General features: G+C 67.7%; 51 protein-coding genes and 1 tRNA gene (2 of these 52 running past the window's edge). 36 read left to right on the top strand and 16 right to left on the bottom strand.

Annotated features, from left to right (window positions below; genetic code table 11):
• Together trpC and BLT73_RS05965 are read right to left on the bottom strand one after the other, a co-directional pair.
• Positions 1-748: the 5' portion of an indole-3-glycerol phosphate synthase TrpC gene (gene trpC, locus BLT73_RS05970; protein ID WP_090521726.1), read on the bottom strand. It extends 41 nt beyond the left edge of the window; only the first 748 of its 789 coding nucleotides appear in the window; its start codon is at positions 746-748; its stop codon lies beyond the left edge, outside the window.
• A 54-nt stretch (positions 749-802) separates the two neighbouring features.
• On the bottom strand, positions 803-1,303 hold the full coding sequence (locus tag BLT73_RS05965; RefSeq protein ID WP_090521724.1) for an anthrone oxygenase family protein: 501 nt from the start codon (positions 1,301-1,303) through the stop codon (positions 803-805).
• Positions 1,304-1,392: 89 nt separating this feature from the next.
• On the opposite strand from BLT73_RS05965, the gene BLT73_RS17770 reads away from it, so the two are divergent.
• Complete coding sequence (locus tag BLT73_RS17770; RefSeq protein WP_090521721.1) at positions 1,393-2,007, top strand: TetR/AcrR family transcriptional regulator; 615 nt, start codon at positions 1,393-1,395, stop codon at positions 2,005-2,007.
• A 13-nt stretch (positions 2,008-2,020) separates the two neighbouring features.
• Here the strand turns inward: BLT73_RS17770 and BLT73_RS05955 are convergent, their stop codons facing one another.
• Genes BLT73_RS05955 through BLT73_RS05945 form a run of 3 tightly spaced genes read right to left on the bottom strand, consistent with a single transcriptional unit; the run spans position 2,021 to position 4,259 of the window.
• Positions 2,021-2,662 carry a uracil-DNA glycosylase gene (locus tag BLT73_RS05955; protein ID WP_090521720.1) on the bottom strand — a complete coding sequence of 214 codons (642 nt, stop codon included), beginning with the start codon at positions 2,660-2,662 and terminating at the stop codon, positions 2,021-2,023.
• Positions 2,659-3,672: an anthranilate phosphoribosyltransferase gene (gene trpD, locus BLT73_RS05950; RefSeq protein WP_090521718.1), complete on the bottom strand. Its 1,014-nt coding sequence runs from the start codon at positions 3,670-3,672 to the stop codon at positions 2,659-2,661. The genes BLT73_RS05955 and trpD overlap by 4 nt, the downstream gene beginning before the upstream one ends.
• On the bottom strand, positions 3,669-4,259 hold the full coding sequence (locus BLT73_RS05945; RefSeq protein WP_090521716.1) for an anthranilate synthase component II: 591 nt from the start codon (positions 4,257-4,259) through the stop codon (positions 3,669-3,671). The genes trpD and BLT73_RS05945 overlap by 4 nt, the downstream gene beginning before the upstream one ends.
• A gap of 103 nt (positions 4,260-4,362) precedes the next feature.
• Here BLT73_RS05945 and BLT73_RS05940 point away from each other — a divergent pair, with 103 nt between their 5' ends.
• Genes BLT73_RS05940 through BLT73_RS05920 form a run of 5 tightly spaced genes read left to right on the top strand, consistent with a single transcriptional unit; the run spans position 4,363 to position 11,124 of the window.
• A complete protein-coding gene (locus BLT73_RS05940) occupies positions 4,363-5,727 on the top strand; it encodes a hypothetical protein (protein ID WP_143025633.1) in 1,365 nt (454 codons plus the stop codon).
• The gene (locus BLT73_RS05935; RefSeq protein ID WP_090521711.1) at positions 5,724-6,902 is read left to right on the top strand and encodes an aminotransferase; all 1,179 of its coding nucleotides are present in this window, start codon (positions 5,724-5,726) and stop codon (positions 6,900-6,902) included. The genes BLT73_RS05940 and BLT73_RS05935 overlap by 4 nt, the downstream gene beginning before the upstream one ends.
• 56 nt (positions 6,903-6,958) lie before the next feature.
• Entirely contained in the window at positions 6,959-8,938 is a 1,980-nt protein-coding gene (locus BLT73_RS05930) for a peptidylprolyl isomerase (protein WP_245727104.1), read from the top strand.
• A gap of 2 nt (positions 8,939-8,940) precedes the next feature.
• Entirely contained in the window at positions 8,941-10,455 is a 1,515-nt protein-coding gene (trpE, locus tag BLT73_RS05925) for an anthranilate synthase component I (protein WP_090521937.1), read from the top strand.
• Positions 10,456-10,479: 24 nt separating this feature from the next.
• Positions 10,480-11,124: an SDR family NAD(P)-dependent oxidoreductase gene (locus tag BLT73_RS05920; RefSeq protein WP_090521710.1), complete on the top strand. Its 645-nt coding sequence runs from the start codon at positions 10,480-10,482 to the stop codon at positions 11,122-11,124.
• 73 nt (positions 11,125-11,197) lie between these two features.
• Here the strand turns inward: BLT73_RS05920 and BLT73_RS05915 are convergent, their stop codons facing one another.
• Genes BLT73_RS05915 through fabI form a run of 4 tightly spaced genes read right to left on the bottom strand, consistent with a single transcriptional unit; the run spans position 11,198 to position 14,292 of the window.
• The gene (locus BLT73_RS05915) at positions 11,198-12,391 is read right to left on the bottom strand and encodes a PRC-barrel domain-containing protein (RefSeq protein ID WP_143025632.1); all 1,194 of its coding nucleotides are present in this window, start codon (positions 12,389-12,391) and stop codon (positions 11,198-11,200) included.
• Entirely contained in the window at positions 12,328-12,834 is a 507-nt protein-coding gene (gene gpt, locus BLT73_RS05910) for a xanthine phosphoribosyltransferase (RefSeq protein WP_090521708.1), read from the bottom strand. The genes BLT73_RS05915 and gpt overlap by 64 nt, the downstream gene beginning before the upstream one ends.
• A gap of 8 nt (positions 12,835-12,842) precedes the next feature.
• A complete protein-coding gene (locus tag BLT73_RS05905; protein WP_090521707.1) occupies positions 12,843-13,499 on the bottom strand; it encodes a LysE family translocator in 657 nt (218 codons plus the stop codon).
• Positions 13,456-14,292 carry an enoyl-ACP reductase FabI gene (fabI, locus tag BLT73_RS05900; protein WP_090521705.1) on the bottom strand — a complete coding sequence of 279 codons (837 nt, stop codon included), beginning with the start codon at positions 14,290-14,292 and terminating at the stop codon, positions 13,456-13,458. The genes BLT73_RS05905 and fabI overlap by 44 nt, the downstream gene beginning before the upstream one ends.
• Positions 14,293-14,350: 58 nt before the next feature.
• On the opposite strand from fabI, the gene pdxH reads away from it, so the two are divergent.
• The 5 genes from pdxH to BLT73_RS05875 all read left to right on the top strand — a co-directional run bounded on the left by pdxH (position 14,351) and on the right by BLT73_RS05875 (position 17,477).
• Positions 14,351-14,995 carry a pyridoxamine 5'-phosphate oxidase gene (gene pdxH, locus BLT73_RS05895; protein ID WP_090521704.1) on the top strand — a complete coding sequence of 215 codons (645 nt, stop codon included), beginning with the start codon at positions 14,351-14,353 and terminating at the stop codon, positions 14,993-14,995.
• Between the two features lie 170 nt (positions 14,996-15,165).
• Positions 15,166-15,708 (top strand): cold-shock protein, encoded by a 543-nt coding sequence (locus BLT73_RS05890; RefSeq protein WP_176804944.1) that lies wholly within the window; start codon positions 15,166-15,168, stop codon positions 15,706-15,708.
• Entirely contained in the window at positions 15,708-16,208 is a 501-nt protein-coding gene (locus BLT73_RS05885; protein WP_245727102.1) for a DUF192 domain-containing protein, read from the top strand. The genes BLT73_RS05890 and BLT73_RS05885 overlap by 1 nt, the downstream gene beginning before the upstream one ends.
• Positions 16,209-16,248: 40 nt before the next feature.
• Positions 16,249-16,325, top strand: a tRNA-Pro gene (locus BLT73_RS05880).
• A gap of 132 nt (positions 16,326-16,457) precedes the next feature.
• Positions 16,458-17,477, top strand: a complete 1,020-nt coding sequence (locus tag BLT73_RS05875; protein WP_090521703.1) for an LLM class flavin-dependent oxidoreductase — start codon at positions 16,458-16,460, stop codon at positions 17,475-17,477.
• Positions 17,478-17,531: 54 nt separating this feature from the next.
• Here BLT73_RS05875 and BLT73_RS05870 read toward each other — a convergent pair whose 3' ends face one another.
• Entirely contained in the window at positions 17,532-18,503 is a 972-nt protein-coding gene (locus BLT73_RS05870) for a pirin family protein (protein ID WP_090521701.1), read from the bottom strand.
• 169 nt (positions 18,504-18,672) lie between these two features.
• On the opposite strand from BLT73_RS05870, the gene BLT73_RS05865 reads away from it, so the two are divergent.
• The 10 genes from BLT73_RS05865 (at position 18,673) to selB (ending at position 32,560) form a co-directional block, all read left to right on the top strand.
• The gene (locus BLT73_RS05865) at positions 18,673-20,955 is read left to right on the top strand and encodes an FdhF/YdeP family oxidoreductase (protein WP_090521699.1); all 2,283 of its coding nucleotides are present in this window, start codon (positions 18,673-18,675) and stop codon (positions 20,953-20,955) included.
• Between the two features lie 45 nt (positions 20,956-21,000).
• A complete protein-coding gene (gene ychF / locus BLT73_RS05860; protein ID WP_090521697.1) occupies positions 21,001-22,098 on the top strand; it encodes a redox-regulated ATPase YchF in 1,098 nt (365 codons plus the stop codon).
• Between the two features lie 74 nt (positions 22,099-22,172).
• Positions 22,173-23,330 carry an AGE family epimerase/isomerase gene (locus tag BLT73_RS05855; protein ID WP_090521695.1) on the top strand — a complete coding sequence of 386 codons (1,158 nt, stop codon included), beginning with the start codon at positions 22,173-22,175 and terminating at the stop codon, positions 23,328-23,330.
• Positions 23,331-23,591: 261 nt separating this feature from the next.
• Positions 23,592-24,188, top strand: coding sequence for a molybdopterin-dependent oxidoreductase (locus BLT73_RS17890; protein ID WP_218132507.1), 597 nt, complete (start codon positions 23,592-23,594; stop codon positions 24,186-24,188).
• Positions 24,189-24,200: 12 nt separating this feature from the next.
• Positions 24,201-26,669: a formate dehydrogenase-N subunit alpha gene (gene fdnG / locus BLT73_RS05850; protein WP_218132506.1), complete on the top strand. Its 2,469-nt coding sequence runs from the start codon at positions 24,201-24,203 to the stop codon at positions 26,667-26,669.
• On the top strand, positions 26,666-27,658 hold the full coding sequence (gene fdxH, locus BLT73_RS05845) for a formate dehydrogenase subunit beta (protein ID WP_090521691.1): 993 nt from the start codon (positions 26,666-26,668) through the stop codon (positions 27,656-27,658). Before fdnG ends, fdxH begins: the two co-directional genes overlap by 4 nt.
• Entirely contained in the window at positions 27,658-28,344 is a 687-nt protein-coding gene (locus tag BLT73_RS05840; protein ID WP_090521689.1) for a formate dehydrogenase subunit gamma, read from the top strand. Before fdxH ends, BLT73_RS05840 begins: the two co-directional genes overlap by 1 nt.
• 45 nt (positions 28,345-28,389) lie before the next feature.
• Complete coding sequence (gene fdhE / locus BLT73_RS05835) at positions 28,390-29,301, top strand: formate dehydrogenase accessory protein FdhE (RefSeq protein ID WP_090521687.1); 912 nt, start codon at positions 28,390-28,392, stop codon at positions 29,299-29,301.
• Entirely contained in the window at positions 29,298-30,680 is a 1,383-nt protein-coding gene (selA, locus tag BLT73_RS05830) for an L-seryl-tRNA(Sec) selenium transferase (protein ID WP_245727099.1), read from the top strand. Before fdhE ends, selA begins: the two co-directional genes overlap by 4 nt.
• Positions 30,677-32,560 carry a selenocysteine-specific translation elongation factor gene (gene selB / locus BLT73_RS05825; protein WP_090521684.1) on the top strand — a complete coding sequence of 628 codons (1,884 nt, stop codon included), beginning with the start codon at positions 30,677-30,679 and terminating at the stop codon, positions 32,558-32,560. Before selA ends, selB begins: the two co-directional genes overlap by 4 nt.
• Before the next feature lie 6 nt (positions 32,561-32,566).
• Here selB and BLT73_RS05820 read toward each other — a convergent pair whose 3' ends face one another.
• Entirely contained in the window at positions 32,567-33,448 is an 882-nt protein-coding gene (locus BLT73_RS05820) for a hypothetical protein (protein WP_090521683.1), read from the bottom strand.
• 178 nt (positions 33,449-33,626) lie between these two features.
• Between BLT73_RS05820 and fdhD the strand changes: the two genes are divergently transcribed.
• The gene (gene fdhD / locus BLT73_RS05815) at positions 33,627-34,415 is read left to right on the top strand and encodes a formate dehydrogenase accessory sulfurtransferase FdhD (protein WP_090521682.1); all 789 of its coding nucleotides are present in this window, start codon (positions 33,627-33,629) and stop codon (positions 34,413-34,415) included.
• Positions 34,416-34,419: 4 nt separating this feature from the next.
• Here fdhD and BLT73_RS05810 read toward each other — a convergent pair whose 3' ends face one another.
• Positions 34,420-35,649 (bottom strand): multidrug effflux MFS transporter, encoded by a 1,230-nt coding sequence (locus tag BLT73_RS05810; RefSeq protein ID WP_245727097.1) that lies wholly within the window; start codon positions 35,647-35,649, stop codon positions 34,420-34,422.
• Positions 35,650-35,740: 91 nt separating this feature from the next.
• Here BLT73_RS05810 and BLT73_RS05805 point away from each other — a divergent pair, with 91 nt between their 5' ends.
• The 4 genes from BLT73_RS05805 to BLT73_RS05790 all read left to right on the top strand — a co-directional run bounded on the left by BLT73_RS05805 (position 35,741) and on the right by BLT73_RS05790 (position 40,075).
• On the top strand, positions 35,741-36,760 hold the full coding sequence (locus BLT73_RS05805; protein ID WP_176804942.1) for a glycosyltransferase family 2 protein: 1,020 nt from the start codon (positions 35,741-35,743) through the stop codon (positions 36,758-36,760).
• Positions 36,761-36,855: 95 nt separating this feature from the next.
• A complete protein-coding gene (gene thrS, locus BLT73_RS05800) occupies positions 36,856-38,802 on the top strand; it encodes a threonine--tRNA ligase (RefSeq protein WP_090521679.1) in 1,947 nt (648 codons plus the stop codon).
• 204 nt (positions 38,803-39,006) lie between these two features.
• Positions 39,007-39,213, top strand: coding sequence for a cold-shock protein (locus BLT73_RS05795; RefSeq protein WP_090521677.1), 207 nt, complete (start codon positions 39,007-39,009; stop codon positions 39,211-39,213).
• A gap of 220 nt (positions 39,214-39,433) precedes the next feature.
• On the top strand, positions 39,434-40,075 hold the full coding sequence (locus BLT73_RS05790) for a DsbA family oxidoreductase (RefSeq protein ID WP_090521676.1): 642 nt from the start codon (positions 39,434-39,436) through the stop codon (positions 40,073-40,075).
• A gap of 13 nt (positions 40,076-40,088) precedes the next feature.
• Here the strand turns inward: BLT73_RS05790 and BLT73_RS05785 are convergent, their stop codons facing one another.
• Complete coding sequence (locus tag BLT73_RS05785) at positions 40,089-41,105, bottom strand: YeiH family protein (protein ID WP_090521674.1); 1,017 nt, start codon at positions 41,103-41,105, stop codon at positions 40,089-40,091.
• 413 nt (positions 41,106-41,518) lie between these two features.
• Between BLT73_RS05785 and BLT73_RS05780 the strand changes: the two genes are divergently transcribed.
• Positions 41,519-42,700, top strand: coding sequence for a CaiB/BaiF CoA transferase family protein (locus tag BLT73_RS05780; protein ID WP_090521673.1), 1,182 nt, complete (start codon positions 41,519-41,521; stop codon positions 42,698-42,700).
• Complete coding sequence (locus BLT73_RS05775; RefSeq protein ID WP_090521671.1) at positions 42,697-43,812, top strand: extracellular solute-binding protein; 1,116 nt, start codon at positions 42,697-42,699, stop codon at positions 43,810-43,812. The genes BLT73_RS05780 and BLT73_RS05775 overlap by 4 nt, the downstream gene beginning before the upstream one ends.
• A gap of 328 nt (positions 43,813-44,140) precedes the next feature.
• On the opposite strand, the gene mepK is transcribed toward BLT73_RS05775, so the two are convergent.
• Positions 44,141-44,698, bottom strand: a complete 558-nt coding sequence (gene mepK, locus BLT73_RS05770; RefSeq protein WP_090521669.1) for a peptidoglycan L,D-endopeptidase MepK — start codon at positions 44,696-44,698, stop codon at positions 44,141-44,143.
• A gap of 298 nt (positions 44,699-44,996) precedes the next feature.
• Here mepK and BLT73_RS05765 point away from each other — a divergent pair, with 298 nt between their 5' ends.
• The 4 genes from BLT73_RS05765 to BLT73_RS05750 all read left to right on the top strand — a co-directional run bounded on the left by BLT73_RS05765 (position 44,997) and on the right by BLT73_RS05750 (position 49,405).
• Positions 44,997-46,592 carry a L,D-transpeptidase family protein gene (locus BLT73_RS05765; protein ID WP_245727095.1) on the top strand — a complete coding sequence of 532 codons (1,596 nt, stop codon included), beginning with the start codon at positions 44,997-44,999 and terminating at the stop codon, positions 46,590-46,592.
• A 105-nt stretch (positions 46,593-46,697) separates the two neighbouring features.
• The gene (locus tag BLT73_RS05760; protein WP_090521665.1) at positions 46,698-47,783 is read left to right on the top strand and encodes a UDP-3-O-(3-hydroxymyristoyl)glucosamine N-acyltransferase; all 1,086 of its coding nucleotides are present in this window, start codon (positions 46,698-46,700) and stop codon (positions 47,781-47,783) included.
• A 48-nt stretch (positions 47,784-47,831) separates the two neighbouring features.
• Positions 47,832-48,095, top strand: a complete 264-nt coding sequence (locus BLT73_RS05755) for an acyl carrier protein (RefSeq protein ID WP_090521663.1) — start codon at positions 47,832-47,834, stop codon at positions 48,093-48,095.
• Between the two features lie 80 nt (positions 48,096-48,175).
• The gene (locus BLT73_RS05750) at positions 48,176-49,405 is read left to right on the top strand and encodes a beta-ketoacyl-[acyl-carrier-protein] synthase family protein (protein WP_090521928.1); all 1,230 of its coding nucleotides are present in this window, start codon (positions 48,176-48,178) and stop codon (positions 49,403-49,405) included.
• A gap of 31 nt (positions 49,406-49,436) precedes the next feature.
• On the opposite strand, the gene BLT73_RS05745 is transcribed toward BLT73_RS05750, so the two are convergent.
• The gene (locus BLT73_RS05745; RefSeq protein ID WP_090521660.1) at positions 49,437-50,291 is read right to left on the bottom strand and encodes a hydroxypyruvate isomerase family protein; all 855 of its coding nucleotides are present in this window, start codon (positions 50,289-50,291) and stop codon (positions 49,437-49,439) included.
• Positions 50,291-50,857 carry a DUF1285 domain-containing protein gene (locus tag BLT73_RS05740; protein WP_090521658.1) on the bottom strand — a complete coding sequence of 189 codons (567 nt, stop codon included), beginning with the start codon at positions 50,855-50,857 and terminating at the stop codon, positions 50,291-50,293. Before BLT73_RS05740 ends, BLT73_RS05745 begins: the two co-directional genes overlap by 1 nt.
• Positions 50,858-50,914: 57 nt before the next feature.
• On the opposite strand from BLT73_RS05740, the gene BLT73_RS05735 reads away from it, so the two are divergent.
• The 4 genes in view from BLT73_RS05735 to BLT73_RS05720 are tightly spaced (each overlapping or abutting the next) and all read left to right on the top strand, a layout consistent with a single transcriptional unit that may run on beyond the window.
• Complete coding sequence (locus BLT73_RS05735) at positions 50,915-51,913, top strand: AAA family ATPase (protein ID WP_090521656.1); 999 nt, start codon at positions 50,915-50,917, stop codon at positions 51,911-51,913.
• A complete protein-coding gene (locus tag BLT73_RS05730) occupies positions 51,910-52,794 on the top strand; it encodes a DUF58 domain-containing protein (RefSeq protein WP_090521655.1) in 885 nt (294 codons plus the stop codon). The genes BLT73_RS05735 and BLT73_RS05730 overlap by 4 nt, the downstream gene beginning before the upstream one ends.
• Complete coding sequence (locus BLT73_RS05725; RefSeq protein ID WP_176804939.1) at positions 52,791-55,511, top strand: DUF4159 domain-containing protein; 2,721 nt, start codon at positions 52,791-52,793, stop codon at positions 55,509-55,511. Before BLT73_RS05730 ends, BLT73_RS05725 begins: the two co-directional genes overlap by 4 nt.
• Positions 55,508-57,517, top strand: the 5' portion of a protein-coding gene (locus BLT73_RS05720; RefSeq protein WP_090521651.1) for a hypothetical protein. Its footprint extends 117 nt past the window's final position; only the first 2,010 of its 2,127 coding nucleotides appear in the window; its start codon is at positions 55,508-55,510; its stop codon lies off the right edge, out of view. Before BLT73_RS05725 ends, BLT73_RS05720 begins: the two co-directional genes overlap by 4 nt.

The following is a 57,517-nucleotide window of genomic DNA, read 5'->3' as shown; positions in this document are numbered from 1 at the left end:
CGGGCTGACGCATCAGGCTCTCCCCGATCAGGAAGCGCCGCGCACCCGCCTGCGCCATCCGGTCCAGATCGGCGCGGCGGAACAGCCCGCTTTCGCAGACCAGTTCGCGGTCCGGCGGCAGCGCCGGGGCGAGCGCCTCGGTTGTGGCAAGATCCAGCTCGAAACTCTTGAGATTGCGGTTGTTTACGCCGATCAGGGGCGAGCTCAGCCGCAACGCCCGGTCGAGTTCGGCGCGATCATGCACCTCGATCAGCGCGTCCATGCCCCAGTGATGCGTCGCGTCTTCCAGCTCGGCGGCAAGCGCGTCATCGACCGAGGCCATGATGATCAGGATGCAGTCGGCGCCCCAACTGCGCGCCTCGGCCACCTGATAGGGATCATAGAGAAAATCCTTGCGCAGCACCGGCAGATCGCAGGCGGCGCGGGCGGCACGCAGATAATCGGGCGCGCCCTGAAAGGAAGGCGCATCGGTCAGCACCGACAGGCAGGCGGCACCGCCCGCCGCATAGGCGCGGGCGAGGGCGGGCGGGTCGAAATCGGCGCGGATCAGCCCCTTGGACGGGCTCGCCTTCTTGATTTCGGCGATCAGCGCATAGCCGTCCTGCGCCCTGTCGCGCAGCGCCTGCGAAAAGCCGCGCGGCGGGTCCGCGGCCCGCGCCTCGGCCTCGATCGCGGCTTGCGGGCGCGCGGCCTTGGCGGCGGCGATTTCGTCGAGCTTGTAGCTCTTGATCTTGTCGAGAATATCCATGCCGCGGAGAGTAATCCGCCGCGTGCCCCGAGGAAAGCCCCGCCGCGCGCCGCGTCAGATCGCGTGACGGTCGAGCAGATAGGTGCCGTAAGCCGCCAGCAGGACCGCGATGCCGGATGCGGCCGTGCGGATCTGGTTCCAGATTTGCCAGGGTCGCGAATAATCCTGCCAGATCCGCGCCGCCGCCGCGGGCTCCTCGGGGATGGCGACGCTGGCCAATGCCTCGTTCATCGGGACATTCACCGCCATGGTCAGGATCAGCCCGCCCAGCAGATAGACCACCGCCGCCGCCGCGAAACACTGCCCTGGGCCGCGCTGTGTGCCCCATAGCAGAAGCGCCACCGCGCCGAGCGCCAGAGGGGTCAGGAAGAACGCCGGAAAGAAGACGGCATTGCGGACCGACGCATTCATCGCCTGCATCGCCGCGATGGCCGTGCGCGGATCGGCCCGGTCGAGGCCCCACATGGTGGAGCAGATCCAGGCGTAGAAAAACCCGAATATCGCCGCGCTCAGCAGCAGCGAAAGAAAGATCAGCGGGATGGTGAGGCTGCGCATGAGGACACTCCGTTACTGTATTGATGTGTACGTCTTGAGTTTGGCGTATTTATGTGTACGCTTTGTGTCAAGATGGGGCTGGAGCAGCGATGCGGGACGAGAACCGGAAGAAGCGCCACGAAACTATTGCGGCTGCGGCATATGCGCTGCTGGCGGAACATGGCTATGGCGGCACGTCCATGCTGCGCGTGGCGAAGACCGCGAGCGCGTCGAACGAGACGCTGTATCGCTGGTATGGCGACAAGGACGGGCTGTTCGCGCAGATGATCGAGGATAATGCGGCCGAGATCCGCGACATGCTTACGGCGGCGCTGAGCGGGTCGGACGCGCCCGAGGCCACGCTGCGCGCCGCCGCGCCGGTGCTGTTGCGGATGCTGGTCGGGGATCGCGCCGTGCTGCTGAACCGGGCCGCGGCGGCGGATGCCACGGGACGGCTCGGGGCCGCCATCTCGGCGGGTGGGCGGGGTCAGGTGATGCCGCTGCTGGATCGGGTGATGGCGCGGCTCTGCGCCGATGCGCCGGGCGAGGCCGAGCGGATGACCGGCTGGTTGCTGGCGCTGCTGATCGGGGATTGGCAGATTCGCCGCGTCATTGGCGAGATGGCCCGCCCCGGCGAGGCCGAGATCGCGGCGCGCAGTGCCGCCGCTGTGGATGGCGTTCTGCGTCTCATCGGGGATCTGCCAGGGGGCAAGGCGCCCGGCTGAGCGTGAAGTTGCGCTAGCGCGGGCCGATCCAGTCGATCTCGGCCTCGCCGCGCGCGCGCAGCCAGTCATTCACGCGTGAAAACGGTTGCGAGCCGAAAAACCCGCGCCGCGCCGAGAGCGGCGAGGGATGGGCGCTGGCGATCAGCAGATCGTCGTCGCGGGGCAGGCCGGCCAGGGCCTTCTGCGCGTGATTGCCCCAGAGGATGAAGGCCAGCCTGCCGTGGCGTTGGGCCTCGGCCACCGCCTCGCGCGCCAGCCGGTCCCAGCCCCATCCCGCATGGCTGCCCGCCTGACCCGGCAGGACAGAGAGAGAGCTGTTCAGGAGAAGCACCCCCTGCCGCGCCCAATGGCTCAGATCGCCGCAGCCGGGCGTTGCGTGAAGGTCGTCCTCCATCTCCTTGAAGATATTTCTCAAGGATCGCGGCAGCGCGGTGTCCGGTGTGACCGAAAAAGCCAGCCCGTCCGCGTGGCCCGGCATCGGATAGGGGTCCTGGCCCAGGATCACCACGCGCACGGCGTCCGGCGGGGTCATGGCGAGCGCGCGAAAGATCGCCTTCGGACCGGGCAGGAAATCGCTGCCATGCAGCCGCGCGCGCAAGCCGGGCCAATGGGCGGAGAAGAACGGCAGATGCGACCAGGCCTCGGGCGGTGTCACAGCGGCACGTCCCGTGCCAGCGCGGCAAGGCGCGCCGCCGCCGCGCCGGAATCGATGCTCTCCGCCGCCATCTCGGCACCGCTGCGCAGATCGCTTGCCTTCCCGGCCACCAGGAGTGCTGCGCCCGCGTTCAGCAGAACCGCATCGCGATAGGCGTTTTTCTCGCCCGCCAGAAGCGCCCGCAGCGCCGCCGCGTTATGCGCGGCATCCCCGCCGACGATCCCGGAGAAATCATGCCGCGGCAGACCGGCATCCTCGGGGGTGACGGTGAATTCGCGGATCTCGCCGTCTTTCAACTCGACCACGAAACTGTCGCCGGAAATCGCCAGCTCGTCGGTGCCGTCCGATCCGTGCAGCAGCCAGGCGTGGACCGATCCCATCTCGCGCAGCGTGGCGGCCATGGGGCGGCACCATTTGGCGTCGAATGTGCCGGTGAGCTGCCGCGTGACCCCGGCCGGGTTGGTCATCGGCCCCAGCAGGTTGAAGATCGTCCGCGTCCCCAGCTCGGCCCGCGACGCCCCGACATGGCGCATGGCGGGGTGGTGGACCGGGGCCATCATGAAGCACATCCCGCTCCGCTCCAGGGCGCGCTGCGACTGCGCCGGCGTGGCCGCGATGTTGATGCCAAGCTCGGTCAGCGCGTCGGCGGAGCCGGACTTCGAGGACAGCGCCTTGTTGCCGTGCTTGGCAACCGGAACGCCCGCGCCCGCCACCACGATCGCCGCGGCGGTCGAGATGTTCAGCGTCTTGCGCCCGTCCCCGCCTGTGCCGACAATGTCCATCGCGCCCTCGGGCGCGGTGATGCGGTGCATCCGGGCCCGCATCGCGCCGGTCGCCGCCGCCATTTCATCCACCGTCTCGCCGCGCACCCGCATCGCCATGAGCAGCCCGCCGATCTGCGCGGGGGTGGCCGCCCCCTCGAACAGGGCGGCGAAGGCGGCGTCGGCCTCGCCCTGGGTCAGCGGGCGTTCGGCGGCAAGCCCGATCAGCGGGCGGATATCGGTCGTCATGCGGTTTCCGGGGATGTGCAGCGGCTCAGGAAGTTGCGGATCATGGCGTGGCCATGCTCCGAGGCGATGGATTCGGGGTGGAACTGCACCCCTTCGATGGGCAGGTCGCGATGGATCATGCCCATGATCGTGCCGTCGACTGCCGTCGCCGTCACCCGAAGCGCGGCGGGCAGGCTGTCGGGTTCGACGGTCAGCGAATGATAGCGCGTCGCATTCAGCGGCGAGGGCAAGCCTGCGAACACGCCGCTTTCGTCATGGTGGACCGCGTCGATCTTGCCATGCATGATCCGGCCCGCCCGCACGATCCGGCCGCCGAACGCCGCTCCGATCGCCTGGTGGCCCAGGCAGACCCCGAAGAGCGGCAGATCGCCGCGGTCGGCCACGGCGCGGATCAGATCGACGCAGATCCCGGCCTGGGCGGGATCGCAGGGTCCGGGAGAGATCACGATGCCGTCAGCGCCCGCCGACAATGCCTCCGCCACGGTCAGCTTGTCGTTGCGCCGGACCTCGACCCGCGCCCCCTCCTCGCCGAGATAATGGACGAGGTTCCAGGTGAAGCTGTCGTAATTGTCGATGAGCAGGATCATGTCAGTCCGTGGCGATTAGGGGTGAACCCGGCGGGATCAGGTCTTATAGATGTGCGAAATGGCCGCGCGGGGCAAGCCGGGCGGCGGCAGAAATGGGGCAGGGATGGAGAGATCGGACGGATTCGGGCGTGGCGCGTGGCATGGCGCGCTGATCGGCGTGGCGGCGATGGCTGCGCTCGCACTGTCCGTGCCGCCGTCCGCGCCGGTGGATCCGGCGTCCTCCGGGGCTGCGTCCGAGGGCGGGTCTGCGCCGCAGCAGGCTGCTGAGGGCGAGGTGAATGACGCGGCGGGGGGTGCCAGCGACCCGGCGCCGTCCGCCCCGGCCGTGACCGTCGCCGGGGATGCGTCGGACGGCGCGGGGACTGCGCCTGCGGCGGAGGCAGAGGCGGAGGCAGAGGCAGAGGCGGAGGCAGGGGAGACACTGCCGCAGCCGGTCTCGACAGAACCGCCCGCCATCGCTGTCACGGAAGACGCGGACGGACCGGAGGCGGTTCAGCCGCTATCCGCCGTGCCATCCGACCCGGCCACCGCCGCGGCCACGACCGAGATGCGCCCGCCCGCGGGCTCGGAATTTGCCCGTGCGGAGGATCTGCCGCCCGCCCTGCCATCGGCAAGCCAGGCGCCGGCCGCATCGCTCAGCACCGCGCCGGTCGTCGCCGTGCCGAATGCCGAAGACGCTCCCGTGCCCGCGACGGGACCGGCAAACCGCCCCGAACCCCAGGCAGAAACCGGAACGCCGGTCTCGGCCGCCGAGGCACAGACCGCCCCCGATGCGCCCGGCCGCGACATCGACCCGCCACGCCCGGCCCCCGTCCCCGACCGCGTGATTCCGCCGGGGCAGGATGCGGAACCCGCCATCGCCTCGCGCAGCGCGCCGGTCGCGCCTGAAGAGCAGGATGCGCTCTCCCTTCCTGCCGAGGACACGGCCCCGCAGACCGCCGCATCCTCGCGGCCCGACGCGCCTGCCGGGCCCGAGGCCGAATCGCGGCCATCCGGGGACCCGACGGATACTCCTCAGGCCCAGACCAGCACCGCCACCGCCGAGGCCCCGCCCCGTGAACCGGAGATCGTGCCGCAATCCGGCGGGGCCGGGCAGGGCACCCGCCGGGCAGCGGTTCCGGCGCTGCAAGCGCCCGATCCGCGCCGCGAAACCGTGCCCCCGCCGCCGCCACCCGCCGAAGAGGCGGATGATGGTGAGCCGTCCGTTGAAGAAGCGGCGGTGAGCGTCGTGGCGGGATCTCCCGGCACGCAAGACGGCAATGACACCATGCCGGACGGGCGCGCGCCGGATGCGGGCTCCGCGTCGGATGCCAGTGGCCCGTCGGACGGGACGGAGGCAACCGATCCGCCTGCAACGGCCGCCCCCATCCCTGCACCCGCCCCGGCCGATCCGCCCGCACCGGCCACCGGCCGAAACCGCGCGCCGGATCTGTCGGTGCCCAGCCTGCCGCTTTCGGGGGCGCCATGACGCCGCTGAACCCAGCCCTGGCCGCGACCTTCCCGCCGCCCGTGATGGAGGCGCGGCGCTGGCTCGAGGGGATCAGCTTTCCGCCCGCGCGTCCGCTCATAAATGTCAGCCAGGCCGCGCCGGTCGATCCGCCGCCCCGCGCCTTGCGCGAGGTGCTGGCCGATGCGGCGCTGAACCGGCCGGAGGCGCATCTCTACGGCCCGGTGCTGGGCAATGCCGATCTGCGCCGCGCCCTGGCCGAAAGCTGGCAGCGATTCTACGACGCAGAGGTTGACGCCACCGGTGTGGCGATCACCCAGGGCTGCAACCAGGCCTTCTGCGCGGCCATTGCGACGCTGGCCGGGGCGGGGGACGAAGTCATCATTCCGGTGCCGTGGTATTTCAACCACAAGATGTGGCTGGACATGCAGGGCATCACCGCCGTGCCGCTGCCATGTGGCGCGGATATGGTCCCCCGCGCGGCGGATGCCGCGGCGCGGATCACCAGCCGCAGCCGCGCCATCGTGCTGGTCAGCCCCAACAATCCGACCGGCGCGGAATATCCCGCGGCCACGCTGGCCGAATTCCATGATCTCGCGCGGCAGCACGGGCTGGCGCTGATTCTGGACGAGACCTATCGCGACTTCGACAGCCGCAGCGGGCCGCCGCACCGGCTGCTGGCAGGCGGTGTGGATGACACGCTGATCCAGCTTTACAGCTTCTCCAAGGCGTTTCGCCTGACCGGCCACCGGGTTGGCGCGGTCATCGCCAGCCCCGCGCGGCTGGCGGAGATGGAGAAGTTTCTCGACACCGTCGCCATCTCGACCGGGCAGATCGGCCAGATCGGCGCGGAATGGGGCCTGCGGAACCTGGGGGGCTGGCTGGCCGATGAGCGGCGCGCGATCCTGGACCGCCGGGCCGGGATGCTGCGCGCCGCGGCGCAGATGCCGGGCTGGCGGGTGGTCTCCTCGGGGGCCTATTTCGCCTGGCTGGAACATCCATTCGAGATGCCATCCGACGACCTGGCGCGTGAATTGGTGCGCCAGGCCGCCGTGCTGATGCTGCCAGGGACGATGTTCATGCCTCAGGGGCAGGGCCAGCGTCACCTGCGGGTGGCCTTTGCCAATGTCGATGGGCCGGCGCTTATGCGGATGGCCGAGCGGATCGCTGATTTTTCGGGGCAGAGCCTCCCTTGAAGCAGGCCGGGTCGCAGCCTAAAACCGCAGCCAGACGCTGAGAAGGAAGATCACGCATGAGCAGCCTGCGCACCAAGGGCAAATCCACAATCGTCTGGATCCTGATGGGGATGCTGCTGCTGGGGCTGGGCGGGTTCGGCGTCACCAGCTTCTCCGGCGGCTCGACCGAGATCGGCAGCGTCGGCGAGACCGAGATCGACGCGCAGAGCTATGCCCGCGTGCTAAACAACCAGATCGACGCCATCGCGCGGCAGACCGGCCAGCGGATGAGCATCGAGGATGCGCGCAGCATGGGGCTGACCCAGGCGGTGCAGGCGCAGCTTCTGAACTCGGCCGCATTGGCCGAGGAGGCGCGGAAATCCGGCGTCTCGGTCGGGGATCGTGTGGTGGCGGAGGCGATCACCGCCGCCCCCGCCTTCCAAGGTCCGGGCGGGTTCGACCGGGCGGCCTATGGCGAGTTGCTGCGGCGGCAGGGCCTGAACGAGGAGGAGTTCGAATCCGACATGCGCCGCGACATGGCCAGCCAGATCCTGGAACAGGCGGTGGTGGCCGGGGTGACGCCGCCGCCCGCCCAGGTCGCGCAGACCGCCCGGTGGATGCTGGAACGCCGCGATATTTCCTGGACCGAGCTGACCGCCGAAGATCTGCCCGCCCCGGTCAGCCCGGCTGACGAAGAGACGCTGAAGGCGTGGCATCAGGCCAATGCCGACAGCTTCACCGCGCCCGAGATCCGGCGGATCACCTATGCCTGGCTCACGCCCGAGATGCTGGCCGAGACGGTGGAGCTGGACGAAACGGCGCTGCGTGAGGTCTACGATTCGCGCGATGCGGATTATAACCAGCCCGCGCGTCGGCTGGTCGGACGGCTGGTCTTTGAAAGCATGGAGGCCGCCGAGGCCGCCAAGGCACGCATCGACGCGGGCGAGGCCGATTTCGAGCAGGTCGCCGGCGAGCGGGGGCTGAGCCTTGCCGACACCGAACTGGGCGAGCTGACCGAATCGGAGCTTGGGGCGGGCGGCGAGCTGGTGTTCGCCGCCGAGGATAACGGCGTCGTCGGCCCGGTCGAGACCGATCTCGGCCCGGCGCTGTTCGCGGTGAATGCCATTCTCGATCCGGTCAATATCAGCTTCGAGGAGGCGCTGCCCGACCTGCGCGCGGAAGCCGCCGCGGACCGGGCGCGTCGCCTGATCGCGGACCAGTCGGCAGGGATCGAGGATCTGCTCGCCGGCGGGGCCACGCTGGAGGATGTCACGGCCGAGACCGACATGCAGATCGGTGAGCTGGACTGGACGGCACAGAACGAGCCGGTGCCGGGCGAGATCGGAGGCTATACCGCCTTCCGGCAACGCGCCGCCGCCGTCACCGCCGAGGATTACCCGGAACTGTTCGAGCTGGATGATGGCGGCGTGTTCGCGCTGCGGCTTGACGAGGTGGTCCCGCCCACGCTGATCCCCTTCGAGGAGGTGCGCGACCGGGTGGCCGAGGATTGGGCGCAGGCAGAGGCGCGGCGTCAGCTTCTGGCCATCGCCGAGGAGATGAAGCTGCGCGCCGTCTCGGAAACCATGCCCGCGCCGCGCAGCCTGGCCGATGCGGTTCCGGCCGACCAGCAACCCGACGACATCGCCCCGCAGGCGGGCGGAACGGCGGCTGCACCGGGCGAGACCTCTGCCACCTCGCGCCGCGCGGCGGCCAGTGACGCGCTGCCCGCGCCGGAATGGACCAGCGAGACCGGGCTCTTGCGCGACGGCTATCTGGAGACGGCGCCCGAGAACCTCGTGGCCGAGGCGTTCAAGCTGGAAGAGGGCGAGACCGAAGTGCTTGAAGCCGGGGACCGCGTGGCGCTGATCCGCGTCGATCGGGTGGCGCCGGCCGATCTGGAGGGGGAACTGGCCCAGGACGTGTCGGACAGCGTGACCGGGCGGATCGGGGCCTCGCTGCAGAACGATCTGTTCGATTATTTTGCCCGCGCGGTCCTGTCTGCGAATGGGCTGTCGCTGGATCAGTCTGCCATCGCAGCGGTCGAATCGCAGCTATGACGATGCAGATCGCCCCGGATTTCGCCGGGTTCCGCCCCGGCTGGGAGGCCGGGCAGAACCAGTTGCTGACCCTGCGGCTGGCGGCGGATCTGGACACGCCGGTCAGCCTGATGCTGAAGCTGGCCGAAGCCGCGCCGAACAGCTTCGTGCTGGAAAGCGTCACCGGCGGCGAGTTGCGCGGCCGCTATTCCATGATCGGCATGAAGCCGGATCTGATCTGGGAATGCCGCGCGGGCCGGGCGCGGATCAACCGCGAGGCGCGCTATTCCGATGCATTCTCCGATGACGCGCGCCCGGCGCTCGACAGTCTGCGGGCGCTGATCGCGGAGAGCCGCATCGACATGCCCGGCGGTGTGCCGGCGGCGGCGGCGGGGCTGTTCGGCTATCTGGGCTACGACATGATCCGGCTGGTGGAGGATCTGCCCAACGTCAATCCCGACCCGCTGAACCTGCCCGACGCGATCCTGACCCGGCCTTCGGTCGTGGCGGTTCTGGACGGGGTGAAGGGCGAGGTCACGCTCTGCGCGCCGGTCTGGCATGTTGACGGCGTTCCGGCGCGCGCCGCCTATGCGCAGGCCGCCGAACGGCTGACCGAGGCGCTGCGCAGCCTCGACCGGCTGCCGCATGAGCCGCGCGAGATGGGCCACAGCCACGAGATCGGCGCCCCGCGCTCGAACTTCACCCATGCGGGCTATCTGGCGGCGGTCGAGCGCGCGCGGGACTATATCCGCGCGGGCGACATTTTCCAGGTGGTTCCGGCGCAGCGATGGGCGCTCGATTTCCCGCTGCCGCCGTTTTCGCTCTATCGCAGCCTGCGGCGCACCAACCCGTCGCCCTTCATGTTCTACCTGAACCTCGCCCCGGAGGAGGGCGGGTTTCAGATTGTCGGTGCGAGCCCCGAGATCCTCGTCCGTCTGCGCGACGGCGAGGTCACCATCCGCCCCATCGCCGGCACCCGCCCGCGTGGCGCGAACGAGGCCGAGGACCGGGCGCTCGAGGCTGATCTTCTGGCCGATCAGAAGGAGCTGGCCGAGCATCTGATGCTGCTCGATCTGGGCCGCAACGATGTGGGGCGGGTGGCCAGGACCGGCACGGTGCGCCCGACCGAGAAATTCGTGATCGAGCGCTACAGCCATGTTATGCATATCGTCTCCAACGTGGTCGGAGAGCTGCGCGAGGGCGAGGATGCGCTGTCGGCCCTGCTGGCCGGTCTGCCCGCAGGGACCGTGTCGGGGGCGCCCAAGGTCCGCGCGATGGAGATAATCGACGAGTTGGAGCCCGAAAAGCGTGGCGTCTATGGCGGCGCTGTCGGCTATTTCTCGGCCAATGGCGAGATGGATATGTGCATCGCGCTGCGCACCGGGGTCATCAAGGACCGCCAGCTCTATATCCAGTCGGGCGGCGGCGTGGTCTTCGACAGCGACCCGGAGGCCGAGTTCCAGGAAACCGTGAACAAGGCCCGCGCCCTTCAGCGCGCGGCAGAAGAGGCCGCGCGATTCGTGCGGGGCAATGGTTAATCAGTCACATCCGGGAGGTATCGCATGCGGATCGTCATCACGGGGGCAAATCGGGGCATCGGCGCAGGCCTGAAATCCGCATATACGATGCGCGGCGAGGAGGTGCTGGGCACGAGCCGGGAGCCGTCGGGCGATCTGATCGGCTGCGATGTCACCGATCCGGCATCGGTCGCTTCGATGGCCGAGGCGGTCGGGGACGGCCCGGTCGATCTGCTGATCTGCAATGCCGGGGTCTATCTGGACAAGGGCGCGCCGCTCGATGGCGGTTATGACGCCCGGCTGTTTCAGGACAGTTTCGCGGTGAATGCCACCGGGGTGTTCCTTACCATCGAGGCGCTGCTGCCGGCCATCAGGCAGTCGCGCGGACGCATCGCCATCATCTCCTCGGCCATGGGGTCGGACTGGCGCGCGCCGGGCGGCAGCCTGGCCTATCGCGCCTCGAAGGCGGCGGCGCTGAATATTGACCGCAATCTCGCAACGGATCTGCGCCCGGAGGGCGTGGCGGTCGGGATCTATCATCCCGGCTGGGTGCGCACGCGCATGGGCAGCGAGGCGGCGGATATTTCGGTCGATGAGGCGGTGTCGGGGCTGGTCGAGCGCTTCTCTGCGCTGAGCATGGAGACGACCGGGGTGTTCGAATCCTATGACGGGCAGACGCTGAAATTCTGACGCCAGGACAGGCACCGGCATGGAAAAAGGGCGGCCTCGCGGCCGCCCTTCATCGCTTCGGCAATCGACCGGGTCAGTTGGCCGGAGCCGCCGGTTCCGCAGCCGGGTCTGCCGCAGCCGGATCGGCCGGAGCCGCAGCCGGGTCGGCCGGGGCCATCGCCGGATCGGCCGCGGGATCGGTCGCCATGCCGTCCGTCGCGCCAGCCGGGGCCGGGGCGCTCTCACGCTCGCGGAACACGTATTCCGGTGCCGCGTCGGCTTCTTCCTGAGTCAGCTCCGAGGTGATTTCCTCGGCGTCGTAATTGATGGTGAGCTGGTCCCAAGGCAGGGCGATCTGCTTTTCACCAATGCCCAGGAAACCACCCACACCGACGATCGCGGCGATCATGCTGCCGCTTTCGCTGTCCACGATGATGTCGTTGACGTCACCGATGCTGTCGCCGTCGGGCGAGGTGACCGAGGCGCCGGTGATCCAGTCAACGCGCAGCTCGTTGCCGGACTGCTCGCGGGCGATCTTGTCGCTGTTGGCCATCTCGGCTTCCATCGCAGCGGCTTCCGCGTCTTCAGCCGCGGCTTCGGCGTCCATCGATTCGGCACTGGCGCCCGGATCTGCAGCCGCGTCGCCTTCCATGGCGGGATCAGCCTCCATGGCAGCGTCGCCTTCCATCTCGGTTTCGGCCGCCATATCGGAGTCGGCCTCCATCGTCGCATCCGCGTCCATGGTCTCGGTCTCGGCGTCGGCTGCGTCGGCCGCGGCGTCGCCAGCGTCTTCCGCCGCATCGCCAGCATCCGCCGCGGCGTCACCGGCGGCATCCGCCGCATCGCCGGCTGCATCGGTGGTCGCGTCGGCCGCGTCCGAAGCCGCGTCACCCGCGGCATCCGCCGCGTCGCCAGCCGCATCCGCCGCCGATTCGGCCGCGTTTTCAGTCGCCTGGGCGGCATCTTCCATGGTGTCTTCGGCGGCTGTGTCCGCGTCCTGCGCGAAGGCCATGCCCGAAAGCGGGAGCACAAGGGCGGTGGTCAGAAGAAACTTACGCATCTGATATCTCCTCAGCGTTTCACGAATGCCGACGGGCATCCGCATCACGCAACCAATCCGCACCAAGCAGTTTCGGTTCCCATTCTTAACTTTTGTTTGTTGGTGCTGAATTGGCAGGTTCGGGCAGGCAATTCTGAGCCGCGCGATCTGCCCGCCCGCGCCTCTCAGTCGTCGCCGCGATAGGGCCGCACATATTGCAGCGCCATGTCCCAGGGGAAGAATATCCACGTGTCCTGGCTGACCTCGGTCACATAGCTCTGAACGATCGGCTTGCCCTTGGGCTTGGCATAGACGGTCGCGAAATGCGCCTTCGGATACATGGCGCGGATCAGTTCCAGCGTGCGACCGGAATCGACCAGGTCGTCCACGACCAGGATCCCCTCGCCGTCGCCCATCAGCGCCGCATCGGGCTCTTTCAGCACCTCCAGGTCGCCCTGTCCGGCCGTCGTGGCGACGCCGCGATAGGACCGGACCGAGATCGTGTCGATGGTGCGGATGTCCAGCTCGCGCGCGACGATCATCGCGGGCACCATGCCGCCACGCGTCACCGCCACCACGGCGCGCCATTCGGTCCCGTCGAGCCGCCAAGCCAGGGCGCGCGCATCCCGGTGCAACTGGTCCCAGCTTACATGGAAGCCCTTTTCATGCGGGAGGCGGTCGGAATCGGTCATGGTCTCTCTCAGCTCTTGAAGATCAGCAGGATGCCCAGCAGGAATAGCGCAAGCGCGGCGGCCCGGTCGATCCAGAACTTCGCCCCGAAATAGCGCCGCCGCATCATCGCGGTCGACATGGCAAGCGTTACGACCACATACCAGAACAGCTCGGTCGCCACCGCGGTCGCGTAGATCGAGCCGCTGCGGGTCAGGGTGAGCTGGCCCGGAAACAGCCGCAGGATCAGCGCCGCATAGAACAGCGCCGGCTTGGGATTGGACAGGTTCAGCAGCACACCGCCGAAGAAGCCGCGACCGAATTTCTTCTCCGCCGCCTCGGGCAGCGGATCCGATGCGCTGCGCCACAGACCCCAGGCGAACCAGACGATATAGAGCCCGCCCAGGATCTTCACCGCGTGATAGAGCGGCGGAAAACTCTCGAACAGCAGCGACAGCCCGCCAAGCGCGAAGACGCACCACAAAGACGCGCCGATGGCCAGCCCGATCCCGAAAGGCAGCGCGACATCGCGGCCGCGGGAGAAGGACGTCTGGATCGCCGCCACGATCGCCGGACCGGGCGAGAGCAGCGCGACCGAGATCAGCCCGATCAGGGCCAGATAGGGCTCGATCCCGTCCAGAAGCTCAGCCCTCCTTGCGGCCCGACACCACGTCGATATCGGGCGCATCCACCGCCTTCATGCCGACGAGGTGATAGCCGGCATCGACGTGATGGGTCTCGCCCGTGACGCCGCTGCCCAGATCCGACAGCAGGTAGAGCGCGGAATTGCCGACCTCGTCCTGCGTGACGTTGCGGCGCAGCGGCGAATTCAGCTCGTTCCATTTCAGGATATAGCGGAAATCCCCGATGCCGGAGGCCGCCAGCGTCTTGATCGGCCCGGCGCTGATCGCGTTGACGCGGATGCCGTCCTTGCCGAAATCCTCGGCCAGGTACCGCACCGATGCCTCGAGCGCGGCCTTGGCGACGCCCATGACATTATAATGGGGCATCACCCGCTCGGCGCCGTAATAGGTCAGCGTCACCATGCTGCCGCCCGCGCCCATCATCGCGCCGGCATGACGCGCGACCATGGTGAAGGAGTAAACCGACACGTCCATCGTCTTGAGGAAATTGTCGCGGGTGGTTTCCGCGTAGCGGCCGCGCAGCTGGCTCTTGTCCGAATAGCCGATGGCGTGGACCAGGAAATCCAGTTGCCCCCAGCTTTCGCCGAGTGCCGCGAACATCTGCGCCACGGAGCCCTCGTCGGTCACGTCGCAATCGAACAGAAGCGTCGAGCCCAGCTCGGCCGCGAGCGGTTCGGCGCGCTTCTTCATCGCCTCGCCCTGATAGGACAGCGCGATCTCCGCGCCCTGATCGGACAGCGCCTTGGCGATCCCCCAGGCGATGGATTTGTCGTTGGCCAGCCCCATGATGAGGCCCCGCCGCCCTGCCATGAGCCCCTGGCGTTCGCTGCTTGACATGCCCCTCTCCATTCTACCTTTTGGGCAGGATTAGGCGAAACCCCGGGAGGCATCAAGCATGAGCGCACGCGATGGTATATTCGCCGGCGACGATCCGTTCGCGATTGCACGGGCCTGGCTGGCCGAGGCGCAGGAGGCCGAACCCAACGATCCGAGCGCGATGGCGCTTGCCACGGTGGACGCCGACGGGATGCCGGATGTGCGCATGGTGCTGCTCAAGGACATCGACTCCGACGGGCAGGGCGGCGGGTCGTTCGTGTTCTACACCAATTACGAGAGTGCCAAGGGCCAGCAGATCGAGGCGGCGGGCAAGGCCGCCTTCGTGATGCACTGGAAATCCCTGCGCCGGCAGATCCGGGTGCGCGGCAGCGTCACCCGCGAGGAGGGGGCGGCGGCGGATGCATATTACAACAGCCGCGCCTTGCAGAGCCGGATCGGGGCCTGGGCGTCGCAGCAGAGCCGGCCGCTCTCCTCGCGCAAAGCGCTGATGCTGGAGGTGGCGCGCCAGGGTGCGCTGCACGGCACCGCGCCGGCGCGGCCGAAACACTGGGGCGGTTACCGGATTGCACCGACCCAGATCGAGTTCTGGGCTGACGGCGCGTTTCGCTTGCATGACCGTTTCAGGTGGGTACAAGTCGGGGGAAAACAGGACACCGAATCTGACCTTTCCGCCCGCTGGGAAGTAAATAGATTGTTTCCTTAGTGCTGCATCTTCCCTATATGATTGAAATGTATGGGGTTGTAATAGCCTTACGTTACGTCAATTAATGCGTTTTATAGAGGACGGGATGGCCAAGTTGTGTGAGTATCGCTGGGTAAACGTAACAATCGTACACGGCCCAGAATGGGCTGAGGTCAACGTAAAGCCGTAGTATGACAATAGCTGACGACAGTTTGGTTACCGAGGTCAGTGGGTCGATAAAATGGTTCGATCCCACGCGGGGTTTTGGATTCATCATCAGTGACGATGCGGGTCCGGATATTCTCCTCCACACGAATGTTCTGCGCAATTTCGGGCAGGGCTCCGTGGCCGATCGCGCGCGGGTGAAGGTGCTGGTGCAGCACACCTCGCGCGGATTGCAGGCCGTGCGGATCCTGTCCATCGAACCGCCGGAAAGCGACGGCGCGCCGCCGATCAGCGATCTGGCGGACACCTCGCCCGAGATGCTGGAGACATTGCCGTTCCTGCCGGCGCGGGTGAAATGGTTCGACAAGGGCAAGGGCTTCGGATTTGCCAATTTGTTCGGCCAGCCCGGCGACGTGTTTCTGCATTGCGAGGTGCTGCGCCATTCCGGCCTGTCCGATCTGGGCGTGGGCGAGGCGGTGGCGCTGCGCGTCGTCGATGGGCGCCGCGGCCTGATGGCGGCGCAGATTGCGCCCTGGGAAAAAGGCAGCCGGGATCACGGGGACGCGTGATGCGCATGCCGCGCGGCTTCTCGATGATGGCGACCACGCTGGCGCTGCTTTTGCCGGCGGTCTCTGCACGTGCCGATACGATGTGCAGCGCCGACATTGCGCGGTTTCCGGCGATCGACCTCTCCGTGCAGGTCGAGATCGCCGATGATCCGGCGGAACGGGCGCAGGGGCTGATGAACCGGGACTCCCTCGATGAGAAGTCGGGGATGCTGTTCATCTTCGAGGCCCCGCGCGAAGCGTCCTTCTGGATGAAGAACACGCTGATCCCGCTCGACCTGATCTTCCTCGACCGGACCGGCACGATCCGGCATATCCACCCCAATGCCATCCCGCTGGACCTGACGCCGATCCCCGGTGCAACGGCGGATGATCCCAACCCCGAACGGCTGATGGTGCTTGAAATCGCCGGCGGCGAGGCGGCGCGGCTTGGCCTCGAACCCGGCATGGCGATGGCCCATCCCGCGCTTGATCCGCAGCAGGCCGCAGCACCGTGTCAATAGGGGTTTCTTCCCGGCGAAACAGCCGCTAGAAGCAGCCCGTCGGGGCGTGGCGCAGCCTGGTAGCGCGACGGTTTTGGGTACCGTAGGTCGTAGGTTCGAATCCTATCGCCCCGACCATGTCTCCTCGGAACGCACGCTCTCTGCGACCGGCGCAGCCCGGCCATGCACGGCTTGAAGCCGCGCGGGTCGCGTGACTACATCGGCCTCGACACAGCCGGGCTTGTCCGGCGAGATATGCGGAGTGTGACGATGAAGAAAATCGGTTTCCTGTCCTTTGGCCACTGGTCGCCCGAGCGCGGATCGCAGGTCAAGACCGCCGCCGATGTGCTGACCCAGTCGATCGAACTGGCGGTGGAGGCGGAGAAGATCGGCGTGGATGGCGCCTATTTCCGCGTCCACCATTTCGCCCGCCAGCTTGCCTCGCCCTTTCCGCTTCTGGCGGCGGCAGGGGCGCGGACCTCGACCATCGAGCTGGGGACGGGCGTGATCGACATGCGCTATGAAAACCCGCTCTACATGGTCGAGGATGCGGGGGCGGCCGATCTGATCTCGGGCGGGCGTCTGCAACTGGGGATCAGCCGCGGCTCGCCCGAGCAGGTGGTCGATGGCTGGCGCTATTTCGGCTATCAGCCCGGCGAGGGCGAGGATCATGCCGCCATGGCGCGCCGCCATGCCGAGGTCTTCCTGCAACAGCTCGACGGCGAGGGCTTCGCGCAGCCCAACCCGCAGCCGATGTTCCCCAACCCGCCGGGGCTTCTGCGCCTGGAGCCGCATTCCGAGGGGTTGCGCGACCGGATCTGGTGGGGGGCGGCCTCGGACGCCACGGCGCGGTGGGCAGCCGAGATGGGGATGAACCTTCAAAGCTCGACCCTGAAGACCGACGAGACGGGCGAACCTTTCCACATCCAGCAGGCCAAACAGATCCGCGCCTATCGCGAGGCGTGGAAAGCGGCCGGTCACGAACGCGAACCGCGCGTCTCGGTCAGCCGCTCGATCTTCGCGCTGATGACGCCGGAGGACCGGATGTATTTCGGCCGCGGCGGCAAGGAAAGCGATCAGGTTGGCATCATCGATCAGACCCGTTCCGTCTTCGGGCGCGGCTATGCCGATGAGCCGGACCGGCTGATCGAACAGCTTCGCGAGGATGAGGGCATTGCCGAGGCCGATACGCTGCTGTTGACCGTGCCGAACATGCTCGGCGTAGAGTACAATGTCCACGTGCTCGACAGCATCCTGCGCCATGTCGCGCCGGGGCTTGGCTGGCGCTGAGCCTTCGCGCGCGCAGGCGCGGGCCGGGCCGGTTCACCCCTGCGCGGCCCGCCGCTATTCGCCCTTGCGCGGCACCGCCTGGCCCCGGATCGGCTCGGGTGCGGGGACATATTCCTCCTTGTCATCGACCGGCAGGTCGAACTGGCCCTGACCCCAATCCGCCGCGCGCCATTCCTCGCGCGCGTGGCGGATCTTGTCGCGGCTGGAGGCCACGAAATTCCACCAGATATAGCGTGGCCCGTTCATCGTCGCCCCGCCAAGCGCCATCAGCCGCGCACCCCGTGGCCCGGCCGCCACGGTGATCCGGTCGCCGGGGCGGAAGATCATCATTCGCCCGGCCTCGAACTCGTCGCCCGCGATGCTGACCGAGCCTTCGGTGACATAGAGGCCGCGATCCTCGTGATCGTCGGGCAGGGGGAAGCGCGCCCCCGCCGCCAGTGTCACGTCGAGATAGAAGGTCTCGGAATACAGCGTCGCCGGGGCCTTCTGGCCGTAGGCGCTGCCGAGGATCAGCTTTGCATTGACGCCTTCGGCCTCGATTTCGGGCAGATCGGACTTGCCGTGATGCTCGAAAATCGGGTCCATCTCCTCACGATCCTCGGGCAGGGCGATCCAGGTCTGGATGCCGAACAGGCTGTGCGGCCCGCGCCGTGCCTGGGCTGATGTGCGCTCGGAATGGGTGACCCCCTTGCCCGCCACCATCCAGTTCACTGCGCCGGGCAGGATCACCTGATCGGTGCCGATACTGTCGCGGTGGTGGAAATCGCCCTGATAGAGATATGTCACCGTCCCCAGCCCGATATGGGGATGCGGGCGGACATCAATCCCGTCGCCGGTCAGGAACTCCGCCGGGCCGGCCTGGTCGAAGAAGATGAACGGGCCGACCATCTGGCGTTCGGGGGCGGGCAGGGCGCGCCGGACCTCGAAGCTGCCAATGTCGCGGGCGCGCGGCACGATCACCGTCTCGATGCTGTCCAGCCCGATCTCGTCGGGGTTTCCGGGCGTCAGGGTGGGGTTCCAGCTCATCGCTCAGGTGCTCCGTCCAACTCATGCGGCGACAGTCTCGGCTCGGAAGGCAACGCGCGCCAGCCTGTGCCGGTTCGACAGTAGGGCCGGGCTTGTCCGTCGCACCGGCATTTCTGGCAATCGCCCCGCCGCTGTGGTTCTGTGGTCGGATCAGCGAGCGGAGGCCGGCATGAGCGACAGGAAACCCAGCCAGCAAGGTGACGGAAAAGCCGCAGGCGGCTGGGGGGCTGCCGCCGCGACCGCGCGGGTGCTGATCGAACAAAGCGTGGTCGGCAAGGGCTCGCGTGCGCTGCTGGAGATGAACCAGCCGGGCGGCTTCAAATGCCCAAGCTGCGCCTTCCCCGATTCGGCCCGGAAGAAAAAGCTGGATTTCTGCGAGAACGGCGTGAAGGCGCTTGCCCATGAGGCGACGAAGCACCGGGTGGACCGCGATTTCTTCGCCCGGCACAGCGTCGCGGAACTGGCCGGGCAGAGCGATTACTGGCTGGAGATGCAGGGCCGGCTGACCGAGCCGATGCGTTATGACGCCGAAACCGATCATTACGTGCCGGTCGCGTGGGAGGACGCCTATGCCCTGATCGGGCGCCATTTGCAGGCGCTCGATCATCCCGATCAGGCGGAGTTCTATACCTCGGGCCGGACGCCGAACGAGGCGGCGTTCCTGTTTTCGATCTTCGGGCGCGAATTCGGCACGAACAACTTCCCCGACTGCGCCAATATGTGCCACGAACCGACCAGCCGGGGCCTGCCGCCGTCCATCGGCATCGGCAAGGGCACGGTGGTGATGGAAGATTTCGAGCACACGGAAGCGATCTTCATCTTCGGACAGAACACCGGCACCAACTCGCCCCGGATGATGGGCAATCTGGTCGAGGCGCGCAAGCGCGGCGTGCCGGTGGTGGCGGTCAACCCGATGCCGGAGCGCGCGCTGATGCGCTTCACCGATCCGCAGGATCCGCGCCAGATGGCGACCTTCCGCGCCACCGACATCGCCAGCGAATTCGTGCATGTGAAGATCGGCGGTGATCTGGCCCTGCTGAAAGGGATGATGCGCGCCTTGTTCGAGGCTGACGACAAGGGGCGTGCGGTGCTCGACCGGGACTTCATCGCCGCGCATTGCGCCGGTTTCGGGGCGCTGCGCGACGAGATCATGTCGCTTGACTGGGCGGAGATCGCAGACGCATCCGGCATCGCTGAGGACCAGATCCGCCGCTGCGCCGAGATCTACGCCGGATCCGGTGCGACGATGATCTGCTACGGCATGGGGCTGACCCAGCATCAGAACAGCGCCGAATTGTTGCAGCAGGTGGCGAATCTGCTGCTGCTGCGGGGGAATTTCGGCAAGCCGGGCGCGGGCATCGTGCCGATCCGGGGCCATTCCAACGTGCAGGGCGACCGTACGGTCGGGATCGACGAAAAGCCGACCGACGCCTATCTCGACCGGGTCGAGCAGGTGTTCGGCTTTGTCCCGCCCCGCGATCACGGTCATCACGTGCTGGACGCGCTTTACGCGATGGAGGCCGGGCAGGCGCGTGTCTTCATCGGCATGGGCGGCAATTTCATCCGTGCCGTGCCGGATCGCGACCGGGCCGAGGCGGCGATGCGGCGGCTGGATCTGACGGTGGGCATCGCCACCAAGCTCAATCGCGGGCATCTTGTGCATGGGCGGGATGCGCTGATCCTGCCGGTGATCGCGCGCTCGGAGATCATCCGCACGGCGCAGGGTGTGCAATTCGTGACCATTGAGGATGCGATGGCCAATGTCACCGCCTCGCACGGGGTGCTGGAACCGGCGACAGGCTCGCTTCGCAGCGAGGTGGAGATCGTCTGCCGCATGGCGGCGGCGGCGCTGCCCGGCAGCACGGTGCCCTGGCTGGACTTCATCGGGGATTACGACCTGATCCGCGACCGGATCGCCGCGACCTACCCGGATCTCTTCACGGATTTCAACGCGAAGATCCGGCAGGAGGGCGGGTTTCACCTGGATGTGCCGCCCCGGCGGCGGGTCTGGAAGACGCCCAATGGCAAGGCGAATTTCCTGGTCATGCCGGGTCTGGACATGGACGATCCCGTCGATGCGCCCGACATGCTGCGCCTCGCCACGATCCGCTCGCATGACCAGTTCAACACCACGATCTACAGCTGCAACGACCGCTATCGCGGCATTCGCGGCGACCGGGAGGTGCTGTTCATGAATGCCGGTGACATGGCGGCGCGGGGGATCGAGACCGGAAGCGCGGTCGAGGTGACGACGATCAGCGACGACACCCGCCTGCGCCGGGTGACCGGGCTGCGGGCGCAGGAATATCCGCTGCCGCGCGGTTCGGCGGCGGGGTATTTCCCGGAGCTGAACCCGCTTTTGCCCTTCGATCACCACGACCGCATGACCGGCACACCGGCGGCCAAGTCGATCCCGGTGCGCGTGGTCGCGGCTGGACCTCGGCCCGCGTGACGCGTAAGACCCGGCGAAACCGCACTGACTGCACGGGATTTCGAGATGGGCTTTCGCATGGGGATCGTCGGGCTGCCGAATGTCGGCAAGTCCACCCTGTTCAACGCGCTGACGCGCACCGCCGCCGCGCAGGCGGCGAATTTTCCGTTCTGCACGATCGAGCCGAATGTGGGCGAGGTGGCGGTGCCGGATCAGCGGCTCTACACGCTGGCGGGGATCGCTGGCTCGAAGCAGATCATCCCGACCCGGATTACCTTTGTCGATATCGCGGGCCTCGTGAAAGGGGCCAGCAAGGGCGAAGGTCTGGGCAATCAGTTCCTCGCCAATATCCGGGAGGTGGATGCGATTGCCCATGTGCTGCGCTGCTTCGAAGATGGCGATGTGACCCATGTCGAGGGGCGTGTGGATCCGCTGGCCGATGCCGACACGATCGAGACAGAGCTGATGATCGCCGATCTGGAAAGCGTGGAAAAACGGCTGGCCAATCTGTCGCGCAAGATCAATGCCGGTGACAAGCAGGCCAAGGAAGATGCCCGCCTGATGACCGCCGCGAAAGAGGCGCTCGAGGCAGGCCGCCCGGCCCGCACGGTCGATGTCGCGGATGACGACCGCAAGGCATGGAACATGCTGCAGTTGCTGACGGCGAAACCGGTGCTGTATGTCTGCAACGTGGCCGAGGACGAGGCCGCGACCGGCAATGACTATTCCGCGCAGGTCGCGAAGATGGCCGAGGAACAGGGCGCGGGCCATGTGGTGATTTCCGCGAAGATCGAGGAAGAGATCAGCCAGCTTGACGCCGGGGAAGCCGAGATGTTCCTGTCCGAGATGGGGCTGGAGGAGGCCGGGCTCGACCGGCTGATCCGGGCCGGGTATGACCTGCTGGGGCTTCAGACCTATTTCACCGTCGGCCCGAAGGAAGCCCGTGCCTGGACCATCCGCCAGGGCACGCTGGCCCCGGCGGCGGCAGGCGTCATTCACGGCGATTTCGAGCGTGGTTTCATCCGCGCCGAAACCGTGGCCTATGACGACTATGTCGCCGGGAACGGCGAGGCGGGGGCGCGCGAGGCGGGCAAGCTGCGCGTCGAAGGCAAGAGCTATGAGGTGAAGGACGGCGACGTCCTGCACTTCCTGTTCAACGCCTGATCTGGCAGTGCGCTGACGGCCCGGCCGGGTGGGCCTGGCCCGCATCAGATCACGGGGCGACTGGGGGGTTTCAAATGACCGAATACGGGGCCGGCTGGTGCCGCGCCGAAGCGACGCGACTGCTGGATTTTCACGCCGCCTCGGTGAATCCCGACGGCGGGTTCTACAAGCTGGCGGCGGATGGCACCCCTCTGCCGGACCCGACGCGGGAGCTGCACGAGACCACGCGGATGGTCCACGCCTATGCGCAGGGCCACCGGCTGCGGCATCCGGCCGCCGCCGCCATCGTCGATCACGGCGTTCGGTTCCTGCTCGACGGCCATTACGATCCGGTGCATGGCGGCTTCTGGTGGAGCGTGGGTGATGACGGCCCCTCCGACCGGCGCAAGCAGGCTTACGGGCATGCTTTCGTTCTGCTGGCCGCCGCCTCGGCCCATGCGGCGGGTCACCCGGAGGCGGACCGGCTGCGTGGTCTCGCAATGGATGCGATCCGCACGCATTTCTGGGAGGGCGATCCCGGTGCGGTATCGGACACGTTCGACGAGGACTGGACCAACCCGCCCGCCTATCGCGGCGGCAATGCCAATATGCATCTGACCGAGGCGCTTCTGGCCGCCCATGCAAGCTGGCGGGATGCGGAGGATCTGGACATGGCCCGCAGAATCGCGGGGTTCATGATCGACTGTCATGCCCGCGCCGAGGGCTGGGTGGTGCCGGAGCATTTCACCCCGGACTGGCAAATCGACCGCGATTTTGCCGGTGACCCGATGTTCCGCCCGCCGGGCACCACGCCCGGCCATGCCATCGAATGGGCGCGTCTCGTGTTGGAACTGCGCCGGGAAGGCGGCGAGGCGGCGCGCGACGCATGGACGCTCGACGCGGCCCGGGCGCTTCATCAGCGGGCCCTTTCAGATGCCTGGCTGCCGGAGGGCGGGCTGGCCTATACGATGGGCTGGGACGGGCGGATCGACAACCGCCGCCGTCTGTGGTGGCCGTTGGCCGAGGCGATCGCCACGGCCCATGAGTTGACAGAGGCCACCGGAGACGAGCAGTGGCTTGCGGATGTTGACAAATTTTGGCGGCATCTCGACCGCCATCACATCGACCATGTGCATGGCGGCTGGTTCGCCGAGATCGGACAAGGCGGCGAGACCGTCGAAACCCTCTTCCCCGGCAAACCTGATATTTATCATGCGATGACGGCCTGCATGGCGGGCACCGAAATCGGTTAACCGACTGTCTCATATAGATAAATAACCGTATTACCCGGCGCGAGCCGCGATCGCACGGGTGAGGCGGGCCGGTGGCCGGGATCCGCGTGCCTGCGAAATTCTGCAATCTTCCCCGGTGCTTGTTGTCATGTCTGAATCGCGGGTCGGGCCATGTGGCCGGCCGGACTGCTCTGCCCTGATCTGTGAACAGGATTGACTTTTCCCCGCGCCCGCCGGAACCTGAACGGACCAAACTTCGGGTAGGCAAAATTGGAGGGGAAGATGAATATTGACCTCTCGCGGCGCAGTTTCATCAAGCTGGCGGGCGCGGGCGTCGTGGCAAGCTCACTGGGGTCGCTCGGCTTCGGTGAGGCAGAGGCGCAGGAGCTGGCGCATATCAAGCCGTTCCGCCTGACCACGCTGACCGAGACCCGCAACACCTGTCCCTATTGCTCGGTCGCCTGCGGCATCATCATGTATTCCGAGGGCGATGCGCGCAACGGCCAGGCCGAGTTGATCCATATCGAGGGCGATGTGGACCATCCGACCAATCGCGGCACGCTCTGCCCGAAAGGCGCGGCGCTCAAGGATTTCGTGCGCTCCGAAAGCCGGCTGACCGAACCGAAGATCCGCCGCCCCGGCAGCGACGCCTTCGAGCCGATCAGTTGGGACGAGGCGCTCGACCGGATCGCCCGCGCGCTCAAGGACGATCGTGACGAGAACCTGGTGCAGTTCAACGAGGACGGGGTGCCGGTCAACCGGCTGACCACGACCGGGGTTTTGGCTGCATCCGCCACAACGAACGAGACCGCCTGGGCGACCTTCAAGGTCATCAAGGCGATGGGGATTGCAGGTTTCGACAACCAGGCACGCGTCTGACACGGACCGACGGTGGCCAGTTTGGCCCCAAGCTTCGGTCGCGGTGCGATGACCAACTCCTGGACCGACATCAAGAACACCGACCTGGTGATCGTGATGGGCGGGAATGCCGCAGAAGCCCACCCCTGCGGTTTCAAATGGGTCACGGAAGCCAAGGCGCATCGCGCCGCCAAGCTGATCGTGGTCGATCCCCGCTTCACCCGCACGGCGGCGGTCAGCGATTACTATGCGCCGATCCGTCCCGGCACCGATATTGCCTGGCTGATGGGCATGATCCGGTGGATGATCGAGAACGACAAGGTCCACTGGGAATATGTCCGCAACTTCACCAACGCGGCCTTCATCGTGAAGGACGAGTTCGGCTGGCAGGACGGGCTGTTCACCGGGTACGATCCGGCGACGCGCGATTATGACCGGTCGAGCTGGGATTACGTGATCGGCGAGGACGGCTTTGCCGAGACCGATCCGACGCTGGAAAACCCGCGCTGCGTCTGGCAGTTGCTCAAGGCGCATGTCGATGTCTACACGCCCGAGATGGTGGAGCGCATCACCGGCACGCCGGCCGACCAGTTCCTGCATATCGCGGAGATGATCGGCGAGACCTCGGCGCCCGACAAGACCATGACCTCGATGTATGCGCTCGGCTGGACCCAGCACACCAAGGGCAGCCAGAACATCCGCGGCATGGCGATGCTGCAGCTCATCCTCGGCAATATCGGGGTGATGGGCGGCGGCATGAACGCGCTGCGCGGGCATTCCAACATCCAGGGCCTGACCGATATGGGCCTGATGTCGAATCTGCTGACCGGCTATCTGTCGATGCCCACCGAGGCGGAGACGGATTACGCCACCTATATGTCGACGCGGGAGTTCAAGCCGCTGCGGCCCAACCAGACCAGCTACTGGCAGAATTACTCCAAGTTCATGGTCTCGTTCATGAAGGCGATGTGGGGCGATGCCGCGCAGGCCGAGAATGACTGGGCCTATCACTACCTGCCGAAGCTCGACGTGCCGAATTACGACGTGCTGCGCATGTTCGAGCTGATGAATCAAGGCCAGGTGAACCTGTATTTCTGCCAGGGCTTCAACCCGCTGATGGCCTTCCCGAACCGGGCCAAGCTAACCTCGGCGCTGTCGAAGCTGAAACTGCTGGTCACCATCGACCCGCTGGAGACGGAAACCGCGCGGTTCTGGGAAAATCACGGCGAATACAACGACGTGGACCCGGCCTCGATCCAGACCGAGGTGCTCCAGCTTCCCTCGACCTGTTTTGCCGAGGACGAGGGCTCGCTGACCAATTCCGGGCGCTGGCTGCAATGGCACTGGCCGGGCGTCAGCCCGCCGGGTGACGCCAAGCTGGACACCTGGATCATGTCGCAGATCTTCCTGCGGGTGCGCGAGCTTTACCGCCAGGAAGGGGGCAGCTTCCCCGATCCGATCCTGAACCTGAGCTGGGAATACGAGGATGAAAACGATCCCACCCCGCAGGAACTGGCGATGGAGATCAATGGCCGGGCGCTGAGCGCGGTCAGCGATCCGAACAATCCCGGCGCGACCTTGCTGGAAGCCGGCCAGCAGGTGAAGAACTTCACCGAGCTGAAGGATGACGGCTCGACCATGTGCGGCTGCTGGATCTATTCCGGCTGCTGGAACGTGGACGGCAACAACATGGCGCGGCGGGACAATTCCGATCCGTCGGGGCTGGGCGTCTATCAGAACTGGACCTGGTCCTGGCCGGTCAATCGCCGGATCCTCTATAACCGCGCTTCCTGCGATCTGGAGGGCCGGCCCTATGATGCGGACCGGATGCTGATCGAATGGGACGGGGAACGCTGGGTCGGCAATGACGTGCCCGATATCGGCGTCACCTCGCGCCCCGAGGAGGTCGGACCGTTCATCATGAACCCGGAAGGCACCTCGCGGTTGTTCGCGCGCGGCATGATGCGCGACGGGCCGTTCCCGACCCATATGGAGCCGTTCGAGAGCCCGATGGCCAATGTGTTCAACGCCGAGATGCGCGGGAACCCGGTGGCGCGGGTGTTCGAATCCGACGTGGCCGATCTGGGCACTTCGGAGGAGTTCCCCTATGTCGGCACCTCCTACCGGCTGACCGAGCATTTCCACTTCTGGACCAAGCACAACAAGGTGAATGCGGCGCTGCAACCGCAATTCTTCGTAGAGATCTCGGAAGAGCTCGCGGCGGAGAAGGGCATCACCAAGGGCGGCTGGGTCCGGGTCTGGAACAAGCGTGCCTCGATCCGGGCGGTGGCGGTCGTCACCAAGCGCATCAAGCCGCTGATCTGTGACGGCAAGCCCGTCCATGTCGTCGGCGTGCCGCTGCATTGGGGCTTCACCGGCGTCGCCAAGAAAGGCTACGGACCCAATTCGCTGACCGTGTTCATCGGGGATGCGAATATCGAGACGCCGGAATCGAAGGCCTTCCTTGTCAATATCGAGCCAGCAGAGGAGCCCGTGGCATGAGCACACCCGCACCGGCCCCGACCACGGCCGTCTCAAACCCCTCGGTCGATCCGCTGACGCCGAACCTCTCGGACGCGGCGATCATGCGGGCATCGGCCACGCCGAACCTGCCCGAGCCGACCCAGCAGATGGAGAAAGTCGCCAAGCTGATCGACATCTCCAAATGCATCGGCTGCAAGGCCTGCCAGTCGGCCTGCGCCGAGTGGAACGAAACCAGCCCCGAGATCGGGATCTGCGACGGCACCTATACCAACCCGCCCGATCTGAGTTCGGAAATGTATACGCTGATGAAGTTCAGCGAATGGGAGAACCCCGACAGCGGCAATCTGGAATGGCTGATCCGAAAGGATGGCTGCATGCATTGCGAGGATCCGGGCTGCCTGAAGGCGTGCCCGGCGCCCGGCGCCATCGTGCAGTATACAAACGGCATCGTCGATTTCGTCTCCGACAAATGCATCGGCTGCGGCTACTGCATCTCGGGCTGTCCGTTCGACATTCCGCGCATGTCGCCGACGCGGAACGTGGTGTCGAAATGCACGCTCTGTTCGGACCGCGTCGCGGTCGGGCAGGGGCCGGCCTGCGCCAAGGCCTGCCCGACTCAGGCCATTGTCTTTGGCACCAAGGACGACATGATGGCCCATGCCGAAACCCGGGTCGATGACCTGAAATCGCGCGGCTATGACCGGGCCGGGATCTATGATCCGCAAGGCGTCGGCGGCACGCATGTGTTCTATGTGCTGCAACATGCCGACAAGCCGGAGCTGTACAGCGATCTGCCCGCCGATCCGAAGATCTCGGAAGTGGTCGAGGGCTGGAAGGGACCGGCCAAGGCGGTCGGTCTGGCCGCGATCGGGCTGGCGGCGGTGGGCACCGTGCTGCACTCGATCTTCGGCAAGCCCAACACGGTCAGCGCCGAGGATCAGAGTGAGGCCGAGGAATTGGTGGATGCCGAGCTTGGCGCCGAGGGACAGCAGCGGGAGGAGGTCTGATGGCGGAGAGGGAATATTCGGAATCGACCGACCGGATCGTTGCGACCGAGCCGGTGGAAATCCGCCGCTATGCCACCCATACGCGGATCAATCACTGGTTCACCGCGATCCTGATCGTGCTGCTGATCCTGTCGGGTTTCGCGCTGTTTCACCCCTCGCTCTTCTTCCTGACCGCGCTGTTCGGCGGCGGGCAGGCGGCGCGCTTCATCCACCCGATCTTCGGCGTCGTCGCTTGCATCAGCTTCCTGCTGCTGTTCCTGCAATTGTGGAAGCTGAACCTGATGCGGCGCGAGGACATCACCTGGGCGCGCAACATCAACGAGATGCTGGCCGGGAACGAGGAAAAGCTGCCGGAACTCGGCAAGTATAATTTCGGGCAGAAGGTCGTGTTCTGGGGCATGTTCTGGCTGCTCCTGGCGATGGTCGTCTCGGGCGTGATGATCTGGCAGCAATTCTTCCCCAGCCTTGTCTCCATCGAGGTGCGGCGTTGGGCGGTGGCGATCCACGCGCTGTCGGCGGTGCTGTCGGTGCTCATCATCATCGTGCATGTCTATGCCTCGCTGTGGACCCGCGGCACGCTGCGCGCGATGGTAGGCGGCCGGGTCAGCGGCGGATGGGCCTGGAAACATCACCGCAAATGGCTGCGCGAAGTCGCTAGACGTCAGGATACGCCTCCGGCAGAATGAGCCGGAGGCGCGCCCGGCGCGCGGAAGTCATCCAGCAGCGAGTTCATGAGTCCCAAACCCGATCCCTCCGTCATCAGCAACATCGCGACGCCGGATTTCGCCCGGCTGCCCGATCCCGCGCGCCTGTTTGCCCGCCGCGCCGCGCGGCTGCGGGCGCTGTCATCCGATGCGCGGCTGGGGCCCTATCTGCGATTCCTGGCCGATCTGTCCGAGATGCTGGCCGGGCTGGCGGCGGAGCTGGCGCCGCCCGCGGGTGTCGATGCCGCCACTATCGCGCGCAATCGCAGCGTGCGGATGCCGCCCATCGACCGCGCGGCACTGATCCGCTCGGACGACATGGCGGCGATCTGGACGGCGGTGCTGGACCGCGCCGGGGGGCTGGCCATGCCCGACCCCGCTCGCGCCGCACTTGAGGCGCTGCGCAGTGCACCGGAGGCGGATCGCCAGGCGCTCCTGGCGGAACTTGCCGCGGACCGGGTGCCGGAGGGATTTGCCGCACCCGCGGCCTTCGCGGCGGCGGCGCTGCAACTGGCCGCGTCACGCCTGGCCGCGACGCTGGACCCCGCGCAGCTTGTCCCGATCCGCACCGGGATCTGCCCGTCCTGCGGCGGGCTGCCCCAGGCCTCAATCGTCACCGCCACGATCCAGCTTGACGGCGCGCGCTATGCCGCCTGCGCCTGTTGCAGCACGCAGTGGAACGAGGTGCGGGTGAAATGCCTGTGCTGCGGCTCGACCAAGGGCATCGGCTATCGCGCCATCGAGGGCGCGGCGGAGGAGGCCGCGATCCGGGCCGAGATCTGCAATGAATGCGACAGTTGGGTCAAGATCCTCTACCAGAACCGCGATGCGCGGCTGGAACCGTTTGCCGATGACATTGCCAGCCTCGGGCTTGATGCGCTGATGCGGGACACGGAATGGAGGCGGGGCGGGTTCAACCCGTTCCTCGTCGGGTATTGAGCGCGGCCCTGCGGCACCTGCCGTCGGTGGATCGCCTGCTCGGCGCGACTGGCGGTGCGGCGTTGATCGCGGCGCATGGGCGGATGCCGGCGACCGAGGCGCTGCGCCGGGCGCTCGGGGCGCTGCGGGATGATGTGCTGGCGGGTGCGGCGATGCCGCCGGACCCGGCTCAGGCGGTGCTTAACGCCGCTGCGGCCGAACTGGACCGGCCCGACGCGCTGCGCCCCTGCTTGAACCTGACCGGAACGGTGCTGCACACCAATCTCGGCCGGGCGCTGCTGCCGGAGGAGGCGATCCGGGCGGCGACCGAGGCCATGCGCCACCCGCTCGCGCTGGAATTCGATCTGGAAAGCGGCGGGCGCGGCGAGCGGGACGACCATCTGCGTGGCCTGCTGCGCGAGTTGACCGGGGCCGAGGATGCCACGGTGGTCAACAACAATGCCGCAGCCGTGCTGCTGGCGCTGAACACGCTGGCCGGCGGGCGCGAGGCGGTGGTGTCGCGCGGCGAGCTGATCGAGATCGGCGGGGCGTTCCGCATCCCCGACATCATGGCACGCGCCGGGGTGAGGCTGGTGGAGGTGGGCACCACCAACCGCACCCATGAAAAGGATTACACCGCCGGGATCGGCCCGGACACGGGCATGCTGCTGAAAGTGCATTGCTCTAATTACCGCATCGAGGGCTTCACCAAGGAGGTCGAGGCGCAGGAACTCGCGCGGATCGCCGGGGATGCGGGGCTGCCGCTGATGAACGATCTGGGTTCCGGCTCGCTTCTGGATCTGTCGCGCTTCGGGCTGCGCCGCGAACCGACCGTGGCCGAGGCGGTGGCGGCGGGGGCCGATCTGGTCAGCTTCTCGGGCGACAAGCTGTTGGGCGGGCCGCAGGCGGGCTTTATCGTCGGGCGCAAGGATCTGATCGCGCGGCTGAACCGCAACCCGATGAAACGCGCCATGCGGCTCGACAAGATCCGCATCGCGGCGCTCGCAGCGGTGCTGAAGCTCTATCTCAACCCGGACCGGCTGATCGCGCGGCTGCCGACGCTGCGCCTGCTGGCGCGGGACCGGGCCGAGATCCGCGCCCAGGCCGAGCGGCTGCGCGGCGCGGTGGCCGAGGCGGTGGCGGGTTTCGACCATGACGTGGAGTTGTGCGACTGCGAGAGCCAGGTCGGATCCGGCGCGCTGCCGACCGATACGCTCCCAAGCGCGGGTCTGGCGCTGCGCGGCCCCGGCGGGCGCGCGCCCGAGGAGATGGCGGCGCGGCTGCGCAGGCTGCCCTTGCCGGTGATCGGACGCATTGCGGAGGGCGCGCTGATCCTCGATCTGCGCACGCTTGACAGGGATGAGGATCTGCTGACGGCAATGCAGCGGTTGGCGCCGTGATCATCGGCACGGCGGGCCATATTGATCATGGCAAGACGGCACTGGTTCACGCCCTGACCGGCGTCGATGCCGACCGGCTGGCGGAAGAAAAGCGGCGCGGGATCACCATTGATCTGGGCTTCGCCTATCAGGATCTGGGCGACGGGCAGGTGACCGGCTTCGTGGACATGCCCGGCCATGAGCGGCTGATCCATAACATGATCGCGGGGGCGGGCGGCATCGACGCCGCGCTGATCGTGATCGCGGCGGATGACGGGATCATGCCGCAGACGCGCGAGCATCTGGAGATCCTGACGCTGCTGGATCTGCGCCACGCGGTCGTCGCCATCTCCAAGGCCGATCTGGCGGATGACGCCCGCATTGAGTCGCTGCGGGCGGAGATCGGCGCGGTGCTGGCGCCGACTCCGATGCGGGACGCAGAGGTGATCCCCGTCTCGGCCCGAACCGGGCATGGCGTCGAGTCGCTGCGCGCGGCGCTGCGCGAGCTGTCGGCCGGGCTGGCCCCCCGCAAGCGGACGGGCCGCCCGCGGCTGATCGTGGACCGGGCCTTTACGCTGGACGGGGCCGGGACCGTGGTGACGGGGATGATGCTGTCGGGCACGCTGTCGGTGGGTGACGAGGTGGCGCTGTCGCCTTCGGGGCTGCGGGCGCGGGTGCGGGGAATCCGCGCGCAGAACCGCAAGGCGGAGCAGGCCGCCGCCGGGACGCGCGTGGCGCTGAACCTCTCCGGGATCGGCCGGGACGAGATCGGGCGCGGCGATGTGGTGGTCGCGCCGGACGCCGATGCGCCGACCGACCGCGTGGACGCCGCGCTGCGTTGGGTGGGGGCGAAACCCTTCAACAGCGGGTCGCGCGGACATCTGCATACGGGCGCGGCCTCGGCCGAGGCGCGGATCGTGTCGCTGGGGGGCGAGTTGGACGGGGCGCATCTGGTGCAGATCGTGTTGGACCGGCCGCTGGCGCTAGGCTGGGGGGATCGTTTCATCCTGCGCGATGCCTCTGCCCGAACAACGTTGGGCGGGGGGCGGTTTCTGGATCTGCGCCCGCCGGCGCGGCGGCGGGCGACGCCAGAGCGTAGGGCGGCGCTACGGGCGGCGGCGCAGAGTGATCCTGTCCGCGCCCTCAATGGGCTTCTGGCCGCGCCGCCGCATATTGTCGATCTGGACGCGTTTCTGCGCGACCGGGCGCTCGCGCCGCAGGATCTGGATCTGGCGCAATGGGTGGTGCTGGGTCAGGCGCCTCGCCTGCTGATGACGCCCGCGCGCCGTGCCGATCTGCTGCGTCAGGCGGGGGAGGTGCTGACGGCGTTCCACGCCGAGAATCCCGATCTTCAGGGCATGTCGCGCGAGGCGCTGCGGCTGTCGCTGACGCCGCGCCTGCCGAAGCCGGGCTTTGCCGCATTGCTGCGCGAGGCCGCGGATCAGAGGTTGGTCGCGCTCGCGGGCGGCTTCGTGCGCCATGAGGATCATGCGCCGCGCATGGCCGCGGCGGATGAGGAGATCTTTGCGAGCCTTGCGCCCATGCTGGCGGGGGATGTCCGGTTCCGCCCGCCGCGCGTGCGCGATCTGGCGGCAGAACTGGGGGAGGAGGCGGCCGAGATCCGGCGGGTGCTGAAGCTGGCGGCACGGCTCGGCCGGGTGGATCAGCTCGCGCATGACCATTTCTTCCTGCGCGGCACCACCGCCGAGATGGCCGCGATGCTGCGCGATCTGTCGGCGGCGGCGCCGGATGGCTGGTTCACCGCCGCGCAGTTCCGCGACCTGACCCAGAACGGGCGCAAGGTCGCGATCCAGATCCTCGATTTCTTCGACCGCGTGGGGCTGACGCTCAGGCGCGGCGATCTGCGGCGGATCAACCCGCACCGCGCCGAGCTTTACTAGCCCGGCTTAACCATTCGAGCCGCCTTGCAGATCGATGCCGGTGGCAACAGGCGGCTGCCAGGTTTTCGATTCCGGCGTGGCGCCGGAGGGGGTGGTGCCAAGCTGCGCACCGCCCGTGCCGCCGGTCCAGCCGGTGTTCCCGGCATTTTCCGGCGCGGTCGAATCCTCTCCGGGGGCAGGTTCGGTCTCGGGCTCGGCGACGGACCCGGTGCTGCCCACCTCGTCCTGCGTGCCCTCCATGTCATCGCTGCCGTCGAGATCGGTGCCTTGCGCGGGATCGGGTTCGGACTCTTCATTTGCAGCATCCGCCGGCGCGGCGGCCTCATCTTCCGGCGGGGCGGTTGCATCTTCCGTCGGGGCGGCTTCGGCCTCCCCTTCCGGGGCGGGTTGCGCTTCGCCGCTATCCTCGGGCTGATCGGCACCCTCGGCCGCTGCGGGCTGCGCGGCATCGGTCTTCGACCCGGTTGCGTCCGCGCTGTCTGGCTGCGCCGGTTCCATCTGCGACCCGCTCTGCCCGTCGCGCTCCGATTGCGCGGCGCCGCCGTCAACCTGAGCGGACGCGCCCGACTGCTGCTGCGCGGCCGGCGCTTCGCTCTCCGCGACAGGCGCGACCGTGTCCATCAACTCGCTATCAGCCGAGCCCGCATCGGTCGCCGCCCCCGTCTCCGTGGCCGGGTCGTCGGAACTCTGCCCGGCGGGGTCACCCTCCGCCGCGGGTTCCTGCACGATGACGACGGCCGGCGGTGCCTCCGCCTCCGCGCCATCGCTGGCACCGTTGTCAAGTTGGGCGACGCGCTGCGGCGGGTCGTCGAACGGGGTGACGGGCACATCTGCCCAGGCGGGCAGCGAGAGCGTGGCGGCGATAATCGAGAGATGAGAGAAACGCATGCGCATCCTTTCCGTGATCCCGCCGATTGCGGCTTGACGGTGAAACGCGGCGCGGCGGTTGCCGGTTCCGATCCCGGGCAGTATTGGCCGGATTGCCGCCCCGCTCAACCCGCCGCGCACCCCATTGACGCAGGCGGCGCGGATTGGTTCAGTCTTCCCGGCAGGAACGGAGCATCATGTGAGCGTCATCACCGCGCAGGCGCGCAAATTCGGCTCGACACAGACGCAGGATCTGCCGCTGGCCGAGGAATGCGCGGTCGCGATGAGCTATGACGGCACCACCCAGGCGGTGCTGATGGCGAGCCCTGCGGATCTGGAGGATTTCGGCTACGGCTTCTCGCTGACCGAAGGGATCGCCGCGCCAGGCGAGATTGCGGAGATCGCGGCAGAGCGCGTGGCCGACGGGATCGATCTGCGGATCTGGCTCCATGCCGATGCGGGGCAGCGTTTCCTCCATCGCCGCAGGACCATGGTGGGGCCGGTCGGGTGCGGCTTGTGTGGTGTGGACACGCTGGCCGAGGCGATGCGGGATCTGCCGGTGGCCACGGGGGAGTGTGTGATCTCGGCGTCGGAGCTGGATGCGGCCGTGGCGGGTATGGATGCGGGGCAGGCGCTGCGCGATGCCACGGGGGCCACCCATGCCGCCGGGTTCTTCGTGCCGGGAAGGGGTCTGATCGCGCTGCGCGAGGATGTCGGCCGCCACAACGCGCTCGACAAGCTGGCCGGTGCGCTGATCCGCCAGCACCCGGCCGGGCTGGCCGGGCAGGGCGCTGTCGTCATCACCAGCCGGGTCTCGGTCGATCTGGTCCAGAAAACCGCGATGCTCGGCGCGCCGGTGCTGATCGCGCTTGCGGCCCCCAGCTCGGCCGCGGTGGCGGCGGCGCGGGCGGCGGGGATCGGGCTGGCGGCGCGCGCCCGCAGTGCGGCGCGGGCCGAGATCTACGCCGCGCCGGATCGCTTCCGCTAGCGCCTCACTCGCGCAGCCAGCGCATCAGCACCCAGGCCGTGCCCGAACAGATCAGCGCCGCCAGCATCACGGGGACCGGCGTGCCGCGATAGGCGAGCCCCACCGGCGTCGCGATCAGCACCGCGCCGAGCGAGGACAGCGCCGCCACCATGCTGGCGGTCATCCCGGCCAGATGCGGCATGCGCTGCAATGCCAGCGCGTTGAGATTGCCGAAGGTGACCCCGGCCATGAAGAACAGGCTGACCGCCCAGGCAAAAAAGCCGTAGAAGGCCGCGTCACCGCTCAGCGCGCCGGTGCCCACCAGCAGCAGCGCCAGCGACGCCGTCACGACCTGCATCGCGTAGGCCGCCCGCGCGATGCGGCGCATCCCGAAGCGCATGACGTAGCGGGCATTGGCGATGGTGCCGATCCCGGACAGAAGCGCCATGACCGCGAACCAGCGGGTGAAGCTGTCGGCCCGCCCATAGGTCTGGCCGAAAAGCTGCTCGGAACTGGCCAGCAGCGAAAACATCTGCCCGAAGCCGAAGGTCAGGATCAGCGTGCACAGCATGACCTGCCGGTTGCCCAGCACCTCGCGCGCCGAGGCGAGCAGGCGCGGCCCGCTCAGCGGCACGCGGCGCTCGGGGGGCAGGGTTTCTGGCTGGCGCAGCCCGACCCAGCTCACCCCGATCAGGCCGAAGACGATGAAGGCGGCGAAGACGCCGCGCCAGCTTCCGGTAAGCCCGATGATGAGCTCTCCGAGCGCGGGGGCAAGCGCCGGGATCATGATGAAGATCATCATCACGAAGCTGGTGATCCGCGCCATCTCGCGGCCGGAATAGAGATCGCGGATCAGCGCCGTGCCGGCAATGCGTGGCCCCGATGCGCCGAATCCCTGCACGAAGCGCAGCACCAGGAGCAGCGTCAGGTTGTCCGCGAAGATCGCGCCCGCCGATGAGACGACATAGATCGAGGATCCCAGCATGATCGTGCGCCGCCGCCCGATCGCGTCGGAGACCGGGCCCGCACAGGCCGTGCCGGTTCCCATCCCGGCCATGAAGCTCATCAGCACAAGCTGGGCGCGATTCAGATCGTCTGGCGACAATTCCACCGCGATATCCGACAGCGCCGGCAGCATCGCGTCGATGGAAAAGGCGACGGTCGCAAACAGCACCGCCAGCATCGCCACGAATTCGGGCAGCGGCATTTTCCGCGCCGAGGCGGCATCGGGCAAGTTCTGCTCGGAAGAGGTCATGGCATCACCTTCAAGGATGATTGCGCATATACCCGGCGGACCTTGTCGGCAAGGGCGCGGCGGTCCGAGCGCGGGGTTGCGAGCGAATTCAATGCGGTGCAATCTCTGCCGCAACCGGCCGGTCAGCCCGACCGGCCGCGTCACGGCGGGGCGGCGCGACATGGCAGGACATGTTCTTCTCAGCTCGATGAAGGATGAAGGCCCCTACGTGCTGGAATTCGTCGCCCATCACCGGGCCATCGGCTTCGATGCGATCCATGTCGCCAGCAATGATTGCAGCGATGGCACCGATCTGCTTCTGGATGCGCTCGCCGCTTCGGGGGCGATCACCCATACGCGCAACATCGTCGCGCCCGGCGAGCGGCCGCAGCGCAAGGCCTATGCCACAATGCGCGCCGCCTTCGATCTGGACCGCGCCGACTGGATCATGGTGCTGGACGTGGATGAGTTCCTGTTCGTCGATACCGGGGCCGGCCGGGTGGCCGATCTGACCGCACTGGCCGGGCATGCGGTGGACGTGATCTGCCTGAGCGCGCTGAGCTTCGGGACATCGCAGGATCCCGACTGGCGGCCCGGATCGGTCACGGCGCGCTTCACCCGCCGCTTGCCACGGGACAGCCGCCATAACGGCCCGGTCAAGAGCCTGAGCCGGGCCGGGCGATGGGGCGGCATCCAGAACCACCACCCGGTGGGCTATCGCGGCGTGGCGGAGATCACCGCCATGCGGGGCGACGGCGCACTTACGATGGTGCCGAACGCGCGGTTATGGAGCCATCTGCGCCATTTCGCCCCCGACCAGATCGCGCATGGCTTTGCCTGGTATAATCATTACCCGATCAAGACCCGCGACAGTTTCCTGCTGCGCCAGCTGCGCGGCAACGGGGCGGAGCCTTTGGGCGGGGTTGCCTCCGACCGCTGGAACGCCCGTTACTGGCGCAACTTCGCATCCGCCCGGATCGAGGATCGCCGCATCATCGACCGCTACGCGACGCAAATGCAGGCGGAGCTGGCGCGGCTGCTGGATCTGCCCGGTGTGCGGACGGCGCAGGCCGAGGCCGAGCGTCGCTACGGGGCCATGATCGCCTCCTGCATGGGCGATCCCACCGTCTAGGCGGTTGACACCCGGCGCGTTTCCGCGCATCCCGCCTTGCGACATCACCCGCAACCGGGCGTTCCGTGGGCGCCAAACCGACGAGGAGACCGGCCGTGAGCCAGATTTCCCTGACATTCCCCGATGGCAATGCGCGCGATTACCCCGAGGGCGTGACCGCCGCCGAGGTCGCGGCCTCGATCGCGCCGAGCCTTGCGAAGAAGGCGATTTCCGCCAGTCTCGACGGACAGCATATCGATCTCGCCTGGCCGATCACGCTTTCCGGCAGCATCGCCATCAACACGATGAAGGACGAGGCCCCGGCGCTCGAACTGATCCGCCACGATCTGGCCCATGTCATGGCCCGCGCCGTCCAAGAGATCTGGCCCGATGTGAAAGTCACCATCGGCCCGGTGCGCGATTACGGCTGGTTCTATGATTTCGACCGCGCGGAGCCGTTCACCCCCGAGGATCTGGGCCAGATCGAGGCGAAGATGAAGCAGATCATCGCCGCGCGCGATCCCGTGCGCACCGAGGTCTGGGACCGTCAGCGCGCCGTGGACCACTACACGGCGCAGAACGAGCCCTTCAAGCTGGAGCTGATCGACCGCATCCCCGAGGGCGAGGATCTGCGGATGTACTGGCATGGCGACTGGCAGGATCTCTGCCGCGGTCCGCATCTCCAGCATACCGGCCAGATCCCGGCCGACGCCTTCAAGCTGACCCATGTGGCCGGGGCCTATTGGCTGGGCGACAGCGACCGGCCCATGTTGCAGCGCATTTATGGCGTGGCCTTCCGCAACAAGGACGAGCTGAAGGCGCATCTGCACATGCTGGAGGAGGCCGCCAAGCGCGATCACCGCAAGCTGGGCCGCGAGATGGACCTGTTCCACATGCAGGAAGAAGCGCCGGGGCAGGTGTTCTGGCACCCGAACGGCTGGACCATCTACACCGAATTGCAGGATTACATGCGCCGCCGGCAACGCGCGGGCGGCTATGTCGAGGTGAACACGCCGCAGGTGGTCAGCCGCAAGCTGTGGGAAGACAGCGGGCACTGGGAAAACTACCAGCACCACATGTTCATCGTCGAGGTCGATGAGGAACACGCCAAGACCAAGACGATCAACGCGCTGAAACCGATGAATTGCCCCTGCCATGTGCAGATTTTCAATGTCGGGCTGAAGAGCTATCGCGACCTGCCGCTGCGCATGGCGGAGTTTGGATCGTGCAACCGCTATGAGCCGTCCGGCGCGCTGCACGGGATCATGCGGGTGCGCGGGTTTACGCAGGACGATGCGCATATCTTCTGCACCGAGGACCAGATCGAGGCGGAGACGAAGCGCTTCATCGACTTCCTCTCGGCGGTGTATCGGGATCTCGGCTTCGACAGTTTCCGGGTAAAGTTCGCAACCCGGCCAGAGGATCGCGCCGGCAGTGACGCGGTCTGGGACAAGGCCGAATCGGCGCTGCTGGCGGCGACGCGGGCGGCGGGGATCGAGCCGGAGATCAATCCGGGCGAGGGCGCGTTCTATGGCCCGAAGCTGGAATTCGTGCTGACCGACGCGATCGGGCGCGACTGGCAATGCGGCACCCATCAGGTCGATTTCGTGCTGCCCGAACGGCTGGATGCGGAATATGTCGCCGCCGATGGCTCCAAACAGCGCCCGGTCATGCTGCACCGCGCCACGCTGGGATCGTTCGAGCGCTTCATCGGCATCCTGATCGAGAATTTCGCCGGCAAACTGCCCTTCTGGCTGGCCCCGCGCCAGGTTGTCGTGGCCTCGATCGTCTCGGATGCGGATGATTACGTCCATGAGGTGGTGGCGGCGCTGCGTGCGCAGGGCGTCCGGGCCGAGGCCGACACCCGCAACGAGAAGATCAACTACAAGGTGCGCGAACATTCGCTGGGCAAGGTGCCGGCGATCCTGGCCATCGGCATGAAGGAGGTCGAGCAGCGCAGCGTCTCGATGCGCAGGCTTGACCAGCAGGGCAGCCGCACCCTGTCGCTGGACGAGGTGGTGGCGCAGCTTGCCAAAGAGGCAACCCCGCCGGATATCGGCTGAATCACGCCGATGTTACGAAAGCTTCGCGCGGGCAAAATACTGGACAGTGTTTAATCCTTGCGTTTTGCCCGCGAGCGTCCATCTTGACTTATGCGTGAGCTGACACTTTCTACCGCCTCCCTTCACGGGGCAGCCGGAATTTCGAAAGGGCTGCACGGCCCGGTCGCAAACCCGCGGACCGGGAAACTTGAAGGAGAGAACGGAATGGCCACTGGCACCGTTAAATGGTTCAACACCACCAAAGGGTACGGCTTCATCGCACCGGACACCGGCGGCAAGGATGTGTTTGTGCATATTTCCGCCGTGGAACGTGCGGGGCTGACCGGCCTGCAGGACAATCAGAAGATCAGCTATGAATTGCAGGCGGGCCGTGACGGTCGCGAATCCGCCTCGGATCTGAAGCTTCTGTAAGATCATCGGGAAGGACGCGACGGCGTCCTTCCCCGCCCCATTCTAAGCTGGCTCGACCGGATGCCTCGCAGGGGCTGTCCGCCCTGTCGCTTTTCCCGAACCCGTCTTTGTTCAGGCCGCGCTGCCGCAAGTCACGGGAGTGGCCTCGCGCCATGCGACGCACTAGAAACATGAGGCCCGGTCGGATCCTCCGCCGCGGCTGCATCTGTCACGGACCGCCATGACCACGCTCGACATCTTTGCCGACCCGACCTGCCCCTGGTGCCTGATCGGCAAGGCAGAACTGGATCAGGCGCTCGAAACCCGGCCCGATCATCCCTTCGGCATCACCTGGCATCCGTTTCGCCTCAATCCCGATCTGCCCGCGGACGGGGTCGATCATGTGGACTACATGAAAGCGAAATTCCGCGACGAGGCCGGGATCCTTGACGCCAACGCGCCGGTGCTGAAGGCGGCCGAGCGGCTGGGGCTGTGGATCAACATGGCGGCGATCAAACGCGTGCCGCCGACGCTGGATGCGTTCCGCCTGCTGCATTGGGCGGGCATCGAGGGCGCGCAGACCCGCGTGATGTCGGCGCTGTTGCGCGTGCATTGGCGCGAGGGGCGCGACATTGCCGACCATGCCGAGCTGGCCCGGATCGGGCAGGGGGCGGGGATGGATGCGGACATGATCCGCCGCCTGCTGGCCAGCGATGCCGACCGCGACGAGGTGCTGACGCGCGAAGACCATGCCCGCGAGCGTGGCATCCGCGCCGTGCCCACCTTCGTTCTGGGCAATGCGCATGTCGTCTCAGGCGCGCAGCCCGCCGATCTCTGGCGGCAGGTGATCGACGAGCTGGCCGCCTCGCCGGACGCGGGATAGATCCGCCCGGCCGTCAGCCCAGCAGATGCAGCCCGGTCACGACGAACAGCCCGAGAAACAGCGTCTCTGCCACCATCACCGCGATGGCCGCGGCCCCCACCTCGACCATGCGCGCAAGCGAGGTCTTGATGCCCACCGCCGCAATCGCGATCAGCAGCGCCCAACGGCTCAGCCCGCCCGCCAGATCGGCCAGGGTTTGCGGCAGCAACCCGGCGGAGTTCATCACCGCAAAGACGAGAAACCCGATCACGAAGCCCGGCAGAAGCGGCGGGCGCGCTCCCGTGCCGCCATCGGCCAGGTCCATCCGCCGGATCACCAGCGAGATGCACAGCACCACCGGCGCCAGCATCGACACCCGGATCAGCTTGACCAGTGTGGCCGTCTCCCCCGTCTCCGGCCCGATGGAGAAGCCGGCGCCGACCACCTGCGCCACGTCATGGATGGTGCCGCCCAGAAACACCCCGGAATCGCGCGCGGTAAAGCCGAACGCGTTGGAGATCATCGGGTAGAGCACCATCGCCACGGTGGACAGCACCGTGACCGACAGCACGGTGAACACCAGGTCGCGCTCGGATTTCTCGTGCCGGGGCAGCACGGCGGCGATGGCCATGGCGGCCGAGGCGCCGCAGATCGCGACCGAGCCGCCGGTCAGCAACGCAAAACGCCAGCCCCGCCCGGCAAAGCGCGCAATGGCAAGCGCGAAGAAGATGGTCAGCACCACGCCCGCGATGACAAGCGCGATGGCCGGCGCGCCCAGATCCGCCAGCATCTCGACGCTGATCCGCGCCCCGAGCAGCGCCACACCCAGCCGCAGCACGTTGCGCGCCGTGAAATCGATACCATGCGCGGTGCGGGTGCCGTCCTCGGCCAGGAAATTCAGCGCCAGCCCCAGCAGCAGCGCCAGCAGCATCGCCGGTGCGCCGTAATGATCCGACAGGAACTGCGCCGCGACCGCCACCAGCACCGAGACCGCGAGACCGGGAAAGATCGCCCGGATCTCGTCGGGGCCGGGCAGGCGGGTTGGGCGCATCTGGTCCTCATCGCGGGGTCTTGTTCTTGGCGCCGGGGCCGGCTGACCCTTTCTGCGGCTGAGCGGCGGCCGGATCAAGACCGCCGCCGCCCGGAGGCGGGGCGACTGGCCGGGATGCCGGGGGCTCGGTGAACACCGCGCCGGTTGCCCCCGATCACGGAACAGCGCAGCTTGGCAGGGTCAGCGCCGCCTTGTCCTCGATCCTCATGCCGATCAGCAGCAGGTTGCCAACTCATTATATACAAATACCGTATTTGTAAATACACGAAATTTATCTCTGAACTCTTCGAAATAGCCGTGTGTTCATTCTGGTTCTCGCCACATACGAGGAGTGTCTTCGCATATGAACTTGCCAAGCGTCGGTGAAGTTTCTATTTTCGCCTGAACCAGACAGAAACGGTGGAGGCGGGGCGGTGAGCGGCACGGATGAGCGGCGCGAGGGCGGCAAGGAACAGGATCTGCCGCTGGCGGGGCTGGTGGTGGTTGATCTGAGCCAGTTCCTGTCCGGTCCCTATTGCTCGCTGCGGCTGTCGGATCTGGGGGCGCGTGTCATCAAGGTGGAGCGCCCCGGCCAGGGCGATCTGTCGCGTCAGCTTTATCTGTCCGACACGGAAATCGGCGGCGACAGCACGATCTTCCACGCCATCAATCGCGGCAAGGAGAGCATCGCGCTCGACCTGAAGGACGCCGATGATCTTGCGGCGCTGAAGAAACTGCTGTGCCGCGCCGATGTGGTGATCCAGAATTTCCGCCCCGGCGTGGCGGCACGGCTGGGACTGGACTGGCCGGCGGTGCGGCAGATCAATCCGGGTATCGTCTATGGCTCGATCAGCGGATACGGCACCGATGGCCCCTGGGTCGGGTTGCCGGGGCAGGATCTTCTGGCGCAGGCCCGCTCGGGGCTGATGTGGCTGACGGGCGACGCCGATCAGGGGCCGGTCCCGATGGGGCTGGCCGTGGCCGACATGATGGCGGGGGTGGCGTTGAGCCAGGGCATTCTGGCGGCGCTCGTCGGGCGCGGCATGTCCGGGCGCGGCCGTCTGGTGGAGACCAGCCTGCTCGAGGCGCTTGTCGATCTGCAGTTCGAGGTGCTGACCACCTATCTCAACGATGGCTGCCGGCTGCCCAGCCGGGCGGCGAAGAACAGCGCGCATGCCTATCTCTCCGCGCCCTATGGCGTCTATGCCTGCTCAGACGGGTATCTGGCGCTGGCGATGACGCCGCTGCCGCCGCTCTTCGATCTTCTCGGCATGCCAGATCTGACCGAGGGGCAGGCCGATGCCGGGTTCCGCCGCCGCGACGAGATCAAGGCGGCGATTGCCGCGCGGCTTTCGACGCAGCGCGTCGCGCATTGGCTGGCGATCCTGCAACCCGCCGATATCTGGTGCGCCGAGGTGATGAACTGGCCGGAGCTTCTGCAGAGCGAGGGCTTCGCCCGGCTGGACATGCTGCAGACCGTGACCCGCGCGGACGGGGTGGCGATCAGGACCACGCGCAGCCCGCTGACACTGGACGGCGCGCGCCCCGGCAGCAGCGACGCGGCACCGCGTGTCGGCGATCAGTCCGAACAGATACGCAAGGAGTTCGACCTATGACCGACCTGAGGGGCATGACCTGGAACCACCCGCGCGGATATGACCCGATGGTGGCCGTTTCGGCCGCATGGGCGCGGGAACATGGTGTCACGCTGCATTGGGACAAGCGGTCGCTGCAGGATTTTGAAAGCTTTCCGGTCGAGAAGCTGGCGCGGGACTATGATCTGATCGTGGTCGATCACCCCCATGTCGGCCAGATCACCGCCGAGGGCTGCCTGCATCCCTTGCCCGACGCGCCGGACATCGCGCAGGCCAGCGTCGGGCTGTCCTATCCCAGCTATCGCTGGCAGGGGAGGCAATGGGCCTATCCGATCGACGCGGCGGCGCAGGTGCAGGCGATCCGGCCGGACCTGATCGACACCCCGCCCGCGAACTGGGACGCGGTGCTGAGGCTGGCGCAATCCGGCAAGGTGGCGCTTCCACTGCGCGCGCCGCACAGCCTGATGTGCTTCATCACGCTGGCCGCCAATGACGGGCACAAGGTGCGCACGGACGGGCCGGGGCCGTTCGTGGATCGCGCAGGCGGGATCGCTGCGCTCGAACGGCTGGCCGCGCTTGCCGAACTTGTGGATTCGGCCTGTTATGGCTGGGACCCGATCGACGTGCTGGGGCGCATGTCGCGGACCGACGAGATCGCCTGCGTCCCGCTGGTCTATGGCTATGTGAGCTACGCGCGCGCGGATTCGCCGGGACATCGCCTGTCCTTTCACGACATTCCCGAAACCACGCGCGGCGCGGGGGTGGGCGGCTCGGCCCTTGGCGAGACCGGCATTGCGGTCTCGGCCTTCTCCGCCGCGCCCGAGGCCGCCATCGCCTTTGCCCGCCATGTCGCGGGGCCCGAGATCCAGCGCAGCCTCTATGCCCGGTCGGGCGGGCAGGTCGGTCATGGCGCGGCCTGGCACGATCCGGTGGTGGACGAGGCGGCGGGCCAGTTCTACTCCGGCACCGCCCGCACGCTGGAGGCGGCGGTGCTGCGCCCGCGCCATGACGGCTACATGCCGTTCCAGGACGCAGCGTCGGCGCGGATCGTGCAGGCTCTGACGGATGGCGATTTCGGTGCGGCGGTCGATGACATGGACCGTCTGTTCGCCCGGACCTTCAAGCCGGGCTGACCGGGCTGCTGACCCAGACCGCCGAACGATCCCATGTCTCGGTGATCGGCATGAACGCCGATCCGGTCACTTCCGTCCGGGTGGCCGCATAGGGCTTGGCCAGCAGAGTGCGTCCGCGTGGCTTGGGTCTTTGGCGTTACTGATCGCGACCGCATTGTGGCACAGCGGGAATGACCGGGTGCGAGAATGATCGGCAGCTTCGACGGTTTTGGGCGCGTCCGGCTACGCAACCGCGCGCTGCCGTCCTGCGCCCGGTTCGCGTGTCCGGGCGAGAGCGACGCCGGTGTGGCGTCGAGACATATCAGGCGGTTGGTCTGTCTGCTGCGCCTCAGGCGCCCCAGTTGCGGATCGGGCCGCAATCCATATGCACGAAGTTCGAGCGGGAATACTTGCCCACCCCGCCGGCGCGGCAGGCCACGGCGGCCTTGTACATCTGGCTGACCGAGCGCGATTTCAGCCGCAGATCGGCCGCCTGGCCCTTCATGTGCAGCGAGTTGCGCGCCACGCCGGAGGACCGGGCGCGCAGCATCGCGTTGGTCTTGGGCGAGCGGTAGCCAGACAGCATCATGTAGGGTTCATTCGTGCGCAGCATCCGGTGCGACGCGGTCGCGATGTCGATGGTGCGCGGGTCGATCCCGATGGCCTGGCCGGTCCGCCAGTCGCGCATGAAATAATTGATCTCGTTCAGCGCGTCGCGGATATACTTGCCGTCGATCCAGTAGACCGTGTCGATGCTTTCGCCGGTGCGCGGCGAATACATGCTGATGCGGCGGTAATCGCCGGCGCGGCGGAGAATGCCGAATGCGTTGCCGGCGACGGGTGCGGCGGCAACGGTCGTTGCGGCAAAAATACCCATGATGCCGCGGCGGGTGATGTCGAATGTCATTTCAGATCGCCTGTCCTGCTTTTCTTAACTCACCACGAAACCAGTGGCCCATTCCTTATTTACCGGAACTGCTTAAGACTATGTCATCACACCCTCACGGCGAGAAAGTCTTTCGTTCCGCAACGGGACGTTTTGGCAATTAATCGGCAGAAAACCGCCGATCTGTGCTATAAGGGACACGCTGGAAGCAGGGGGATGGGCGTCGCGTGTCAACAACTTACGGCTCTGCTGGACCTGACGGTTCAGGGCTGACAAAAGGTAAAGAAAAAACACCGAGCGATCGAGCAGAGGTCAAAACGTGAACGAGTTAGCGAATCGTATGCGGCGTGTCGGCCGCATCGCGGCCTGTCTGGCCATGGTCCCGATGAGCGCCGCAGCCATGCCGGCGCCGAAGCTGGATTTCACCGGGTTCGAGATGCAACTGGCGCAGATGGTGGCGCCTGATCCGGGACTGTCGGCGTTTTACGGCGCGCACGGGCTGCAGCCGGTCTTTACCGGCCCCGACGCCGGGCCGCGCCGGGCGGCGCTGCTCGACGCGATTGCCACCGCCCCGGAACACGGGCTGCCGCCGGCGCGATACGACGTCTCCGGCCTGTCGCCCGCGGATGCGTCCACGGATGTCGCGACCGAGATGCGCTATGCACAGGCGCTGTCACGATGGGCAGGCGATGTCGGCAACGGCCTCGTCGATCCGGCGGTCACCGATTCCATGAACAAGCGCAGCCTGGTCCCGGTGGACATGACGGCGCTGCTCGACCGGATGATCAGCGGCGATCCGGCGGCCGCGCTCTCCAGCCTTGCGCCCTCCGATCCGGCCTATGCGCAGCTCAAGGAGATGCTGGCGGCACAGGCGGATCTGGTCGCGCCAGCCGATGCACCGGTCGTGTCCGAAGGAATCTACCGGCCCGGCATGTCCGGCCCGGAGGTTGCGGATCTGCGCGCGCGGCTGGCCAGCATCGGCTTTTCCGCCGCCGATCCCCCAGCCGATCCGCAGCTCTTCGACGAGGCGCTGCGCGAGACGGTGGCCCGCTACCAGGAGGAGGCCGGGCTGCCGGTTGACGGCATTGCCGGGCCCAAGACGCTGGCGCAGCTCAACGGCAGCAGCGCCAACCCCCGCACGCGGCGGGTGATGATGGCGATGGAGCGGCTGCGCTGGCTGAACGGGCATGATCTGAACGCCCGGCTGATCTGGGTCAACATCCCCAGCTACTCCGCCCAGATCCGCGAGAACGGCCAGAACGTCTTCGAGACGCGGGTGGTGGTGGGCAAATCCGATCCCGATTGGGAGACGCCGGAATTCAGCGAGGTGATGGAGTTCGTCGTTCCCAATCCCCGCTGGAACGTGCCGCGTTCGATCACGGCCGAGTCCTATCTGCCCAAGCTGAAGGCCAACCGCTATGCCGTCTCGCATCTGGAGATCGTGGACCGGCGCGGTCGCCCGGTCTCGCGCGACAGCATCGATTTCGGCAAGTATTCCGGCAGCAATTTTCCCTATTACCTGCGCCAGAAGCCGGGGCCGGACAATGCGCTCGGGCTGGTGAAGTTCATGTTCCCGAACCAGTGGAACATCTATCTGCACGACACGCCGTCCAAGGGGCTGTTCAACAATGCCAGCCGCGCCGCCTCGCATGGCTGCGTGCGCGTGGCCCGGCCCTTCGATCTGGCTTACGCGCTGCTGCGCGCCAACAGCGACGATCCGCGCGGCCTGTTTCACCGCATGCTCGATACGGGCCAGGAGAAATGGATCAAGCTGAAGGAGCCGCTGCCGATCCACCTGGTCTATTTCACGGCCTTCCCCGGACCGGACGGCCAGCTTGTCACCTATCCCGACGTCTATGGCCGCGACGCGATGCTGTGGACGGCGATGAAGAAGGCCGCGCAGGCCGGCAGCTAGCGCGGCCCGGCAGGCGACGGCGCGGCGGCCCCTCGCGGCGGTTCCGGTTGGGTCTGGTTTTGTGGCGCGCGGATGGCTAGATCATGGGCGCGAAAGGAGGCCGCGATGCAGGTCACGATCAAGGATCTTGCCGAGGCGCTCGACGCCCGCGCCTGGGGCGATCTGTCCATGCAGATCGACAGCGCGGCCGAGCCGGCGCAGGCCGGTCCCCGGCAGATCGCGCTCGCCATGTCGCCGAAATATGCCGAGGCGCTGCGGCCTGGTGCTGCGGCGATCCTGTCCGAGGGCATGGCGCCGGAGGATTACGGGCTGGCCGCCGCCATCTTCGCGCCGCGTCCCCGGCTGGTCATGGCAGGGCTGACGCGCCGCTTCGATCCGGGCCCCGACATCGCGCCGGGCATCCATCCATCGGCGGTGATCGATTCCTCGGCGCAGATTGGCGACGGCGCCGCCATCGGGGCCTTCGTGGTGATCGGGCCGGATGTGCGGATCGGCGCGAATGCCCGCATCGCCAGCCATGTCTCGATCGGGCAGGGCAGCCGGATCGGGGCGGACGCGATGATCCTGAACGGCGCGCGCATCCAGCACGATGTGCAGATCGGCGACCGGGTCATCATCCAGCCGGGCGCGGTGATCGGCTCTGACGGGTTTTCCTTTGTCACCGAGCAGGAGTCAGGCGTCGAGGAAATTCGCAGAACCCTTGGAAAGCGCGAACATATTGTCGCACAGAGCTGGGAGAGGATCCATTCGCTTGGCCGCGTGGAGATCGGCGATGATGTAGAGATCGGCGCCAATGCGGGCATTGATCGCGGCACGATCCGCGCGACACGGATCGGCAACGGCACCAAGCTCGATAACATGGTCCATATCGGCCATAACGTGGTGGTGGGCGATGACTGCCTGATCTGCGGACAGGTCGGCATTGCCGGGTCGAGCGTGATCGGCAATCGCGTCGTGCTGGCCGGGCAATGCGGCGTGTCGGACAACATCACCGTTGGCGATGACGTGATCGCGGGCGGGGCCAGCAAGCTGTTCAGCCGGGTGGCGGCGGGCCGCGTGGTGCTGGGCAATCCCGCCATCGACATGGCCACGCGGATGGAAATGGACCGCGCCACCCGCCGCCTGCCGCGCATGGCGGCGACGCTGTCCAAGCTTCAGAAAACTGTTACAGAATTGTTGGACAAGGCCTGAGCAACACGGCACGTGGCGAGACGTCGCCCGCGCGAACCGGAGGATGAGATGACCGACACGATCCGCAACCGCATCCGAGAGATCATTGCCGAACAGGCCATGCTCGATGTCGAACAGGTCACCGACGACGCGACGCCGGCCGATCTGGGCATCGACAGCCTGGGTCTGGTCGATTCGATCTTCGCGCTCGAGGAGGAGTTCGACATCACCATCCCGTTCAACGCCAACGAGCCTGAAAAATCGGAGTTCGACATCTCCTCCATCGGCCAGATCATCTCGGCCGTCGAAAAGCTGGTGGCCGCGAAGGCATGAACGCGAAGAAGACCAAGACGGAGAAGTCCGGCGCGGCCAAGGGACGCACCGAAAAGATCGGGCCGGTTGCCGCGCCGGTCATGCACAAGCCCCGCAGCGGTGCGCGGCGCGTGGTCATCACCGGGATGGGCACGGTCAACGCGCTCGGGCTCGATGTAAAGACGACGCTGGAGGCGTTCCGCGAAGGGCGCTGCGGAATCACCCAGCTCGATTTCCGCGACGTGGACCGGCTGGCGATCCAGATCGGGGCGCAGATCCATGACTGGCAGCCGGAAAGCTGGTTCAACCGCCAGCAGATCCTGCTCTATGACAAGTTCACCCAGTTCACCCTTCTGGCCGCCAAGGAGGCGGTGGAGCAGTCGGGCCTGGAGTTTCATGGCGAGCTGGGCCTGTGTTCGGGCGTCGTCCTGGGCACGGCCGGGGGCGGGCTGAACACCTGGGACGAGAATTACCGCGTGGTCTACGAGGAGGGGAAGAACCGTGTGCACCCCTTCGTCGTGCCCAAGCTGATGAACAATGCCGCCGCCAGCCATGTCAGCATGGAGTTCGGCCTGCGCGGCCCGGCCTTTACTGTGGCCACGGCCTGTGCCTCGTCCAACCACGCGATGGGGCAGGCCTTCCACATGGTCCGCTCCGGCGCGTCCAGGGTCATGCTGACCGGCGGCTCCGAGGCGATGCTGTGCTTCGGCGGGGTGAAGGCCTGGGAAGGGCTGCGCGTCATGTCGCGCGACGCCTGCCGCCCGTTCAGCGCCAACCGCAACGGCATGGTGCAGGGCGAGGGGGCGGGCGTGTTCGTCTTCGAGGATTACGACCATGCGCGCGCGCGCGGCGCCGACATCCTGGCCGAGGTGGTGGGCTTCGCCATGTCCTCGGACGCGCAGGACATCGTGATGCCCTCGGCGCAGGGGGCGGAGCGCGCCATCACCGGGGCGATGCGCGATGCCGGGCTGAACCCCGATCAGCTCGGCTACATCAACGCCCACGGCACCGGGACGGCGGCGAATGACAAGACCGAATGCGCGGCGGTGGCGCATGCCTTCGGACATCACGCCGACCGGCTGATGATGTCATCCACCAAGTCGATGCATGGCCATATCATCGGCGGCACCGGCGCAGTGGAATTGCTGGCCTGCGTCATGGCGCTGCGCGACGGCATCATCGCGCCGACGATCAATTACGAAGAGCCGGACCCGGAATGCGCGCTCGACGTGGTGCCGAACGAGGCGCGCGAGAAGAAGGTGGATGCGGTGCTGTCCAATGCCTTCGCCTTTGGCGGGCTGAACGCGGTGATCGCGCTGCGCCGGGCCTGACGGGCGGCGCAAGCGGCGCGGCGGGTCCGGTCTAGCTGCCGGTGCCCGGTGCGATGCGGCGGCGCAAAGGCCGGCCACGCGATGCGGGGGCGGGTCGCGATCCGTCCTGCGGCGGCTGGCCCTGCGCCTTGCCGAACTCCTGCAGCCAGCGCAGCCCCGCCTCGGTCAGGGTGCGCGGCGCATATTCGGCCGAGACCCAGCCGTCATAGCCATCTTCGGCCAGAACCTGGAAGAACTCGGTATAGTTGATCTCGCCATCGACAGGCTCGTGCCGCCCCGGCATCCCGGCAATCTGGATGTGATGGGCGCGGTGGCCGTGACGCCGCCAGCAGCCGATCACGTCGCCGGTGATGCGATGGGCGTGATAGGCATCGAATTGCAGCCCCAGATTGGGCGCGGCCACCGCGTCGAGCACGGTCTCGGCGAGGTCGAAATCCGACATGAAATAGCCCGGCATGTCGATCGGGTTGATCGGCTCGATGGTCAGCCCGGCATGGGGCGCGCGCCCCGCCGCCCAACGCAGGTTGTCGATGAAACAGTCGAGCGCCGCCGCGCCCTCGGCCTTGCCGGACATGATGTGGATATGGCGCACCGACAGCGCCTCGGCCACGCGCAGCGCGCGCTCGAAATCGCGGCGGAACCGCTCCTTGCGCTCGGGGATGGCGGCGAAGCCGAGCGGACCGCCGGCCCAGTTCGGCGGCGGGCAGTTGATGAGCACGATCTCCATCCGGTTGCGCCGCGCGCTCGCGCGCATGTCGGGCAGCGGGATGTCATAGGGAAACAGGATCTCCACCCCCTTGAACCCGGCCCGCCGTGCCGCGCCGAAGCGTTGCAGCATCGGCAACTCGTTGAACAGCATGGTCAGGTTCGCGGCAAAACGGGGCATCACGTCTCCAGCGGAAAGAACCGGCCGCCCGAGGTCACACCCATCCGGCCATCGGGGCCGGCGGAGGCGGCCTCGGCCAGGCGATAGAAGCTCTTGCGGTCGATGCGGGCCAAAAGCCCGCCGCGAATCTCGACATAGGGGCGCGGCTCGTCGGGCGTGCCGGCGATGGTCAGCGGATGATCCGGGCCGAGCGTCACCTGATCGCCGATATTGGTGGTGAAACGGATCTCCGCCGCGTCCAGATCGACGTCCACGGCGATGAAGGGCGAATCCTCGACCTGGATCCCGATCTTCTCGACCGGGGTGACAAGGTAATGCCGCCCATCCTCGAATTTCATGATATTGGCGAACATCCGCACCATTTCGGGCCGCCCGATCGGCGCGCCTTCATGGATCCAGACCCCGTCGGCGCGGATGGTCAGGTCCATCTCGCCGCAATAGGGCGGATCCCAGAGATGCACCGGCGCCGGCCCGCGCGTGCCCTGCGTCTTCGCAGCGCCGATCAGCCCGCCTGCGCGGTCTGCCGCCGGCCCGTTCCTGCCATCTGCCTCGGTCGGTTTGCCCATTTCACCCGCGTTCGATCCGTGGTTTCATGCGTTCTAGAGCAGAAAGAGAGAATTGTCATGGCCGAGGATGACAAACTGGTGGATGATGTTCTGACCCTGGGTCAGAGCCTGGCCGAGGCGCGCGCCAGTATCGAGCGGCGTTTCGTCGGTCAGCACGAGGTGGTCGAGCAGGTTCTGGCGGCGATCCTGGCGGGCGGGCACGCCCTGCTGGTCGGCCAGCCGGGTCTGGGCAAGACGCTGCTGGTGGACACGCTGGCGACCGTGCTGGGCCTGGAGGATGCGCGCATCCAGTTCACCCCGGATCTGATGCCGTCCGATATTCTGGGCTCCGAGGTGCTGGACCAGGCCCCGGACGGGCGACGCGAATTCCGCTTCGTGCCGGGGCCGGTCTTCACCCAGCTTCTGATGGCCGACGAGATCAACCGCGCCAGCCCGCGCACCCAGTCGGCGTTGTTGCAGGCGATGCAGGAGGGGCAGGTGACCGTGGGCGGCGCGCATCGCCCGCTGGGCCGGCCGTTTCACGTGCTCGCGACCCAGAACCCGATCGAGCAGGAGGGCACCTATCCGCTGCCCGAGGCGCAGCTTGACCGGTTCCTTTTGCAGATCGACGTGGATTATCCCGACCGCGACACCGAACGCGCCATCCTGCTTGCGACCACGGGCGAGGAGCAATCCGCCCCGCACCCGGCGATGGATGCGTCCGGGCTGATCGCGGCGCAGGGCTTGATCCGGCGGATGCCGGTGGGGGAGACGGTGGTGAACGCGATCCTCGATCTGGTGCGGGCGCTGCGGCCGGGACCGGAAGGCGCCGACTGGATCGCGGACACGCTCAGCTGGGGGCCGGGGCCGCGCGCGGCGCAGGCGCTGATGCTGGTGACGCGGGCGCGGGCGGTGCTGAACGGACGATTCGCGCCCACGCTGGAGGATGTCGATGCGATGGCCGCCCCGGTGATGCGCCACCGCATGGCGCTGAACTTCGCCGCCCGCGCGCGCGGCGAAACCACCGACACCGTGATCGGCCGCATCCGGGACGCCCAGTTCCGGCAGGCGGCGTGAGCGCCGGGAGCGCCAGTTCCGCCGCCATTCTGCGCGCCCGGGCCGAAGCCGCCGCGGGCGCGTTGCCGCCGCTGATCCTGACCCGCGGGCCGGTCGCCGCCACCGTGGCGCCGGGCGGGCACGGGCTGCGCCGCGCCGGGACGGGCGAGGATTTCTGGCAATACCGCCCCGCGCATGAGGGCGATACGGCACGAGCGATCGACTGGCGCCGCTCGGCCCGCGGGGATGCGCAGTTCGTCCGCGACCGCGAGCGTCAGACCGCGCGGACCGCGGCCATCTGGATCGGGCGCGGGGCCGGAATGGCCTATGCCGGGCAGGGCGCGGCGGGCGAGACAAAGCAGGACCGCGCCCGGCTGATCGGCCTGTCGCTGGCGCTGTCGATGCTGCGCGGGGGCGAGCGGGTATCGCTGCTCGGCCGGGCGCCGGGGGGCGGCAATGTCCAGGCCGGGCAGTTGAGCCTCGATCTGGCGGGTCAGGCGCTTCTGCCGGGCGATGGCGATGCGCCCGATCCCGCGATGGCGCGGCCGGGGCAGGTGGTGGTGCTGATCGACGATTTCCTGGTCGAGACACCGCTGCTCGCTCAGTTCCTCGGCAATCTTTCGGGCTTCGGCTCAACGGCCGTGCTGTTGCAACTGCTGCACCCGGACGAGGAAGAGTTTCCCTTTGGCGGCGCGGTCCGCTTCGAGACCGCCGGCGGGCTGCGCCATGACACGCGCGATGCCGAGGGGCTGCGCATGGCCTATCGCGCCCGGCTGGCCGCGCGGCGCGAGGATCTCTCGCGCATGGCGACGCAGGCCGGGGCGCTGTTCGGCACCCATGACCTCGGCCGGCCGGCATCGGAGGCGCTGATCTGGCTGCACGGCGTGCTGGCGGCGCGATGATGATGCTGGGCCCGATAGGTTTCGGCGCGCCGCTGGTGCTGGCGGCGCTCGCGGTTCTGCCGCTGCTGTGGTGGCTGCTGCGCGCCTTGCCGCCGGTGCCGACCCGGATCCGCTTTCCCGGCACAGCCCTTCTGGCCGGGCTGCGCGACCCCGAACCGATCGCGCGCCGCACGCCGTGGTGGCTCTTGCTGCTGCGCATGATCGCGGTGGCGGCGGTGATCCTGGCCTTCGCACAGCCGGTCTGGCGACCGCCGCCGCCCCAGCAGGAGGGCGACGCGCTGCTGATCGTGATGGATGCGGGCGCGACCGCAGCACCAGGCTGGAACGCAGCGCGCAACCGCGCGGTCAGGGCGGCAGAGACCGCCATCGCCGCCGGTCGTCCGGTCTCGGTCCTGCTGGCCGACGGGCAGGGCGACGCGCCTTTGATCTTTGCGGCCGACGGGTCGGTGGCCGCGACCCTGCGCGCGGCGCAGCCCCAGCCCTGGCCGGGTCGCTATCCCGTGGCGGATGCCGAAATGTTCGCCGATCTGCCCGACGGGGTGCTGCGCACGATCTGGTTCAGCGACGGGCTGGATCATCCCAACCGCGCCGCCTGGCTCGCCGCGCTGACCGGGGCCGGGCCGGTGGAGGTGATCCCGCAAGCGATCCCCGCGACCAGCCTGTCCATGATCGGCGATGGCCCGCAGCCGGTGCTGGAGCTGGCGACGACGGGCGAGCAGGCGCCCGACATCCTTGCCCTCGGCCCCGATCCGCAGGGTATTCCGCGGGAACTTGCCCGGCTCAGCCCCGGTCCGCCGCGCCGCGAGGGCGGGGTGACGATCCGGCCGGTCCAGGTCGATCTGCCACCCGAATTGCTGGGGCGGGTGACCCGATTCGCGGTGGACGGCGTCGAATCCGCCGCCGCCCTGGTGCTGGGCGATGACCGGCTGCGGCGTCCCGTGGTGGCGCTGATCTCGGAGGGGCGGGCGACCTCGGAAGGGCAGGCGCTGCTGTCGCCGGCCCATTACCTGCGCAGTGCGCTTGCCGGATCCGCCCGGCTGATCGAGACCGGGCTGACCGACGCGCTGAGCGCCGGCCCGGACGTGATCGTGATGATGGACCGAGTCGGTCTGGAGCCGGATGGCCCGCTGGCCGACTGGGTGGCGGAGGGCGGGCTGCTGATCCGCTTTGCCGGGCCGCGCATGGCCGCCGCCCCCGATCTGGTGATGGAGCCGCTGCTGCCGGTGCGTCTGCGGCCGGGGGGGCGTGACATGGGCGGCGCGCTGAGCTGGGGCGCGCCGCGCCCGATCGCGCCCTTCGATGCGGATGGTCCCTTTGGCGGACTGACCATCCCCGAGGATGTCACGGTGCGCGCGCAACTGATGGCGGAACCCTCGCCGGACTTGGCCGAGCGCAGTATTGCCGCGTTGAGCGACGGCACGCCCTTGGTGACGCGGGCCGGGATGGGCGAAGGTCGGCTGGTGCTGTTTCACTCCACCGCCAATGCCGACTGGTCGACCCTGCCGCTCTCGGGCCTGTTCGTCGAGATGCTGGACCGGCTGGTCAGCAGCGCGGGCACGCGCGCCGCCGCAGCGGAGGCCGACCCGGCGCAGGCGCAGGACGGGATCTGGACCGCCACCGAAATCCTGGACGGGTTCGGCCGGCTGCGCGACGCCAGCGACCCCGCCCCGGTGCCGCAGGCGGCGCTCGCCGAGGGTCCGGGACCGGACGTGCCCGCCGGTCTCTACGCCTCCGGCGAGCGGCTGGTGGCGCTGAATGCAGGCGGGCCGATCACCGAAGCAAGCTGGCCCGGCGCCACGGTGGAAACGTCGTCCACGCCCGGCCTGCCGCTGGCCGGATGGCTGCTGCTGGCCGCCACGCTGGCGCTTGTCGCGGATCTGGCGGGCGCGATGGTTCTGCGCCGCGGCGGCGCGGGCGGGGTGACGGCGGCGCTGCTGCTGGTGCTGTTCATGCCCGATCTGTCCCGCGCGCAGGAGATCGATCCGGACCTGATGCGGGCGGCGAACGCGTTCGCGATGGGCTATGTGCTGACCGGCGATGCGGGCCTTGACGAGACCTCGCGCCAGGGACTCAGCGGGTTGTCACACACCCTGACCGCGCGCACCACGGTCGAGCCGACCTCGCCCGTCGCGGTGGATCTGGAAACCGCCGATCTGACGCTGCTGACCTTTCTCTACTGGCCGATCGGATCGGATCAGCCGGTTCCCTCGGCGCAGGCCTATCTGCGGCTGAACCGCTATCTGCGCGGCGGCGGGATGATCCTGTTCGACACCGGCGATGCCGATCTGGCCGGGACCGGGCCGGACAACTCCGCCGATCTGCGCCGGCTGGCCGGTCCGCTCGACATGCCGCCCCTGCAGCCGGTTCCCGACGACCATGTGCTGACCCGCAGCTTCTACCTTCTGGACGACCTTCCGGGCCGCTATGCCGGGGGCGAGGTCTGGGTGGAGGCCAGCAGCGCGCGGGACGGCACGGTGAATGACGGCGTCTCGCCGGTGGTGATCGGCGGGAATGGCTGGGCCGAGGCCTGGGCCGTCGATGATCGCGGCCTGCCGGTCTTCGCCGTCGGCACCGGCATGGATGGCGAGCGGCAGCGCGAGATCGCGCATCGCTTCGGCGTGAACCTGATCATGTATGTGCTGACCGGCAATTACAAATCCGACCAGATCCATGTCCCCGCCCTGCTGGAACGTCTGCGCCAGGAGGAGGGCGGATGAGCTGGGGCGGGCTGGTTCTCGATCCGATCCTGTCGCCGCTGATCGGGGCGGTTGCGGCGGGCTGGCTGGCCGCCATCGTGGCCCTGCTGGGGATCGCGGTCGCGGCGCTGTCCCGCTGGCGGCGGCTGCGCGGGGCGTGGTGGCGCGGTGCGGCGCTTCTGCTGATCGCCGCAGCCCTTGCCGGGCCGGGGCTGGAGCGCGGCGAGGCGCGCCCGCTCTCCGACATCGTGCTGCTGGTGGATGACCGCAGCGCCAGCCAGACCCTGCCGGGACGGCGAGACACGAGCGACGCGGTGCTGGCGCAGATGGAGGCGGAGCTGGCGGGCTGGCCGAATACCGAGATCCGCCGGGTGACGTTGGGCGATGACGCGGACGGCACGCTGCTTGGCGCGACGCTCTCGCGCGCGCTTGCCGCCGAACCGGCCAACCGGCTGGCCGGTGCGGTGGTGGTCAGCGACGGGCTGGCCCATGATCCGGCCGCCATGCCCGCCGACGCGCCCGCCCCGGTGCATTTCCTGCAAACCGGGACGCCTGAAGACTGGGACCGTCGCATTGTCATCGACGAGGCGCCCGGCTTTGCCCTGATCGGAGAACCCGCCACCATCCGCCTGCATATTGCCGATGAGGGCGCAGCACCCGCCGAGATGGCGGCGCCCATGACGCTCACCGCCACGCTGGATGGCGAGGAGATCGCGACCGTCGCGGTCACCCCCGGCACACGGATCGAGCTTCCCGTCACGCTGGAGACGGCGGGGCGCAACGTCGTGCTGCTCAGCGTCGAGACCCAGGACGGAGAGTTGACCCCGATCAACAACCAGGCCGCGCTAAGCATCAACGCGGTGCGCGACCGGCTGCGGGTTCTGCTGGTGTCCGGCGAGCCGAACGCCGGTGAAAGAACTTGGCGCAACCTTCTGAAATCGGATGCGAATGTCGATCTGATCCATTTCACCATCTTGCGCCCGCCGGAGAAATTCGACGGCGTGCCGGTGACCGAGCTGGCGCTGATCGCCTTTCCCACCCGCGAGTTGTTCATGGAGCGGATCGAGGATTTCGACCTCATCATCTTCGACCGGTTCCGGATGCGGGGGATCCTGCTGCCGCAATATTACGACAATATCCGCCGCTATGTGGAGCAGGGCGGCGCGGTTCTGGTCTCGGCCGGGCCGGAATTCGCCGGGGTGGACAGCATCGCGCGCTCGGCGCTCGGCGCGGTGCTGCCGGCGCGGCCGACGGGGCGGGTCATCGACCGGCCGTTCCGTCCGCTGCTGACCGGCGATGGCCGCCGCCACCCGGTCACGGCATCGCTGCCGGGCGCCCCCGCCGAAGCGCCGGCTGAGGCCGAAGCGCGCGATGATTGGGGCCGCTGGCTGCGGATGATCGAGACCTCGCCCACGCAAGACGCGACCGTCGCCATGACCGGGGCGGACAACCAGCCGCTTCTGATGCTGCGCCGGCAGGGCGAGGGGCGGGTGGCGCTGATCGCCTCCGACCAGCTCTGGCTCTGGGGGCGCGGGTTCGAGGGGGGCGGGCCGCAGCTCGACCTAATGCGGCGGGTGGCGCATTGGTCGATGAAGGAGCCGCAGCTTGAGGAGGAGGCGCTGGAGCTGCGCGGCCTGCCCGGACTGGGGATCGAGATAACGCGGCGCAGCCTGGAGGATGTGACCGAACCGGCGGTGATTGCCGGGCCCGACGGCCAGAGCTCTGAGCTGGCTCTGGAGGAGGCCGGGCCGGGCAGTTTCACCGGGCGCTTCACCGCGCCTGCGCCGGGGCTCTATACCGTGCGGCAGGGAGATCTGGCGCGCTCCGTCGCCATCGGCCCCGCCGCGCCGCGCGAATTCGACCGCACCGTCGCCAATGCCGCCGCCATGGCCGGGCTGACCGAAGCGTCGGGCGGCAGCATCCATCGCCTCTCGGACGGGGTGCCGGAGCTGCGCCGCATCGCCGAGGGCCGACCCGCAGAAGGGCGCGGCATCGCCGGCCGCTGGATCGGGCTGACCGCGCGCGAG

This window comes from Paracoccus isoporae (assembly GCF_900101865.1).
Classification (GTDB): Bacteria; Pseudomonadota; Alphaproteobacteria; order Rhodobacterales; family Rhodobacteraceae; genus Paracoccus; species Paracoccus isoporae.
Note: the sequence above shows the minus strand (reverse complement) of the source record. Positions and strands in the feature narration are given on the sequence as shown.

Coding starts and splice junctions, on each gene's coding strand:
- BLT73_RS05775 (WP_090521671.1), top strand. CDS start 42,697: ATGACCGACCTGAGGGGCATGACCTGGAACCACCCGCGCGGATATGAC.
- BLT73_RS05905 (WP_090521707.1), bottom strand. CDS start 13,499: ATGCGCCCGATATCGACGTGGTGTCGGGCCGCAAGGAGGGCTGAGCTT.
- BLT73_RS05795 (WP_090521677.1), top strand. CDS start 39,007: ATGGCCACTGGCACCGTTAAATGGTTCAACACCACCAAAGGGTACGGC.
- BLT73_RS05940 (WP_143025633.1), top strand. CDS start 4,363: ATGGAGAGATCGGACGGATTCGGGCGTGGCGCGTGGCATGGCGCGCTG.
- trpE (WP_090521937.1), top strand. CDS start 8,941: ATGCAGATCGCCCCGGATTTCGCCGGGTTCCGCCCCGGCTGGGAGGCC.
- BLT73_RS05745 (WP_090521660.1), bottom strand. CDS start 50,291: ATGCCCCGTTTTGCCGCGAACCTGACCATGCTGTTCAACGAGTTGCCG.
- trpD (WP_090521718.1), bottom strand. CDS start 3,672: ATGACGACCGATATCCGCCCGCTGATCGGGCTTGCCGCCGAACGCCCG.
- BLT73_RS05740 (WP_090521658.1), bottom strand. CDS start 50,857: ATGGGCAAACCGACCGAGGCAGATGGCAGGAACGGGCCGGCGGCAGAC.
- BLT73_RS05875 (WP_090521703.1), top strand. CDS start 16,458: ATGAAGAAAATCGGTTTCCTGTCCTTTGGCCACTGGTCGCCCGAGCGC.
- BLT73_RS05885 (WP_245727102.1), top strand. CDS start 15,708: ATGCGCATGCCGCGCGGCTTCTCGATGATGGCGACCACGCTGGCGCTG.
- BLT73_RS05935 (WP_090521711.1), top strand. CDS start 5,724: ATGACGCCGCTGAACCCAGCCCTGGCCGCGACCTTCCCGCCGCCCGTG.
- BLT73_RS05760 (WP_090521665.1), top strand. CDS start 46,698: ATGCAGGTCACGATCAAGGATCTTGCCGAGGCGCTCGACGCCCGCGCC.
- BLT73_RS05945 (WP_090521716.1), bottom strand. CDS start 4,259: ATGATCCTGCTCATCGACAATTACGACAGCTTCACCTGGAACCTCGTC.
- BLT73_RS05930 (WP_245727104.1), top strand. CDS start 6,959: ATGAGCAGCCTGCGCACCAAGGGCAAATCCACAATCGTCTGGATCCTG.
- BLT73_RS17890 (WP_218132507.1), top strand. CDS start 23,592: ATGAATATTGACCTCTCGCGGCGCAGTTTCATCAAGCTGGCGGGCGCG.
- BLT73_RS05755 (WP_090521663.1), top strand. CDS start 47,832: ATGACCGACACGATCCGCAACCGCATCCGAGAGATCATTGCCGAACAG.
- BLT73_RS05810 (WP_245727097.1), bottom strand. CDS start 35,649: ATGACCTCTTCCGAGCAGAACTTGCCCGATGCCGCCTCGGCGCGGAAA.
- BLT73_RS05750 (WP_090521928.1), top strand. CDS start 48,176: ATGCACAAGCCCCGCAGCGGTGCGCGGCGCGTGGTCATCACCGGGATG.
- BLT73_RS17770 (WP_090521721.1), top strand. CDS start 1,393: ATGCGGGACGAGAACCGGAAGAAGCGCCACGAAACTATTGCGGCTGCG.
- BLT73_RS05790 (WP_090521676.1), top strand. CDS start 39,434: ATGACCACGCTCGACATCTTTGCCGACCCGACCTGCCCCTGGTGCCTG.
- BLT73_RS05820 (WP_090521683.1), bottom strand. CDS start 33,448: ATGCGTTTCTCTCATCTCTCGATTATCGCCGCCACGCTCTCGCTGCCC.
- gpt (WP_090521708.1), bottom strand. CDS start 12,834: ATGACCGATTCCGACCGCCTCCCGCATGAAAAGGGCTTCCATGTAAGC.
- pdxH (WP_090521704.1), top strand. CDS start 14,351: ATGAGCGCACGCGATGGTATATTCGCCGGCGACGATCCGTTCGCGATT.
- BLT73_RS05890 (WP_176804944.1), top strand. CDS start 15,166: ATGACAATAGCTGACGACAGTTTGGTTACCGAGGTCAGTGGGTCGATA.
- fdxH (WP_090521691.1), top strand. CDS start 26,666: ATGAGCACACCCGCACCGGCCCCGACCACGGCCGTCTCAAACCCCTCG.
- BLT73_RS05735 (WP_090521656.1), top strand. CDS start 50,915: ATGGCCGAGGATGACAAACTGGTGGATGATGTTCTGACCCTGGGTCAG.
- BLT73_RS05805 (WP_176804942.1), top strand. CDS start 35,741: ATGCGGTGCAATCTCTGCCGCAACCGGCCGGTCAGCCCGACCGGCCGC.
- fabI (WP_090521705.1), bottom strand. CDS start 14,292: ATGTCAAGCAGCGAACGCCAGGGGCTCATGGCAGGGCGGCGGGGCCTC.
- BLT73_RS05870 (WP_090521701.1), bottom strand. CDS start 18,503: ATGAGCTGGAACCCCACCCTGACGCCCGGAAACCCCGACGAGATCGGG.
- BLT73_RS05865 (WP_090521699.1), top strand. CDS start 18,673: ATGAGCGACAGGAAACCCAGCCAGCAAGGTGACGGAAAAGCCGCAGGC.
- mepK (WP_090521669.1), bottom strand. CDS start 44,698: ATGACATTCGACATCACCCGCCGCGGCATCATGGGTATTTTTGCCGCA.
- fdhE (WP_090521687.1), top strand. CDS start 28,390: ATGAGTCCCAAACCCGATCCCTCCGTCATCAGCAACATCGCGACGCCG.
- BLT73_RS05855 (WP_090521695.1), top strand. CDS start 22,173: ATGACCGAATACGGGGCCGGCTGGTGCCGCGCCGAAGCGACGCGACTG.
- BLT73_RS05785 (WP_090521674.1), bottom strand. CDS start 41,105: ATGCGCCCAACCCGCCTGCCCGGCCCCGACGAGATCCGGGCGATCTTT.
- ychF (WP_090521697.1), top strand. CDS start 21,001: ATGGGCTTTCGCATGGGGATCGTCGGGCTGCCGAATGTCGGCAAGTCC.
- BLT73_RS05965 (WP_090521724.1), bottom strand. CDS start 1,303: ATGCGCAGCCTCACCATCCCGCTGATCTTTCTTTCGCTGCTGCTGAGC.
- BLT73_RS05920 (WP_090521710.1), top strand. CDS start 10,480: ATGCGGATCGTCATCACGGGGGCAAATCGGGGCATCGGCGCAGGCCTG.
- BLT73_RS05840 (WP_090521689.1), top strand. CDS start 27,658: ATGGCGGAGAGGGAATATTCGGAATCGACCGACCGGATCGTTGCGACC.
- BLT73_RS05725 (WP_176804939.1), top strand. CDS start 52,791: ATGATGATGCTGGGCCCGATAGGTTTCGGCGCGCCGCTGGTGCTGGCG.